The sequence below is a fragment of the Arthrobacter pascens genome, from assembly GCF_017052465.1.
GTDB lineage: Bacteria > Actinomycetota > Actinomycetes > Actinomycetales > Micrococcaceae > Arthrobacter > Arthrobacter pascens.
Genome location: NZ_JAFHKT010000112.1, coordinates 1 through 55,653, shown reverse-complemented (window position 1 = coordinate 55,653; position 55,653 = coordinate 1). Strand labels below are relative to the sequence as shown.

The 55,653-nt window shown below is 66.6% G+C and carries 54 protein-coding genes, 1 pseudogene and 1 riboswitch (1 of these 56 only partly in view); of the genes and pseudogenes, 21 read left to right on the top strand and 34 right to left on the bottom strand.

Annotation, left to right across the window (positions count from 1 at the left end):
- From JYA52_RS04355 to JYA52_RS04345, 3 genes are all read left to right on the top strand, one after another.
- A protein-coding gene (locus JYA52_RS04355) for an Lrp/AsnC family transcriptional regulator (protein ID WP_205651975.1) crosses the window boundary here: on the top strand, positions 1-711 show its 3' portion. The gene continues 345 nt to the left of window position 1, outside the view; only the last 711 of its 1,056 coding nucleotides appear in the window; the start codon falls outside the window, past its left edge; its stop codon occupies positions 709-711.
- Positions 712-799: 88 nt separating this feature from the next.
- Positions 800-2,161: an MFS transporter gene (locus JYA52_RS04350; RefSeq protein WP_307869311.1), complete on the top strand. Its 1,362-nt coding sequence runs from the start codon at positions 800-802 to the stop codon at positions 2,159-2,161.
- 155 nt (positions 2,162-2,316) lie between these two features.
- Entirely contained in the window at positions 2,317-2,910 is a 594-nt protein-coding gene (locus JYA52_RS04345; protein WP_205652006.1) for a ferritin, read from the top strand.
- Here JYA52_RS04345 and JYA52_RS04340 read toward each other — a convergent pair whose 3' ends face one another.
- The 5 genes from JYA52_RS04340 to JYA52_RS04320 are packed head-to-tail and all read right to left on the bottom strand — an operon-like array spanning position 2,911 to position 6,821.
- Positions 2,911-3,747 carry an alpha/beta fold hydrolase gene (locus JYA52_RS04340; protein WP_205651973.1) on the bottom strand — a complete coding sequence of 279 codons (837 nt, stop codon included), beginning with the start codon at positions 3,745-3,747 and terminating at the stop codon, positions 2,911-2,913.
- Positions 3,744-4,886 carry a pyridoxal phosphate-dependent aminotransferase gene (locus JYA52_RS04335; protein WP_205651972.1) on the bottom strand — a complete coding sequence of 381 codons (1,143 nt, stop codon included), beginning with the start codon at positions 4,884-4,886 and terminating at the stop codon, positions 3,744-3,746. The genes JYA52_RS04340 and JYA52_RS04335 overlap by 4 nt, the downstream gene beginning before the upstream one ends.
- Positions 4,886-5,494: an RraA family protein gene (locus JYA52_RS04330; protein WP_205651971.1), complete on the bottom strand. Its 609-nt coding sequence runs from the start codon at positions 5,492-5,494 to the stop codon at positions 4,886-4,888. The genes JYA52_RS04335 and JYA52_RS04330 overlap by 1 nt, the downstream gene beginning before the upstream one ends.
- A complete protein-coding gene (locus tag JYA52_RS04325) occupies positions 5,491-6,153 on the bottom strand; it encodes an RraA family protein (RefSeq protein WP_205651970.1) in 663 nt (220 codons plus the stop codon). Before JYA52_RS04325 ends, JYA52_RS04330 begins: the two co-directional genes overlap by 4 nt.
- Entirely contained in the window at positions 6,153-6,821 is a 669-nt protein-coding gene (locus JYA52_RS04320; RefSeq protein WP_205651969.1) for an RraA family protein, read from the bottom strand. Before JYA52_RS04320 ends, JYA52_RS04325 begins: the two co-directional genes overlap by 1 nt.
- A gap of 79 nt (positions 6,822-6,900) precedes the next feature.
- On the opposite strand from JYA52_RS04320, the gene JYA52_RS04315 reads away from it, so the two are divergent.
- Positions 6,901-7,791 carry a LysR family transcriptional regulator gene (locus tag JYA52_RS04315; protein WP_205651968.1) on the top strand — a complete coding sequence of 297 codons (891 nt, stop codon included), beginning with the start codon at positions 6,901-6,903 and terminating at the stop codon, positions 7,789-7,791.
- A 23-nt stretch (positions 7,792-7,814) separates the two neighbouring features.
- Here the strand turns inward: JYA52_RS04315 and JYA52_RS04310 are convergent, their stop codons facing one another.
- The 5 genes from JYA52_RS04310 to JYA52_RS04290 are packed head-to-tail and all read right to left on the bottom strand — an operon-like array spanning position 7,815 to position 12,191.
- On the bottom strand, positions 7,815-8,540 hold the full coding sequence (locus JYA52_RS04310) for an SAM-dependent methyltransferase (RefSeq protein WP_205651967.1): 726 nt from the start codon (positions 8,538-8,540) through the stop codon (positions 7,815-7,817).
- A 3-nt stretch (positions 8,541-8,543) separates the two neighbouring features.
- Positions 8,544-8,939: a DUF1801 domain-containing protein gene (locus JYA52_RS04305; protein ID WP_205651966.1), complete on the bottom strand. Its 396-nt coding sequence runs from the start codon at positions 8,937-8,939 to the stop codon at positions 8,544-8,546.
- 53 nt (positions 8,940-8,992) lie between these two features.
- The gene (locus tag JYA52_RS04300; protein ID WP_240459939.1) at positions 8,993-9,334 is read right to left on the bottom strand and encodes a Rieske (2Fe-2S) protein; all 342 of its coding nucleotides are present in this window, start codon (positions 9,332-9,334) and stop codon (positions 8,993-8,995) included.
- Entirely contained in the window at positions 9,331-11,844 is a 2,514-nt protein-coding gene (nirB, locus tag JYA52_RS04295; RefSeq protein WP_205651965.1) for a nitrite reductase large subunit NirB, read from the bottom strand. The genes JYA52_RS04300 and nirB overlap by 4 nt, the downstream gene beginning before the upstream one ends.
- On the bottom strand, positions 11,844-12,191 hold the full coding sequence (locus JYA52_RS04290; protein ID WP_205651964.1) for a molybdopterin oxidoreductase: 348 nt from the start codon (positions 12,189-12,191) through the stop codon (positions 11,844-11,846). Before JYA52_RS04290 ends, nirB begins: the two co-directional genes overlap by 1 nt.
- Positions 12,192-12,652: 461 nt before the next feature.
- On the opposite strand from JYA52_RS04290, the gene JYA52_RS04285 reads away from it, so the two are divergent.
- A complete protein-coding gene (locus JYA52_RS04285; RefSeq protein WP_205651963.1) occupies positions 12,653-14,548 on the top strand; it encodes a DEAD/DEAH box helicase in 1,896 nt (631 codons plus the stop codon).
- A gap of 91 nt (positions 14,549-14,639) precedes the next feature.
- Here JYA52_RS04285 and JYA52_RS04280 read toward each other — a convergent pair whose 3' ends face one another.
- From JYA52_RS04280 to JYA52_RS04255, 6 genes are all read right to left on the bottom strand, one after another.
- Positions 14,640-15,290, bottom strand: coding sequence for an MBL fold metallo-hydrolase (locus JYA52_RS04280; RefSeq protein ID WP_205651962.1), 651 nt, complete (start codon positions 15,288-15,290; stop codon positions 14,640-14,642).
- 152 nt (positions 15,291-15,442) lie between these two features.
- On the bottom strand, positions 15,443-16,447 hold the full coding sequence (locus tag JYA52_RS04275; RefSeq protein WP_205651961.1) for an aldo/keto reductase: 1,005 nt from the start codon (positions 16,445-16,447) through the stop codon (positions 15,443-15,445).
- A gap of 101 nt (positions 16,448-16,548) precedes the next feature.
- Complete coding sequence (locus tag JYA52_RS04270; RefSeq protein WP_205652004.1) at positions 16,549-16,953, bottom strand: DMT family transporter; 405 nt, start codon at positions 16,951-16,953, stop codon at positions 16,549-16,551.
- On the bottom strand, positions 16,953-17,276 hold the full coding sequence (locus JYA52_RS04265; RefSeq protein WP_205651960.1) for a DMT family transporter: 324 nt from the start codon (positions 17,274-17,276) through the stop codon (positions 16,953-16,955). The genes JYA52_RS04270 and JYA52_RS04265 overlap by 1 nt, the downstream gene beginning before the upstream one ends.
- Positions 17,277-17,285: 9 nt before the next feature.
- Positions 17,286-17,351: riboswitch (guanidine-III (ykkC-III) riboswitch) on the bottom strand.
- Between the two features lie 85 nt (positions 17,352-17,436).
- Positions 17,437-17,967, bottom strand: coding sequence for a ferritin (locus JYA52_RS04260; protein WP_205651959.1), 531 nt, complete (start codon positions 17,965-17,967; stop codon positions 17,437-17,439).
- A gap of 68 nt (positions 17,968-18,035) precedes the next feature.
- Positions 18,036-18,683, bottom strand: a complete 648-nt coding sequence (locus JYA52_RS04255; RefSeq protein WP_205651958.1) for a HutD/Ves family protein — start codon at positions 18,681-18,683, stop codon at positions 18,036-18,038.
- A 174-nt stretch (positions 18,684-18,857) separates the two neighbouring features.
- Here JYA52_RS04255 and JYA52_RS04250 point away from each other — a divergent pair, with 174 nt between their 5' ends.
- Both JYA52_RS04250 and JYA52_RS04245 read left to right on the top strand, forming a co-directional pair.
- Positions 18,858-19,454 (top strand): phosphoribosylanthranilate isomerase, encoded by a 597-nt coding sequence (locus JYA52_RS04250; protein WP_205651957.1) that lies wholly within the window; start codon positions 18,858-18,860, stop codon positions 19,452-19,454.
- Positions 19,455-19,529: 75 nt separating this feature from the next.
- Positions 19,530-19,931: a YccF domain-containing protein gene (locus JYA52_RS04245; RefSeq protein ID WP_205651956.1), complete on the top strand. Its 402-nt coding sequence runs from the start codon at positions 19,530-19,532 to the stop codon at positions 19,929-19,931.
- A gap of 24 nt (positions 19,932-19,955) precedes the next feature.
- Here the strand turns inward: JYA52_RS04245 and JYA52_RS04240 are convergent, their stop codons facing one another.
- From JYA52_RS04240 to JYA52_RS04225, 4 genes are all read right to left on the bottom strand, one after another.
- Entirely contained in the window at positions 19,956-20,837 is an 882-nt protein-coding gene (locus JYA52_RS04240; protein ID WP_205651955.1) for a DUF4031 domain-containing protein, read from the bottom strand.
- A 30-nt stretch (positions 20,838-20,867) separates the two neighbouring features.
- Positions 20,868-21,935, bottom strand: coding sequence for a hypothetical protein (locus tag JYA52_RS04235; RefSeq protein ID WP_205651954.1), 1,068 nt, complete (start codon positions 21,933-21,935; stop codon positions 20,868-20,870).
- 75 nt (positions 21,936-22,010) lie between these two features.
- Positions 22,011-23,009, bottom strand: a complete 999-nt coding sequence (locus JYA52_RS04230) for a glycosyltransferase family 2 protein (protein WP_205651953.1) — start codon at positions 23,007-23,009, stop codon at positions 22,011-22,013.
- Position 23,010: 1 nt separating this feature from the next.
- Positions 23,011-23,805 (bottom strand): glycosyltransferase family 2 protein, encoded by a 795-nt coding sequence (locus JYA52_RS04225; RefSeq protein ID WP_205651952.1) that lies wholly within the window; start codon positions 23,803-23,805, stop codon positions 23,011-23,013.
- A gap of 421 nt (positions 23,806-24,226) precedes the next feature.
- Here JYA52_RS04225 and JYA52_RS22915 point away from each other — a divergent pair, with 421 nt between their 5' ends.
- Positions 24,227-24,997: a glycoside hydrolase family 16 protein gene (locus JYA52_RS22915; protein ID WP_307869310.1), complete on the top strand. Its 771-nt coding sequence runs from the start codon at positions 24,227-24,229 to the stop codon at positions 24,995-24,997.
- Here JYA52_RS22915 and JYA52_RS04215 read toward each other — a convergent pair whose 3' ends face one another.
- Entirely contained in the window at positions 24,998-25,963 is a 966-nt protein-coding gene (locus JYA52_RS04215; RefSeq protein WP_307869309.1) for a metallophosphoesterase, read from the bottom strand. It abuts the gene before it with no gap.
- Between the two features lie 452 nt (positions 25,964-26,415).
- Here JYA52_RS04215 and JYA52_RS04210 point away from each other — a divergent pair, with 452 nt between their 5' ends.
- From JYA52_RS04210 to JYA52_RS04190, 5 genes are all read left to right on the top strand, one after another.
- The gene (locus JYA52_RS04210; RefSeq protein ID WP_205651950.1) at positions 26,416-26,823 is read left to right on the top strand and encodes a TOBE domain-containing protein; all 408 of its coding nucleotides are present in this window, start codon (positions 26,416-26,418) and stop codon (positions 26,821-26,823) included.
- The gene (gene modA / locus JYA52_RS04205; protein WP_205651949.1) at positions 26,823-27,644 is read left to right on the top strand and encodes a molybdate ABC transporter substrate-binding protein; all 822 of its coding nucleotides are present in this window, start codon (positions 26,823-26,825) and stop codon (positions 27,642-27,644) included. Before JYA52_RS04210 ends, modA begins: the two co-directional genes overlap by 1 nt.
- Positions 27,641-28,513: an ABC transporter permease gene (locus JYA52_RS04200; protein WP_205651948.1), complete on the top strand. Its 873-nt coding sequence runs from the start codon at positions 27,641-27,643 to the stop codon at positions 28,511-28,513. The genes modA and JYA52_RS04200 overlap by 4 nt, the downstream gene beginning before the upstream one ends.
- Positions 28,510-29,625 carry a sulfate/molybdate ABC transporter ATP-binding protein gene (locus JYA52_RS04195; protein WP_205651947.1) on the top strand — a complete coding sequence of 372 codons (1,116 nt, stop codon included), beginning with the start codon at positions 28,510-28,512 and terminating at the stop codon, positions 29,623-29,625. Before JYA52_RS04200 ends, JYA52_RS04195 begins: the two co-directional genes overlap by 4 nt.
- Before the next feature lie 62 nt (positions 29,626-29,687).
- Positions 29,688-30,473: a S1 family peptidase gene (locus tag JYA52_RS04190; protein WP_240459938.1), complete on the top strand. Its 786-nt coding sequence runs from the start codon at positions 29,688-29,690 to the stop codon at positions 30,471-30,473.
- Positions 30,474-30,514: 41 nt separating this feature from the next.
- On the opposite strand, the gene JYA52_RS04185 is transcribed toward JYA52_RS04190, so the two are convergent.
- A complete protein-coding gene (locus tag JYA52_RS04185; RefSeq protein WP_205651945.1) occupies positions 30,515-30,850 on the bottom strand; it encodes a hypothetical protein in 336 nt (111 codons plus the stop codon).
- A gap of 225 nt (positions 30,851-31,075) precedes the next feature.
- Here JYA52_RS04185 and clpB point away from each other — a divergent pair, with 225 nt between their 5' ends.
- Positions 31,076-33,733 carry an ATP-dependent chaperone ClpB gene (clpB, locus tag JYA52_RS04180; RefSeq protein ID WP_205651944.1) on the top strand — a complete coding sequence of 886 codons (2,658 nt, stop codon included), beginning with the start codon at positions 31,076-31,078 and terminating at the stop codon, positions 33,731-33,733.
- Between the two features lie 44 nt (positions 33,734-33,777).
- Here the strand turns inward: clpB and JYA52_RS04175 are convergent, their stop codons facing one another.
- Positions 33,778-34,413, bottom strand: coding sequence for a septum formation family protein (locus JYA52_RS04175; protein ID WP_205651943.1), 636 nt, complete (start codon positions 34,411-34,413; stop codon positions 33,778-33,780).
- A gap of 361 nt (positions 34,414-34,774) precedes the next feature.
- Between JYA52_RS04175 and JYA52_RS04170 the strand changes: the two genes are divergently transcribed.
- Both JYA52_RS04170 and JYA52_RS04165 read left to right on the top strand, forming a co-directional pair.
- Entirely contained in the window at positions 34,775-35,008 is a 234-nt protein-coding gene (locus tag JYA52_RS04170) for a DUF3073 domain-containing protein (protein ID WP_205652002.1), read from the top strand.
- 303 nt (positions 35,009-35,311) lie between these two features.
- Positions 35,312-36,151, top strand: coding sequence for a VOC family protein (locus JYA52_RS04165; protein ID WP_205651942.1), 840 nt, complete (start codon positions 35,312-35,314; stop codon positions 36,149-36,151).
- Between the two features lie 73 nt (positions 36,152-36,224).
- On the opposite strand, the gene purM is transcribed toward JYA52_RS04165, so the two are convergent.
- Genes purM through uraD form a run of 6 tightly spaced genes read right to left on the bottom strand, consistent with a single transcriptional unit; the run spans position 36,225 to position 41,325 of the window.
- Positions 36,225-37,415 (bottom strand): phosphoribosylformylglycinamidine cyclo-ligase, encoded by a 1,191-nt coding sequence (gene purM / locus JYA52_RS04160; RefSeq protein WP_205651941.1) that lies wholly within the window; start codon positions 37,413-37,415, stop codon positions 36,225-36,227.
- Entirely contained in the window at positions 37,412-39,127 is a 1,716-nt protein-coding gene (gene purF, locus JYA52_RS04155; RefSeq protein WP_205651940.1) for an amidophosphoribosyltransferase, read from the bottom strand. The genes purM and purF overlap by 4 nt, the downstream gene beginning before the upstream one ends.
- A gap of 47 nt (positions 39,128-39,174) precedes the next feature.
- A complete protein-coding gene (locus JYA52_RS04150) occupies positions 39,175-39,597 on the bottom strand; it encodes a hypothetical protein (protein WP_240459937.1) in 423 nt (140 codons plus the stop codon).
- A 27-nt stretch (positions 39,598-39,624) separates the two neighbouring features.
- Positions 39,625-40,482, bottom strand: coding sequence for a fumarylacetoacetate hydrolase family protein (locus tag JYA52_RS04145; protein ID WP_205651939.1), 858 nt, complete (start codon positions 40,480-40,482; stop codon positions 39,625-39,627).
- Between the two features lie 10 nt (positions 40,483-40,492).
- Entirely contained in the window at positions 40,493-40,831 is a 339-nt protein-coding gene (uraH, locus tag JYA52_RS04140) for a hydroxyisourate hydrolase (protein WP_205651938.1), read from the bottom strand.
- Positions 40,828-41,325, bottom strand: a complete 498-nt coding sequence (gene uraD, locus JYA52_RS04135) for a 2-oxo-4-hydroxy-4-carboxy-5-ureidoimidazoline decarboxylase (protein ID WP_205651937.1) — start codon at positions 41,323-41,325, stop codon at positions 40,828-40,830. The genes uraH and uraD overlap by 4 nt, the downstream gene beginning before the upstream one ends.
- Positions 41,326-41,858: 533 nt before the next feature.
- Here uraD and JYA52_RS04130 point away from each other — a divergent pair.
- The 4 genes from JYA52_RS04130 (at position 41,859) to JYA52_RS04115 (ending at position 48,492) form a co-directional block, all read left to right on the top strand.
- The gene (locus JYA52_RS04130; RefSeq protein WP_307869308.1) at positions 41,859-43,160 is read left to right on the top strand and encodes a glycosyltransferase family 2 protein; all 1,302 of its coding nucleotides are present in this window, start codon (positions 41,859-41,861) and stop codon (positions 43,158-43,160) included.
- Positions 43,161-43,259: 99 nt separating this feature from the next.
- Positions 43,260-45,518, top strand: coding sequence for a hypothetical protein (locus JYA52_RS04125; protein ID WP_205651936.1), 2,259 nt, complete (start codon positions 43,260-43,262; stop codon positions 45,516-45,518).
- 36 nt (positions 45,519-45,554) lie between these two features.
- Positions 45,555-47,489: a hypothetical protein gene (locus JYA52_RS04120; RefSeq protein ID WP_205651935.1), complete on the top strand. Its 1,935-nt coding sequence runs from the start codon at positions 45,555-45,557 to the stop codon at positions 47,487-47,489.
- A complete protein-coding gene (locus JYA52_RS04115) occupies positions 47,476-48,492 on the top strand; it encodes an aminoglycoside phosphotransferase family protein (RefSeq protein WP_205651934.1) in 1,017 nt (338 codons plus the stop codon). The genes JYA52_RS04120 and JYA52_RS04115 overlap by 14 nt, the downstream gene beginning before the upstream one ends.
- A 56-nt stretch (positions 48,493-48,548) precedes the next feature.
- Here the strand turns inward: JYA52_RS04115 and JYA52_RS04110 are convergent, their stop codons facing one another.
- The 5 genes from JYA52_RS04110 to JYA52_RS04090 all read right to left on the bottom strand — a co-directional run bounded on the left by JYA52_RS04110 (position 48,549) and on the right by JYA52_RS04090 (position 54,941).
- Positions 48,549-50,006, bottom strand: coding sequence for a lipopolysaccharide biosynthesis protein (locus JYA52_RS04110; protein ID WP_205651933.1), 1,458 nt, complete (start codon positions 50,004-50,006; stop codon positions 48,549-48,551).
- Positions 50,003-50,800 (bottom strand): glycosyltransferase family 4 protein, encoded by a 798-nt coding sequence (locus JYA52_RS04105; RefSeq protein WP_205651932.1) that lies wholly within the window; start codon positions 50,798-50,800, stop codon positions 50,003-50,005. The genes JYA52_RS04110 and JYA52_RS04105 overlap by 4 nt, the downstream gene beginning before the upstream one ends.
- 522 nt (positions 50,801-51,322) lie before the next feature.
- On the bottom strand, positions 51,323-52,126 hold the full coding sequence (locus JYA52_RS04100) for an IclR family transcriptional regulator (RefSeq protein ID WP_205651931.1): 804 nt from the start codon (positions 52,124-52,126) through the stop codon (positions 51,323-51,325).
- A gap of 92 nt (positions 52,127-52,218) precedes the next feature.
- The gene (locus JYA52_RS04095) at positions 52,219-53,475 is read right to left on the bottom strand and encodes an aminopeptidase P family protein (RefSeq protein WP_205651930.1); all 1,257 of its coding nucleotides are present in this window, start codon (positions 53,473-53,475) and stop codon (positions 52,219-52,221) included.
- Positions 53,476-53,534: 59 nt separating this feature from the next.
- On the bottom strand, positions 53,535-54,941 hold the full coding sequence (locus JYA52_RS04090; RefSeq protein WP_372433719.1) for an MFS transporter: 1,407 nt from the start codon (positions 54,939-54,941) through the stop codon (positions 53,535-53,537).
- A 529-nt stretch (positions 54,942-55,470) separates the two neighbouring features.
- Here JYA52_RS04090 and JYA52_RS04085 point away from each other — a divergent pair.
- Positions 55,471-55,653 (top strand): annotated as a pseudogene (locus tag JYA52_RS04085) (alcohol dehydrogenase catalytic domain-containing protein); the annotation flags it as partial.

Below are 55,653 nucleotides of genomic sequence, written 5' to 3'. Positions count from 1 at the left end.
TCGCTGGAGGAGTTCAGCACGAAGGTGGTGTCCCGGCTGAAGGAGACCGAAGGGCTGGTGAAGTACCAGACGGCGCTGTGCACCCGGCTGCATTCCGGCGGCGGGGCCTGGCGGCTGAACGTGCTGAGCAGGGCGCAGCAGAATGCCCTCGGGGAGCTGGCGCGCTCAGCCGGTTCCGGTGCCGAACGCCCCGGTGCCGCGGGGGAGCAGCTGCCGGCAAGCCACCTGGACCTGCTGCCGTACCTGGCCAGGGACGGACGGGCGACAGCGGCCGATATCGCCCGCGCACTGGGCCGCAACCCAGCCACCGTCCAGCGCCAGCTGAACCGTGTGCTCGCCAGCAGGCTCCTGTCACTGCGGTGCGAGATAGCGCAGCGGTACTCGTCGTTTCCGGTCACGTGCCAGTGGTTCGTCAACGTGCCGGCCGGCCGGCATGAGTCGGCCGCCGCCGAGATCCGGACGATCAGGAACGTGCGGCTCAGCGCCTCGACAACAGGCCCCACGAACTTCGTGATCATCATGTGGCTGCAGTCCCTGGCCGACGTCATGGACGCTGAACTTGCCCTGCAGCAAAAGGTTCCGGGCATCGACCTGGTGGAGAGCGTCGTCATGCTGTCCACCGTCAAGCGGGTGGGCTGGATGCTGAACGAGGATTCCACGGCGAGCGGGGCCGTTGTCGTGGATGCCCACGGACTGGAGCTCGCAGACTAGCTCCGGACACCAAGCAGTACCGTGCTCCACATCGGTGCCGCGCTGTGGCAAGCTACCCTCAACCGACCGACTACCCGATCAGGCTGCCGTGCACGAATCCGCTCCGCCTCTCTCCGCCCTCCCCGCCGCCGGGATCCTCCGGCGCCCCCACCTCCTGGTGACCGTGGGATCGTGCGCCCTGGTGTTCCTTGCCGCCTTCGAATCACTCGCCGTCACCACCATCATGCCGGTGGTGAGCCGCGAGCTCGACGGCGCAAACCTGTACGCCCTCGCCTTCGCCGGCCCGCTGGCCACGGGCGTGATCGGCATGGTGGGCGCGGGCAACTGGTCCGACCGGCGCGGTCCTCTCGCCCCGCTGTATGTGTCCGTGGCGGTATTCGTGCTGGGCCTGCTGATTGCGGGCACCGCCGGCAGCATGGCGGTTCTCGTGGCGGGCCGGCTGGTCCAAGGCCTGGGCGGCGGCGCCATGACGGTGGCCCTCTACGTCGTGGTGGCCCGGGCGTATCCGCCCGCACTGCACGCCAAGATTTTCGCCGCCTTCTCTGCAGCCTGGGTCATCCCGTCCCTTGTGGGGCCGTTCGCCGCCGGGCTCGTGGCGCAGCTGGCCGGGTGGCAGTGGGTATTCCTGGGCGTGGTCGGTCTGGTCATCCCCGCCTTGGCCATGCTTGTCCCGGCGCTGCGGGGCGTCCGGTCGGGGCCCGAAAACCAGCCCGTGCCCTGGGCATTCGGGAGGCTGGCCTGGGCTGCGCTCGCGGCGCTCGCCGTGCTGGGCCTGAACCTGTCCGCTGCCATTCCGGTGGCCGGTGCGTTCGTGGCGGGCGCCGCCGTCGCCGTTGCGCTGCTGGCCGTCAGGCCGCTGGTGCCGCGCGGCACGCTGCTGGCCCGGCGGGGCCTGCCAAGCGTGATCCTCACCCGCGGTCTGGCTTCGGCCGGGTTCTTCGGCGCCGAGGTGTACCTGCCGTACCTGCTGGTGGAACGCTACGACTTCTCACCGACGTTCGCCGGCCTCACCCTGACCGGCGGCGCACTGGCGTGGGCGGCTGCCTCGGGCATTCAGGGCCGGCTGGGAAACCGGCTCGCCAGCCCCGTCGCGGTGCGGATCGGCTCGCTGCTGGTGCTGTCGGCAATCGTCCTCGCACTGGTGACCACCGCGTTTGGCTGGCCGGCCGTCGTCGCGATTTCCGGGTGGATCCTCGCCGGTGGCGGCATGGGCCTGATGTATCCGCGGCTGAGCGTTATGACGCTGGCCCTGTCCACGCCGGACACGGAAGGCTTCAACAGCTCCGCGATGTCCATCGCGGACTCCCTCGGCGGCGCCTTGGCGCTCGCCACCACCGGCATCGTGTTTACCGCATTCACGACGACGGCGGCTTCCTTCGCCGGAGTGTTCGCCCTGACGGCGGTGATCGCCGTCGCCGCCGTCGCCACGGCGCCACGCGTCGCCGACTGATTCCCGGTCCTCCCTGCGCAGGAGGACCGCTGCTGGAACCCTGGCCGGGGAGGTATTGACCCGGGCCCGGCGGCGGAGGATTCTCATTGCAGGCCCCGCCCGCAGCCCCGGCCCGGGCGCTGGACAGCCTTCACCGCCGCCCCGAGGAGACCCCGATGTCCGCCCCTAGATTTAATGATCTGCTGGCCCACCAGGTCGGCAACGAGTTCGCCGCTTCCCAGCAGTACATCGCCATTGCCGTGTGGTTTCACGGGCAGGACCTGCCCCAACTGGCCAAGCACTTCTACCGTCAGTCGCTGGAAGAACGAAACCACGCCATGATGATGGTCCGCTACATCCTGGACCGCGGACTGAAGATCGCCATCCCCGGCGTGGAACCGGTCCGCAACGACTTTAACAAGGTCGAGGAACCGCTGGCCCTCGCCCTCGCCCAGGAGCAGGAAGTCACCGAGAACATCAAAGAACTGTTTGCCGCAGCACGAGCGGAAAACGACGCCATCGGCGAACAGTTCATGCTCTGGTTCCTCAAGGAACAGGTCGAAGAAGTGGCCTCGATGACGACGCTGCTGAACATTGCCCGGCGCGCCGACAACCTCTTCGACATCGAAAACTTCCTTGCCCGCGAACGGGTCGGCGACCACGGACAGCACGGCGGCCATCACGGCGGTCATCACCGGCACCACGGTGGGCACGGCGGTGGGGGCGATCAGGGCTCCGGGACGCCGGAGGCCGCCGGAGGGGCGCTCTGATCAGGAGCGGGAGACTTCCGGCTGCACGATAGGTTCGGTCGCTTGCGCCTGGAAGGCGGCGATCCGGCGCCACATTTCCGGGGCGTTCGAGTACATGGGGAAGTGGCCGCTCTCCGGGATCTCCGCGAGTTCGACGCCGTTGGCTGCGAGGTGGGGCAGGTAACTCAAAGTGTTGTTCTGTTTGCCGTACATGAACATCCGGGGAAGCGGCAGGGCGAGGAACTTGTCCATCAGTCCTGCGTTGTCGGAGAGGTCCACCATGGATTCGAAGATTCCGCGGACAGCCCCGGCCCGCACTTTGTAGCGGACGCTCGTGGCATAGAGCGGACTTGAATAGAACGGCGCAGCCCAGTTCCGGGCGATGAAGTCTTCCAGGAACTGAACCGGGTCCTCGTGCGGGTGCTGGAAGATCTGGCGGCTGAGGAAGCAGTCCTCGGGCGCGACATTCCCCTCGATGTCGGTAAAGCTCGCTACCCGCTCCGGTTCCTGGTGCGCGAGCATCAGCGATGTAAGCCCACCCATGGAATGCCCCACCAGATGGAACCTTTCGATGCCCTGCTCAGCAAGTGCTGCCAGGGCTGTCCTGACCAAAAACGGGATGGAGACCCTGTCCAGGTCGGAGCATTCAGACTCGCCGCAGCCGGGTGCGTCGTAGGCAAAGATCGGCCTGCCGGCGAAGGCCGGGTGCAGCGCCACGTCCGCGTAGTCCTCCTTGGTGGAGCCGAAACCGTGAAGAAACACGATGGGAAGCCCGGCGCCCTTCCGGCTGATGCAGGAAAGCCGCACGTCGGCGCCGTCGATGGTTCGTTCCATCCAGTGCCGGGTGAGGGTATTCATACCAGTTCCTTAACCGTTGCTGCGAAGCGGGCCAGCCCCTCTTTCAGGCTTTCGACGTCGGTCGCGAAAGAGATGCGGATGTGGCCCTCGCCGGACGGGCCGAATTCGCTGCCGGAGCGGACCAGCACCCCGGCCTCCGCGAAACGGGCCGTCATTTCGTCCGAGCTGAAGGGCGAGTGGATCTTGGGGAAGGCGTAGAAAGCGCCTTGGGGCGGAAGCATTTCGACACCCGGCAACCCGGACAGGAGATCGAGGACGACGTCCCGCCGCTGCTGGTAGGAGGCCGCGGTGGCCTGAAGGTCGGCGTCAGGAATCTCCAGGGCTGTCAGGGCGGCGTCCTGGATGAAGGTGCTCAGCGGCCCGTTGATGGTGCGGTGGATGGTATTGATCCTGTTCGCCAGTTCCACCGGCGCGACCACGTGGCCTAGACGCCAGCCGGTCATGGCGTAGGTCTTGGAGAACGTACTGCAGCCGATGACCTGGTCCCGGACGTTGGCCAGCGTCATGGCCGAGGTGAAGGTGCCGCCGTCGAAGGTGATGTCCGCGTAGGCCTCGTCGGCCAGAAGCAACAGGCCGGGGTTGTCCTGGAGGAGCTGTCCCAGCCGGTGCAGGTCGCTGTCGGGGTAGACGCGGCCCGTCGGGTTTCCGGGGTTGCACAGGATGATCATCCTGGCCGCGGCTGCCTCCTGCTGGAGTGTGTCCAGGTCCAGGGAGCCGCCGGCGAGGTTGGGCACCCAGACGACCTCGGCCCCGATCAGGGCTGCATGGTCGGCATACAGGGAATAGGTCGGTTCCGGGATCAGGATCCTGTCCCCGGGGTTGACCAGGGCCAGCATCGCCGCTGCCAGCCCTGCGCTGCCGCCATGGGTCAGGACGATCTCCTCCGACATGGTGGGCCGGGCATACTTGGCAAAGGTGTGCCTCGCGATGGCGTGCTGCAGCTCGGGGGAGCCCGCCATGGGGGCGTAGCGGGTCCTGCCCTGAGACAGGGCCCCGATGGCGGCTTCGACGATGGCTGCCGGGGTGCCGGAGTCCGGCTCGCCCATTGCCAGGGAGATGGCCCCGGGCTTTCCGGCGCCCAGGGACTTGGGCCGGCGGCTGCTGCTGATGATCCGCTCCACGGCATGGCTAGCGGACATCACCAGCTCCCCTCAGCCTTCAGGCCGTACAGCTCAAGCGTGCTCTTGCCGGCCCTGATGTCGGCGATGATCCGCTGCTCGTCGGCCACACGCTGGTCGGCGCGGCTGATGATGGCATCGGCTGAGTCCTGGGGCAGGACGACGACGCCGTCAGCGTCGCCTACTATCAGGTCGCCGGTGTGGACCACGACGCCGCCGACGCGGACGGGGGAGCGCATATCGCCGGGGTAATCCTTGACGGTGCCGACGACCGTGACGTGGCGGGCGAAGACGGGGAAGTCCATGGCGGCCATCTCCTCGGAGTCACGGACGCCGCCGTCGACGACCAGACCAAGAATTCCCCGGTGCTGTGCGGCGACGGCGAGTACCTCGCCCCAGTGGCCGTAGGCCGCCCCCTGCAAGTCCACGACCAGGACGCTGCCGGCGGGTGCGGCCAGCACGGCGTTGTGGAGCGCGAGGTTGTCCCCGCCGATGCCGCGGACGGTGAACGCCGGCCCGGCCACTTTTGATCCGGGCCAGGCTGCGCGCAGGCCCGGATCGCAGGCGCAGGGCAGCTTAGCGGCCTCATACAGGGTGGCTGCGGAGTGTCCTCCGGCTGCGTTGCTCATGCTTTCCTCCACTGCAGGTCGTGGTAGCCGAGGTCGGCGCGGGCCTGGACCAGGGTGGAACCTGCCTTGACGGCCTCGATGATCCTGGCCTCGACGTCTTCGATCCGTTCGGCGATCTCAGCGATCTGTTCGGCGCGTGCCGCCGGGACGGCGAGGGCGCCGTCGGCGTCTCCGCAGATGATGTCCAGCGGTGAGATCTCGACGTCGCTGATGGTCACCGGAACGTTGACGGCGACGAGCCGGACGCGGTCCTTGCCCGTGCGCATGAACCGGCCGCGGCTGAACAGCGGGTAGTTCTGGCGGAGTGCGGCATTCAGGTCGCGGCAGACGCCGTTGATGACGGTTCCGCCGATGCCGCGGGCGGCGGCGATTTCGGTCATGATGCCGCCCCAGACGGTGACGTCGGTGCGGGCGTGGTTGTCGATGAGCACGACGGCGCCGGGCGGAACGTCGTCGAGGAAGTCACCGACGCTGCCGCGTTCGGAGCCGGCCGGCTCGTACTGAACGGTGAAGGCGGGCCCGCCGATCCTGAAGTCGTAGGTCAGCGGGGCCAGTCCGTGCAGGGTGCCATGGATGCCGAGGGAGTCCATGGCATCAGAAATGGACGCAGTGGGAATCGCCTTCAGACGGGCGGAGATATCAGAAGTGGTGGTGTTCATCAGTGTTCCTCAGTGGCTCCGGCCAGGCGCGCGTCGCGCATGGCCTCATGGAGTGCGACGCCGGAGCGCAGATCAGCGGCAATGGCCCGTTCCCGCTCTGCCACCGCTTGGGCCTTTTCAAGGACTTCTTCCGCGTAAGCGCGGGGCACGACGACCACACCGGTTTCGTCAGCGAAGACGACGTCGCCGGGGGCGACAGTGACGTTGCCCAGGCGTACCGGTTCGCCGGTGGAGCGCTGCTGAAGCCTTCCCCGGGCGGTCGCCGGGATGCGGCCTTTCGCGAATACCGGGAAGCTCATTTCCCGGGCTTCGTTCACATCGCGGCAGGCGCCGTCGGCCACCACTCCACGCACGCCGTTAAGAGCGGCGCCCAGGCTCAGGAGCCCGCCCCAGCAGGAGACGTCGGTGCGGCCTTCGTTGTTCACCACGATCACGTTCTCGTCAGAGGCAGCGGCCACGGCGGCGGAGCCGATGTGTGCGCCGGAGGGGCCGGGGACATACGGCTCGAGCTGGACGGTGACGGCGAAGCCGACGATCTTGGGGTGGCCCCAGACGGGGAGGAAGCCGGCCTGGCCCGGCGGGAGCTCCAGGGCGTCCAGGGCGTCGGAGACGGCGGCGGAATCAAGCTCCGCGTAACCGGCAAGCAGGGAGGTGTTTGAGAGGGTCATGCTTCAAGTAGACAGGGCCAGCTTGATAGAGTGAAGGTCTAATCCCGTATAGCTGAAAGACGAAGGGCGACTAGATCACGTGGTTGAAGTACGACAGGCCCGGTACTTCATTGCCGTGGCAGAGGAACTGAATTTCAGCCGCGCGGCCGACAGGCTCAAAATGTCGCAGCCGCCGCTGAGCCAAGCCATTCTTCAGCTGGAACGCCAGTTGGCCCTGACGCTGTTGAACAGGTCAAGCCGGAGCGTGCTGCTGACTGAAGCCGGGCAGTTGTTCCTGGAGCAGTGCAGGCTGCTGGTGCGGGCTTCCGAACGTGCCCGCGAAGTGGCGGCGGTGGCCAACGGAGGCCTGGCTGGCACCCTGCGCATCGGCGCCGTCACGTCGGCGTTCAGCGAAACATTGCCTCAGATCCTGCAGCGCTTTCGCGCTTCCCGGCCGCTCGTGGAACTGCAGGTTCAGGAGATCGACTCCCACCATGGGCGCGACGCGCTGGAGCGAAGGGAGCTGGACGTTGCCGTCATCCGGCAGACCGTCACGGGCCGGCGTTTGAAATCGGTGCCGCTGCGGCGGGATCACTTTGTGGTCGCGATGCCCCAAGACCACAGGCTGGCGGGCGGGGACGGGCCGGTCGGCCTCATCGAGTTCCGGGATGAACCATGGGTGTGGCTGCGAAGGCACATCTCCCCGGACTACCATGACGAGCTCGTGGCCGCCTGCCGGCAGGCAGGCTTCAGCCCCGAGGCCCAGCATTACGCCAACTCCATCAACTCCCAGCTGGCTATGGTCAAATGCGGGCTGGGAGTGACGCTGGCTCCCGAATCCTCCGTCACACAGCAGCCCCACGGGCTCGTCTGGCGGGAGCTGCGCAGACGGGTTGACCTGGTGGAGCTCTCCGTCGTAGTCCGCTCGGGAGGCCAGGAGCCCCTCGTCGAACACTTCATCGCCTGCGCCGCGCCCGAAGGGCAGCGGTAGCCGGCTTCGAGTCTCAGGCGGGATCAGGCTGGACCGGCAGCCAGCCGGGTGGCGCGCAGGACGGCGTCGGCGAGGATGGCCATCTGCCCGTCCGGGCCTGTGGCCTCCCGTTCCCGGCTTTCCGCCACGTCGACGCGCCACTCGGGCGGCGCGATGCCGAGTTCGGCCACGAGCTGCCCAGGCGTGAAGTACCTCACCCAATCCAGGTCGCCGCCGTCGCCGCCGTGGCTGCCTTCCTTGTGGCGCGACCAGGGCGGCAGCCCGTCCGGGTGGTGCCCTACGACGAGGAGGGTCCCGCCTGTCCGGACGGCGTCCGCCGCAATCCGGTGCGACCGCTGCCAGGGCATTTCCGTGGAGTGCAGGAACTGCGCGGAGACGAGGTCAAACTGCACGTCTGGAGCCCACGCTTCGAGGTCCCGCTGCAGCCAGGTGATGCGGGAGCCCGCCTCTGACGCCGCGGCGTGGCCAGCCGCCCTTTGAAGCGCGACGGCGGATACGTCCACCGCGGTCACCGTCCAGCCCCGCTCTGCGAGCCACAGGGCGTCGGCGCCTTCGCCGCAGCCGAGATCCAGGGCCGTTCCGGGTGTCAGCCCGGCCGTTTCCGCGACGAGCTGCGGATTCGGCCGGCCGCTCCACACGCGCGCGCGGCTCCGGTACATGTCGTCCCACAGGCGGGCGGTGCCGTCGTGCGTTGTTCCATCGTGCGTTGTTCCGGCCTGGCTGTCGGGGGACTGCTGGGGATCGCTCATCGTTTACGGGCCCTTCTGGAGCCGGCGCCAGCCGCCGGCCCGGTTGTCCGCGATGATCGACCTGAACATCTCGAGCAGGGCCGGCGCGTTGATGGCTTCGCCCTCGTAGAAGGCCACCGTCCGGCCTGTCTTGTTCCCGAGCCCGCCGGTGATGAGGTGCTCAGGGTCCGGGGTCAGGCCGCCGTCGTACAGGAAGACGTTCACGTGGTCCTTGGCCGCCAGCAGGGCGCAGACGTTGCCGCGGAGCTCGAAGTACGGCTGCCGGGTCCTCTTGATGGTCTCTGTGACCTCGGGGTCCGCGGCGTGGACCAGTTCGCGGACCTGCCGGCACACCTCCTGCTGCCACTCCGGCAGGGCATTGATGTAGGCGTCCACGCGCGGATCGGCGGTGTAGTCCATGGCTATCACCCTGCCACAGAAACCCCCGCCCAAACCAGGTCGCGGTTGTTAGCTCAGGGGAGCTGCAGGACGATGTTCCCCGCGGCGTCGGCGGCTACGGGATAGCTGCGCAGCGGCCCGGCGCCGGTGGTGGAGCAGCCCGTTTCCAGCTCGAAGGAGTGCTGATGCAGGGGGCACATCACCACGGACCGGTCAATGGTGCCGTCGGCGATGGGACCGCCCTTGTGCGGGCAGACCGCCGAAACCGCCCGGAGGGAGCCGTCCCGCAGCCGGAACACCGCCACCTGCTCGCCGGCCACCCCGAAGGCGCGCCCTTCGCCCACGGGAATCTGCTCGAGCGGGCCGAGGACGTGCAGCCCGGCATCCTGTCCTGCGTTGGAGAGGCCGGCCATCATCGGACCGGCACCTGGGGGAGGACCTCGAGCGGCAGCGCGGTGCGGAACTGGCCCGGCGTGAAAGGATCATCGCGTTCGGTCCAGGGGTCCACATAGCTGTCGACGGACCGTTGCATGGCGGCGTCCAGCTCCGGGCCGATCCCCTCAGAGTCCTCCACGATCACCGAGCGGAGGTGCTCGATCCCGACCCGCGGCACAAAGGCGTATGTCCGTTCCAGCCAGTTCGCCCGCTCGCGGTAGTACTGCATGAAGCGGCCCGTCAGCAGCTTGACGGTCTCGGGATCGTCCACCGTGGCGAGCAGGTCGCCCTTGCGGATGTGTGCTCCGGCCGCACCGCCCACATAGATCTCCCAGCGGCCGCCTTCCACGGCCACCACGCCCACATCCTTGACCAGGGATTCGGCGCAGTTCCGCGGGCATCCGGACACTGCCAGTTTCAGCTTCGCCGGCGACTCAATGCCCTGGAAGCGCGACTCGATCTCGACGCCCAGCTTCGTGGAATCACCGGTTCCGAAGCGGCAGAACTCCTGCCCCACGCAGGTTTTCACCGTGCGGAAGCTCTTGCCGTAGGCGTAGCCGGAGGGCATGCCGAGGTCGGCCCAGACCTTGGGCAGGTCCTCCTTGGGGATCCCCAGCAGGTCGATCCGCTGCCCGCCTGTCAGCTTCACCATGGGAATCCTGTACTTGTCCGCGACGTCGGCGATCCGGCGGAGCTGTTCCGGCGAGGTGACACCGCCTTTCATCTGCGGCACCACGGAGAAGGTGCCGTCGCGCTGGATGTTGGCGTGGACGCGGTCGTTCACGAACCGGGCGTCGCGCTCGTCGATGTACTCGGCGGCCCACATCATCTTCAGCAGTGAGGCCAGGCCCATCTTGGACCTGGCGTCCTCTGCGCCGCCGGGGGCCAGGGCCGCGAAGACCGCCGACACGGACCGCAGCCCCTGCTCGCGGATGGCCGCCATCAGGTCAGCTTTGTCCAGCGGCACACCGGGAACGTAGTAGTTCGCCGCCGGGTCTTCCTCCACGGCACCGTCGGCGGCCCACTCCACCACCTGGCGGACCAGCAGCTTGCAGGAGCCGCAGCCCTTGCCCGCCCGCGTGGCGTCCATGACGCCAGCCAGCGTGCTGCATCCGCCCTTGACCGTTTCTACGAGCGTCTGCTTGCTGACTCCGTTGCAGTTGCAGACCTGCGCGGCGCCGTCGAGTTCCGCGACCCCTGCCTCCTCGCCCGGCCCGCCGACGTCGAACAGCAGTGAGACGCGCTCCTCCGGCAGCGGGAGGCCGCGGTCGAATGCCTGTGTCAGGTACGCCACCTTGCGGCTGTCCCCGAGCAGTGTGGCGCCCACGATCTTGCCGTCCCGGATCACGATCGACTTGAAGACGCCGCGGCTGGGTTCCGAGAACACCACGTGTTCGTCCGTCTCCCGTTCCGGACCCTGCAGCCCCATGGATGCGACGTCGACGCCGGCCACCTTCAGTTTGGTGGCTGCCCGGGTGCCCAGGTACGCCGCTTTCGGGTTGGCGCCCGTGACGTGGTCTGCCAGCACCGCTGCCTGCTCCCACAGCGGCGCCACCAGGCCGTAGACCTCGCCGCGGTGCTGGACGCATTCCCCCACCGCGTAGATTTCCTCCTCGTCCGGCACGCGCATGTGGTCGTCGACGACGATGGCCCGCTCCACTGGCAGGCCGCTGGTGACCGCCACCTCCACGTTGGGGCGGATGCCGGCCGCCACCACCACCATGTCGCACTCGATGTTCGGCCTGTCCCGCAGCCGGACGCCCGTCACCTTGTCCGCACCCAGGACTGCCGTGGTGCGGCTGCCCGTGTGCACCCTGATGCCCAGGGCCTCCACGCTGCGGCGCAGGACGGCGCCGCCCTCGGGTCCCATCTGCGCATTCATGAGGTGGCCGCCGGAGTGGACGACGTCGACGTCGATCCCGTGGCTTTGCAGCCCCCGCGCGGCTTCCAGCCCCAAGAGTCCGCCGCCGACCACCACTGCGCGGTGGTGGTGGTCCTGCTGCGCGTACGCGACCATGTTGCGCGTGTCGTCGATGGTGCGGAAGGCGAAGACCCCGGGCAGCAGCCGCCCGCCGGGGGTGTACATGCCGTCCATCGGCGGCAGGTGGGAGCGGCTGCCGGTGGCGATCACCAGGACGTCGTACGGTGTGGCGCGGCCGTCGTCGGAAAACACGAGCTTGGCGAAGCGGTCGATCCTGTCCACACGGACGCCCGCGTGCAGGGTGATCTCATTTTCCCGGTACCAGTCCAGGGAGTTGAGGAAGATGTTGCCGGTGTCCTCCTCGCCGGAGAGGACGTGGCTGAGCATGATCCGGTTGTAGTTGCCGTACGGCTCGTCGCCGAACATGGTGATCCTGTATTGCACCCCGCCGCCGCGGGCGAGGATCTCTTCGACGGCACGCGCCCCGGCCATGCCGTTGCCGATCACCACGAGCCGACGGCGGGTGTCAACGGTTTTGGTCCGCGCGGCGCGGCTGGCCAGCGTGGTCATCAGTGCTCCACCATGCCGAGGTCCACCACCACGGAGCCGCTGACGCCCGTGTCCGCCAGCAGCCTGAGTTCGATCAGCGAGCCGCCTTCGATGTCCTCCACCACCCGCAGCGGAACGTGGACCTGGCCCTTGGCGCCGATGGGGAAGTAGCGCATGGGGATGCCGTCCCGCATCAGCACGACCGTGATCAGTTCCGCGGAGGAGTTGCCGCCCCGGAAGTAAAGCGTCTGGTTGATGACGCCGTCCGGTACATAGCGGGACAGCTGGCTGTGGATGGGAACGGGCTTTTCCAGCCCGGCTCCGTCGAACGGGAAGATGCCCTGGAGGAAGAGGTTCTTCAAGATCATGCGCAGATCCTTTCGTCGGAGACTTGCCGGCAGGTCGGTGCTGACGGGCCTGTCAGCAGGGCATACGCCCATACTGCTCGCCGGTTGTTTCGGGTCCCTGCCGCCGAGGTAATTTCCGTTTAACACCTTTCTCACCGCGCACCTCACCCAGCAAGACGGGGCCGCGGCGGGGAGCGCGCGCCGCAGATGGTAAGCTAGTGGAACTTGATGTGCAGTGATGCCCACTTTTGGTCGTAGGGACCAGTTCCGGTCCATCAACCGGAATCCCGCAGAGAATCCGTTCTCGCAGGGAGTGGGCTTTTTTCATGTGAGAGGCACATCCTGCGTCGATGAACGCTATTTGGTCCCAGCCGCGAAAACCGGCCGGTTGATCACCTGACTTTTCCTCGGCGAACCCCTGCGCCAACCGGTACGGGGGCCGATATCCGCACGGATACCGCCTGAAAGACCCTGATAAACACATGACTACTTTCGCTACCCTCGGCACGCCCAAGGCCCTCGCCGACACGCTGACAGCACAGGGGATCGAGACCCCGTTCCCCATCCAGGTCAAGACCCTGCCCGACACCCTGGCCGGACGCGACGTCCTGGGCCGCGGCCGCACCGGCTCCGGCAAGACCATCGCCTTCGCCATCCCGCTGGTGGCGCGACTCGCTGAGCGCGAAGCCAAGCACTTCCGCAAGCCCGGCCGCCCGATGGGCCTGGTCCTTGCTCCGACCCGCGAGCTGGCCACCCAGATCAACGCCACCATCGAGCCGATGGCCAAGGCCATGGGTCTGAACACCACCGTGATCTACGGCGGCATCTCCCAGGCCCGCCAAGAGAAGGCACTGCGCTCCGGCGTCGACATCGTCATCGCCTGCCCGGGCCGCCTGGAGGACCTGATCCGCCAGCGCATCCTCACCCTCGAAGCCGTCGAGATCACCGTCCTGGACGAGGCCGACCACATGGCCGATCTCGGCTTCCTGCCCGTGGTCAAGAAGCTCATGGACATGACCCCGAGCCAGGGCCAGCGCCTGCTGTTCTCCGCCACGCTGGACAACGGCGTTGACAAGATCGTCCAGCGCTACCTGTCCAACCCGCTGACCCACTCCGTGGACGATCCGCAGGCCGCGGTGACCACCATGGAACACCACGTGCTGGTAGTCAACGACCAGACCGTCAAGAAGCAGCTGATCGTCGAGCTCGCCTCGGGTGCCGGCCGCCGTGTGCTCTTCATGCGCACCAAGCACCATGCCCGCAAGCTGGCCAAGACCCTGACCGACGCCGGGATCCCCGCCGTCGATCTGCACGGCAACCTCTCGCAGAACGCCCGTGACCGCAACCTCGCAGAGTTCTCCTCCGGCGAGGTCCGCGTCCTGGTGGCCACCGACGTCGCCGCCCGCGGCGTCCACGTGGACGACGTCGAACTCGTCATCCACGTCGACCCGCCCACGGAGCACAAGGCGTACCTGCACCGCTCCGGCCGTACGGCACGTGCCGGTTCGGACGGAACCGTGGTCACGCTGACCCTGCCTGAGCAGCAGTCGGACGTCAAGAAGCTGATGAAGGCTGCCGGCGTCGAGGTCAACTTCGAGCGCGTCACCGCCAACTCCCCGCTGGTTGCGGAACTGGTCGGCGAAATGGCCGACAAGATCGATCCGCGCACCCGCGCCGCACTGCTCGCCGCAAAGGCTGCGCAGCACGGCGGCGGCACTTCCACCGGTGCCAATGCAGAGCGCAAGCGCGCACGCCGCCAGGCTGCACCCACCACGGGCGGCCGGGGCGGACGCGGCGGACGCGGACGGGTTTCGGCTGAGGCTCCCCGCACCGACCTGCCCCGCGCTGAGCGCCGCGCGGTGGCCTACGAGGGCCAGGCCGCAGCCCGTAATGCCGCGGACCGCGTCATCGAGCAGAACGAGGACCGGGCCCAGGCGGCAGCAGCTGCACGCCGCAACGCACGTGGCCGTGGCACGGCGTCCACGCACCGCAACGACGTTCCTGCAGCCGGTGGCCGTCCGTCGGCTGGCCGCGGTTCGGACGGACGTTCCGAGTCCCGCATCACCCGCAGCGACGCTCCGCGTGGCGGCACGGGTCGCCCGGCGACCGGCGGCCAGCGCGGCGGACGTCCGGCAACGGGCCAGCGCGCCGCTGCCGGCGCCCGCACCGGCGGCAACACCGGCGGCCAGCGTTCCGCCGGCGGCAATACGGGAGGCAGCACCGGCGGCAACAAGGCTGTCTGGTCCTCGAACACCGGCGGCACCTCGGGCGGTTCCTACTCCGGCGGCGGCAACGGCCGTTCCGGCGAAGGCCGTCCGGCACGCAGCGGCCCCCGCCGCGCCTCGGCTCCGGCGTCGAACGAGCGCCGCGGCCGCTAACCCTCGCTAAAACCACCATCGAGTGCTCCGCAACCGCCGTTTAGAGGGTTCATAACGGCGGTTCTGGAGCACTCGATGAGGTTTCAGGGCCTTACCAGCCGCGGGCGCGCCACTCCGCCAGGTGCGAACGCTCCGCGCCGAGGGTGGTGGGCTTGCCATGGCCCGGGTGTACCACGGTGTCATCCGGGTAGACATCGAACAGCCGCTCGCTGACGTCGGTAATGAGCTGGTTGAACCGCCCGGGATCCTTCTGGGTGTTGCCCACGCCGCCCGGAAACAGCGAATCGCCCGAGAAAATGTGGGCGGGCCCCGCCGGATCCTGGTACACCAGGGCCACCGAGCCGGGCGTGTGCCCACGCAGATGCACTGCCGTCACGTCGAAGCCGTCGAAGTTGCCGACGTCGCCGTGGTCCAGCAGCACATCCACCGGCACGGGAAGCTCCGGTGCGTCGTCCTTACCGGCGGCCGTCCGGGCGCCGGTGGCCTCCACCAGCGCCGGAAGCGCACGGACGTGGTCCCAGTGCTGGTGTGTGGTGGCAATCAACGCCAGCTTCGGTGTAGCCGCTGTGTCCTCCGCGGCGTCCGCGAGCAGCCCCTGGATGGCGGGCAGGTCATCCGCTGCATCGATCAGCAGCTGGGCGCCCGACTCCTTCGCGGTCAGCAAATACACGTTGTTGTCCATCTCGCTGACAGAAATGCGGCGGATGGTGATGTCACGAAGCGAATGAATGAGCGTGTCCATGCGCCTCAGTCTACGAAGTTGCTACTAAGTTGCTACGAAATTGAGCGCTGATGCTCTCGCAGGGCCGCCGCGCCCTCCGCGGATTCCACTATCGGAATGCGGAGGGGCGGCGTTTCTGCGTCCGGGGGCAACCGGAGCGCCAGCCCGGCCGCCTATTCGCGGCCCTGCGACACCCATTGCGGATCGGCAGAGCGGGAACCGACGACGGCGTCCGCGGCCGCGTCCAGCGCCTCCAGCTGCGCCGGGGTCAGGTCCAACGCCAGTGCGCCCAGATTTTCGTCGATGCGGCGGGCTTTGCGGGTGCCGGGAATCGGGACGACCGGCAGTCCAAGCCGCTTGCCGTGGGCGAGCAGCCACGCGAGGGCCACCTGGGCAGGCGTTGCCTCCAGCACGGTGGCCACGAGTTGAACGGCAGCCACCACCGCCTGGTTCGCATCCGCTGCATCCTCCGCGAAACGGGGGATCCTGCGCCGGAAGTCATCGTCGCCGAGCTGCGCCGCGTCGACCGTGCCCGTGAGGAAGCCCCGGCCCAGCGGCGAATATGGCACGAAGCCCACGCCCAGCTCTGCCGCGGCCGGAACCACGTTCCGTTCCACGTCCCGGCTCCAGATCGACCACTCGCTTTGTACCGCCGCGATGGGATGGATGCTGCTGGCCTCGCGGAGTTCTCCGGCGGTCACCTCCGACAGTCCGAGGTGCCGGACCTTGCCCTCGCGGACCAGTTCGGCCATGGCTCCCACGGTTTCGGAGATCGGCACCCGGACGTCCCGGCGGTGCATGTAGTACAGTTCGATGACGTCCGTGCCCAGACGCTGCAGGCTGCGGTCTGCGGCTGCCTTCACGTAGGCTGCGTCCCCGCGGATGTCGCTGTATCCGGTGGACGGAGTGCCGACCAGGGCGAATTTCGTGGCGAGCTGGACTTCCCCGCGGCGGTCCTTGAGCAGGCGGGCGATCAGCTCCTCGTTGCTTCCGCCGCCGTATATGTCAGCGGTGTCGATGAAGCTCATTCCGGCGTCCACCGCGTGGTGCAGGGTCTGAAGGGCCTCGGCAGGGACCACGTCGCCGTACACGGGGGTGAGGGCCATGCCGCCGAATCCCAAGGGGCTGACGTGCAGCCCGTCGCCCAGGTGCACCGATGCTGCCAAGTTGTCCGTCATCTCAATCTCCGTCTCCTCGTGAACAGTGGTCCCAGCCAAGAACCCCGGCGGCGCCGGGCATATTCCGCCCGGGCCAACCCGGGCCAAGGCGGAGAAGCAGGCTAACCCTGTGGCGTCCGCCGGGGCTGGCCGGCGGTCCCGGCAGGGAGCAGCTTCAAACCTGCCGCGCAGCCCACGATCCCGGCAATGAACAGCACCTTGAGCACGCTGAAGGGCTCGACGCCGGTGGCCATCGCCCAGCCGACCGTCAGCGCCGCGCCGATCCCCACCCAGACGGCGTACGCCGTGCCGAGTGGGATGTGCTTCACGGCCACGCCGAGGCCCCACATGCTCAGCACTGCGGTAATGACAAAGACCAGTGAGGGCCCCTGCCGGGTCAGGCCGTCGGACAGCCCTAAGGCCGTGGCCCACACCGCCTCAAGGACGGCAGAGGCCAGCAGTACGAGCCAGGCCGCCCGCCGCTTGCTGGAGGTCATCTTGTTCGGGGACACGAGGTTCGAGGACATCACGCCACCACCTTCAGGCCAACCACGCAGGCGGCGATCCCGCCGAGCAGCAGCAGCCGCGCCGCCGTCGGCCGTTCAACCTTGGCGACAATGGCGTAGCAGGAGGTCAGCACCACGCCCACGCCGACCCACACTGCGTAGGCGGTGCCGGTGGGGATGGACTGCATGGCAAGGGCGAGGCCGCCCGTGCTGGCCGCGACGGAGGCCAGGAAAAGCGCGGCGGGAGCGATCCGGCGCCGGCCGGTGGCCTGGGAGGCGCGGTGCAGCGCGGCAGCCCACACCGCCTCGAGGGCACCGGAGAGAATGAGGATGATCCACGACATGACAGCTCCTTTGGCCAGTCTTGTCGCGTGCCGGGTACTGAACCGTCGTCCGGAGGTCCGCCAACGGGACCTTGGTTTTCACCCTAGCAACGCCCGACGGCGGGTGCCACCGTTGGTGGTTAACCTCACCGGCGGGGGTGTCCCCTGATTCAGCAGTCTCCTAGAGCGTGCCGCCCGCGGCCTCCGGTGCCGATGCGTCATGGCCGCTGTCCCCGATGGTTTCCCGGGCGACGAAGTTCTCGATGTCGAAGAGGTTCTCTGCACGCTCGGCGATATTGAGCAGCGTGCTCATCGAGGCGACTTCCTCGACCTGCTCCTTGAGGAACCACAGCATGAACTGCTCGCCCAGGGCATCGTCCTCCGCCCGGGCGGCCCTGAACAGGCTTTCGATGCTCCTCGTGACTTCCTTTTCCTGCTGCAGCGCGAGGGCCAGCGGCTCGGTCACGGAGGCGAAGTCGTTCCGGACGTTGGGGACGCCGGGAATGGAGACCGGAAGGTCCCGGTCCAGCATGTACTGGACCATCATCATGGCGTGGTTGCGTTCTTCCACGGACTGCCGGTAGAAGTACTTTGCCAGCTGGGGGAGGTCCTGGTTGGCGAACCAGACGGCCACCGCGATGTACTGCTGCGAGGCAGAGAACTCGTTGCCGATCTGGAGCGAGAGGAGATCGTTGAACTTTGATTTCGTCATGGCCCCGAGTCTAGGTCCGTCCTTCCTGCGGAAACCAGTGTGGCAATGCTCGGCTAAGGAAGCGGAGGCTAGCCTTCCCCGGGTCCCGTCGGGACGGCGTCGATGGACACCACCGCAAGGAACCCGCGGCCCAGGATTTCCGGCGCCCGGGAGCCGGCACCGATCACCGCGTCGTAACGGCTGAGCGGCGCAGGGTCGCTCGGGACTGCAGGCACATCCGCCCCCTCGTCGTCCGCGGATGCCCCCGATGCCTCCGCATCGGCGCCGGGCGTGGCCGTCGCCTCGCCCTGGAGCAGGATGCCCAGCTGTCCTTCGAACAGGGGGTGCGCCCGCTTCTTGGAGAGCTCCACGATCGAGGCGTACCCCTTGTACCCGGCCCGGGTGATGACATTCAGGGCGCGGATGTCGCCCGTGGGCAAAACGCCGGAGCACGCCGCATCTCCGGAAAAGCGGAACGGCCGGTACTTCTCCAGAGGATGCTCGCTGCCGTCGACGCTCAGGAGCAGCAGCTCGCCCTCGACCACCGTCAGTACCCGTTCCATGCCGGGAAAGGGCGAAAAGTCGCCTGCCTTAGTGATGTCTGCGATGCTGACCCGCCAGTCCCAGGCGCCGTCCTGGGACGAGGCGGCCAACGGATGGCTCACCAGCTCCCGGGTCACGCCCTCTCCGTTGCGCCATGGCTGCGGTCTGAGGTCTGCGAAGCGAATGATCTCCATCCGCCCAGCCTAGCCGGGCGGCGCTCAACCCTTCGGCAATCGCCCGCCTGCGTCACCTGCCTGCGTCACCTGCCTGGCACCTGAGGGACTGCGTTGCCCCCGCCATCCGGCCCGCGTAAAGTCAGCGCAGTATGACTACGTTCGTTGGGGACACATCAACCATAGGAGCCGTGAATGTTCGTCAAAGTGTGCGGGCTGAGTACGCCGGAATCGATCCAGGAGGCGGTTGACGCCGGAGCGGACGCCGTGGGCTTTGTACTGACGGCCAGCCCCCGGGTGGTCTCCCCGGCACAGGTCACCGAGCTGCTCAGCAACGTTCCGGACGGCGTGGCCGCCGTCGGTGTTTTCCGCCATGAACCGGCCACGGACGCCGTGGCGATAGCCCGTGCGGCAGGCCTGGAGTGGATTCAGCTTCACGGCGACCGCACTCCTGAAGACGTCAAAACCGCGCACGACGCCGGCATGAAACTCATCCGGGCCGTCACCATGGATGCCGCACCGGACACCTTCGCGAACTGGGGAGAAGAGCTACTCCTCGTTGACGCGCCGGTCCCCGGGTCAGGGGAGAGCTGGGACTACGGCTCCATGCGCACCAAGGGCCTCGAGGGACGCGACTGGATCCTCGCCGGAGGGCTCGACGCCGCAAACGTCGCCGAAGCGGCACGGGCCGCCGGGGCCTGGGGCGTCGATGTCTCCTCCGGCGTCGAGCAGTCCCGGGGCGTCAAGGACCTGGCGAAGATCCGTGCCTTTGTGACGGCCGCGAAAGCCTGACTCGCTGCATGGTTCAGGGTTAACTCAGGGCATGCCCCGAGGCGCGCGCCGCACGTGGGAGAGCAGAATGGACAGATGAAGACACTCCTGAACATCATCTGGCTCGTTTTCGGTGGCCTTTGGCTGGCGATCGGTTATTTCCTCGCCGGCGTTATCTGCTGCCTCCTGATTGTCACCATTCCCTGGGGCATCGCGTCGTTCCGGATCGCCTCGTACACGCTCTGGCCGTTCGGCCGCATGATGGTGGACAAGCCCGGAGGAAACGGAGTGTTCGCGCTGCTGGGAAACGTGATCTGGCTCCTTGTGGCAGGCATCTGGATCGCGGTCGGGCATGTGGTCACCGCCATCGCCATGGCCCTCACCATCATTGGAATCCCGCTGGCCATCGCTAACCTGAAGCTCATCCCGGTCTCGCTCATGCCGCTGGGCAAGCAGATCGTTCCTACAGGTGCGCCCTTCGTGACCAGCTACCGCTGACCCCGGGCCGGTGTCCGCCGGTGATCAGTGGCCCGAGGCCTGCAGCTCGTCGGTGAGATTCCGCCGGGCAGCTTCCAGCCAGAGTTCGCGGCCACGTTCCGTGTTGAACAGCGGATCGAGTTCCAGCAGGTGGCGGACGACGGCGGCCCTGCCGGCCGCGAAGTCGGCGTCCCCGATATGCGCGTAGTCCTTCCGGACGGCGGCCACATACCGCGAGTACGGCTCAGGTTCGCCGCCGAGGACGGAAAGGTCCGCGTCGCAGAGGAGGGCGCCGTCGTCGTCCCCGGGTGCCGGCCGGTGGTCGGAGGTGAGAAGGACCAGACGCGCCACCTCATCGACGTCATTGGCGGGGAGCCCCGCTTCGGAGAGCCGGAGCTCGGCGAGCCGCGCCGACTCTTCCTCATCCTGGCCGGCGACACCGCGGTAGACGGCGTCGTGGAACCAGGCCGCGAGCAGCACCGTGCGCGGAGGGCCGGCGGGTGCCGTGAGCAGGTCCAGTGCCTCGAGCACCGCCAGCAGGTGGGTGCAGCCGTGGTACTTGCGGTGGCTTTCGCTCCAGCGGTCCAAGAGGTCCAGGAACAGTGCATCGTGGCCGGGCATCACCGTGTTCCAGCGGTTCAGCAGCGGGATTTTCAGCGACTTGTTCCGTTCCCGGGCGGGAATCCGCAATCCGCTCGCAATGAGTTTCCGGACCAGGATCCGGGCTTCCACAGGAACGGCACCGGCGGCCACCAGCGAGGTGTAGCGGCGTTCCGGGACGTCATAGTGGTCGCCGTCAAAGGCACGCTCGGGTATCCCAGCCGCCGCGGCGAAGGCATGCAGCTCCTCCAGGGAGGTGTCGGAGATCAGGTGGGAAAAGTGCGTTTCATGCGCAGGCCAAAGAGGCGGATCCAGGTAAATGGCCATGGAGCAAAGTCTAGTCTTCGGGGCGCGTGCTCACTCTTCCAGCTTGGAGCTGACCAGCTCCGCTATGTACTGCGATGTGCGTTCCGCGGGCCAGGACGCGGGCACGCGCAACAGGAAGCACGGTACTCCGGACAGCGCCCGCCGAGCCACGGCGGCCTTTTGCCCGAAGTGGTCCTCCAGCGGGACGATTCCGGTAGCGCCCAGTGCTTCGATCAGCCGCCGCGACACCGCGGGCAGTCCGGCGTGGAAGTTGCCCACAACCCGTGACGTCATCCACTCCGCACTCCGCGATTCCAGCCGTGCGTCGCGGCCGTCAAAGCGCTCAAGGAAGATGGCCAGGCGGGTGAGTGCGGCTGACGAAATCCGGCCTGGCCCAAATAGCCTCTCCGGGGCAACCGTCCGGCGCTCAGGGGCCCACCGTCGGGCAAAGGCCCCTGGGTATCGCTCCAGCACCGGCTGCGCTGACGCCGCCAGCCTTGCGGCGGATCTGGCTAGCCATTCCGGCGTAGCCGGCTGGGGCAGCAGGCTGAAAAACGCGGCAGGGTGTCTGGTTCTTCCCGGCGGGGCAGACGGCATCGGCTTCGCGCAGCCCAAGAGCATGCCGTCCGCGTCCAGGAACGCCCAGTCATCGCCCATGAATTGCACGCCGGGTTGTGCAGCGAGCCTGGCCAGGATGCGGGGCTCCACTGCTCCCGAGGCCGGCAGCAAGACTCCGGAACCGCGGTACTCCACAGATGCAGCATGAATCATGGCTACGTTGGCTCTGATGCAGAGGCTGTCCAGCAGGGGTATGAGTGCAGACAGCAGCTCGCCGCGTCCCTGGATCACATACCCGTGCCGGTTTGCCACAATCTGGACGTGATGCGCGGGCAGGTAGAGGGAGCCCTCCGTGAAGCGGTGTCCGTTGGCGTGGGACTGCTCTGGAATGGGAGTCAGGACCCCGCTGAAGCGGAGCCTCAGCGGAGCCCGAGACCCGCCCCGGAACGGCGCCAGCACGTGGTGCAACTCCGACCCGCCCGGTGTGCCGGAGTCCACGTCAATGCCCACGAGACCGTGGACGTCGAAACTCGCTCCGGCCGACGCGTCTGAGTCCTTCATTACGTCCTTTAAGGCTTGCTGGGTAGGTCGTCTCGGCCTTCAAAGGCTGCTAACGGAGGCTGGCCACGGCGGGAATCAGCTGACTTCCCGCCAACTGCCGGCAGCACCGTCGTGCCCTGATTCCGGAGCAAGCGTGCCGCCGGGAAACCTGCGGCCCTGGACGTAGCCGAATGTGGTGACAGCAAGCACGGCAACAACCGTCGCGGCCCGGCCCAGTCCGTCCTTGTCTTTTCCCGTCAGCCAATCCTTGACTCCCATGAACACAGCGCGGGGAAGCACCCTCCGGACGTAGCGGCGTTCCGGGCCGAGAGCCCTCTTGTGTCCCACGACCTTGCTCACCTGGGCCTTGGAAATCCCCTCGGACCAGGAACGGCTCAGCATGTACTTCAGGGAGCCGCGGGCGGCCGGGACGAAGTGCCGCACCATGGCCTCTGGCTCGTACACGATTCGGGAGCCGGGGGAGCCGATGACCGCACGGATACAGATCTCGGTCTCTTCGCATCCGAGGGGCAACGTATCCTGGCGGCCGAGGGCCGTGTTGAATCCGCCCACGCCGGTCAGGACCTCTGAACGGAATGACATGTTCGCCCCGATGACGTTGCGGACCTCGGCGGCGACTTTGGGCAGGCCCCTGTGGCTGCACCCGACTATCCAGTCGAGCTCCTGGGCAAAGTAGCCTGGCCGACCGGCCTCCCAGTCGGGATCAACCCGGCCGCCCACCGCCAGCACATCGGGATCGTCATAGAGGGCCGTTAGCCGCTCCAGCCAATCGGGGGCGGCCTGGGCGTCGTCGTCGAGGAAGGCGACGATGCCGGTGGTCGCTGCACTGACGCCCGTGTTCCGGGCCCCGGACAGGCCCTTTGCCCCGGTGTTTTCGAGGATCACCACATCAGACACGGTAAAGATGAGCCGCTTGTAGAGGTCGCTGTTGTAGTCGACGACGACGATCGTCTGACGCGGGCGGACTGTTTGGGCGCGGACGGAGTCGACCGCAGCCATGAGCATGTCCCACCGGTCCTCCGTGTAGGAGCAAATGACGACTGAAACGTCCAGGGCGTCGGCAGGCCGGGTCATCTCATTCACCTGCCATGACGCCGAGGACCGTGCGGGGGTCCGTGGGGACGTGCGGGAAAGCAATACTGGGATACTTGTACTTCACCCGTCTCAGCGCCTCGGGCCGGGCCCCGGCCGTTGGTGCCTCCCACCCTACGTATTCGCGGGCCAGGGTACGCAGCACCCGCCAACCGTCACGGAAGGTGTTGAGATTCGAGTTGCCTGAAATCCTTGAAAGCTCACGGCTGGGTACCTCGGCAATGCGCAGGCCGGCACGGGAAGCCCGCACGATCAGCTCCGTTTCGATTTCAAAACCGTCCGACTCCAGCTCGAGGACCTCCAGGCACTCGCGGCGCATGGCGATGTAGCCGTAGCACAGGTCCGAATAATCACTGCGGAGCACCATGTTGGCCAGCCCGGTCAGCGCCCGGTTACCGGCGCTGCGCAGAAAGGTAATATCGTCCGAGCCACCGCCCGTGACATAGCGCGAGCCTTTGACGAAGTCGAAGTCATGCTGCAGCGGCGACACGAACCAGCCAATCTCGTGAGGGTCCATGCTCCCGTCGGCATCCAGCATGACAATGATGTCGCCGGTGGCCGCGGCCAGGCCCGCTCGCACGGCGACACCCTTGCCCTTATTGGGCTCGGCCACCACCACCACGTCGAGTCGAAGGGCCCGCGCCACGTCTACGGTGCTGTCCAGTGAGCGTCCGTCAACGATCACTACCTCGTCTACATACGAGGGCATTCGGCGAAGCACCCAAGGAAGGTTCAGGGCCTCATTCAGCGTGGGGATCACGACACTGACAGAAGGCATGCTTGCAGGGAGCGCATTTGTTGGGCTCTGTGTTGAAAGAAGTATCGGGATGGTCACTAACCTCACCACTCAATGGAGTCGTTTGCTTTTGCCTCAGTAGCAGGATTCCCTGGCTGCTAAGCCCAGGACGTAGACCCGGCGCTCGCTGCTACTGGAGGCAACTTGCTTGCACTCCCCCTCGTCTAAGTTTGATTTGCTGACTTGTGAAAAGCTTGGAATTGGTTGAAGGCCCCCTGCGTTTTCGCCCTGTTCGCGCACCCCTTTTGGGGCTATTGAGTGCGGGGAGCTCCAATGCGAGACTTTCCCCATGTGGATTGCCCGCCGGCGGGGGGTGTCACCGGGCAGTTCATACCGGCCCGGACTATTCCGGCTGCTCGTTTCCTCGGCAGCCTTGATGCTGGCCGGGTGCAGCGTTGCCGCCGTGGAACGGCCCAAACAGTCCACTCCGTCGCCGTCCCTAAAGGCCTCGGGCGACCTCCCGGGCTGGAAGCAGGTGTTCTGGGAAGATTTCGACCGGGGGGATGTTCCGGTGGGAGAGTTCCCCGGCGACGCCTACAGGCCGAAGTGGAGCGCGGGATACAAAGACGGCACGCCGGACACGGCCGGCCAAAAGGGAAAGCATTCGGGGTACTACCCGGGCAAGGTCCTGAGTGTGAAAGACGGCGTGCTGGACTGGTACCTCCACACTGAAGACGGCGTATCCATGGGGGCGGCGCCCAGGCCAAAGTTTCCCAACAAGGCGGAGAACCCGCGGCGGGACAACAGCATGCTGTACGGCAGGTACTCGGTCCGCTTTAAGGCCGATTCCCTAAGGGGGTACAAAATGGCCTGGCTTCTCTGGCCGAACAGCAACAAGTGGCCCAGGGACGGCGAGATCGACTTCCCGGAAGGGGATCTCTCCGAATCACCCCATGGGGCGGTGCACTTCAGAAGTGACGATCCTGCCGACTTCAAAATGTTCAACACGAACAAGACGTTTACGAGGTGGCACGTGGCCACCACGGAGTGGAGCCCCGGCAAGGTGGAGTTTTTCCTTGACGGGCGCTCGATCGGAGTAGCAACCAAGAACATCCCCAAGACCCCCATGCACCTGATCCTGCAGACCGAGTCATGCCTGCCAAAATGCCCGAATTCCACCACGGAAGGGCACGTCCAGCTGGACTGGATAGCGGTGTGGACGCGGGCCGAATAGCTACTTCTTCTCGATGATGAAGGAATCCCTGAAGGAGGAACCCTCGGCGGGAACGAACGTGGCGTCGAGCCGGTCCGGTGTTGCGGTGACATCGAGCGTGCCGAAGGCCGCCCGGCGGTTCTGGCCCGACCAGGCCGCGAAGTAGCGGATCTCGGAGTCGTCCTCCTTCACCTGGTGCAGGCCTGCTCCGCCGAGGCCTGAGGTGGCAAAGACCGTGCCGGCGCCCTTCACCATGGCCTCATCGGAATCCGTGATGCAGGCTTCGGAAAAGCTCCCGGGGACCAGCGCCGTGCAGCCCTCGCGGAGGCTCAACTGGTGGGTCCGCTGGTACGAGTGGTTGTGCCCGGACAGGACGAGGTCCACCTTCTTCTCCATCAGCATGTTCGTGAGGTCGTCCCCGGCCAGGCAGTCATATTTGCCGATGCTGAGGCAGGGCGTGTGCATGCCCACCACGGTCCAGGGAATCTTCTGTGACTCGGCCCCGTCCACGGCCGCCGCGGTCCAGCGCCACCGGGGGCTGTTTTTCGAATAGTCCAGGGTGTTGCCGTCATGGAACTTGATGCCGGGCGACACCATGATGATCCGCACCAAGGGGTTCTTTTCCGGCACGTCCACATACCACTGCGTTCCGTATTCCCCGGTGAGGCCCGGCAGCCTGTTCGGCAGGCACTGGACGAAGTTTCTTATGTCGCCGTCGTGACCGTCGCTCTCATGATTTCCCGTGACCAGCTCGTACGGAAAGTCAGCCCCCAGCTTTTCCGCGACCATGGCGCAGAACTCTTTTTCGATCCCCGCCTGGTAGGTGAAGTCACCCAACGCAAGGTTCAGCTGGGGCTTCAGGCCCGCGATGGTGTCCAGCACCCGTTTGGCGTCCTTGCCGACGCCGATGTCCCCTTGGGCGGTGAAGTGGACTGACTGTATGACGGCGGCGGAAACCCCCGCCGTGCCGCTCGGGGCCGGGGTCACCGGAGGGTTTGCAGTCTCCGATCCGCCCGGCGTGGCCGCCGGGGAAAGCTGTGTGGCAGCTGGCGGAAGCTGTGTAGTGGCCGGCATGCACCCCGTCAGGAACGAGGTGAGGAACAAGGTCAGGAACACCGTCGCGGTCACAACGGCCGCGTCAAGGAGGGCGTCCGCCCGTAGCCGCGTAGCTTTTGGCCCAGTTATCCGTCCAGTTCTCGGTCCAGTCATGATCCCTCGCATCGGCTAACGGAACCTGGCGCCGCAGACCAGGCTGAGGCGAAAGCATGAACATGCCTACGCTTAGCGTAACGCCGCAGGCCCGGCCCAAACCAGAGATCAGGGCGCTGCCCGAACACCTGAGTATGGGGAGAGCGCACGCCTGTGTCCAACGAATGCTTGTGACGCACCTGCGGAGTAATTTTACCGTGAGGACCGCAAAATCGGGCTATGCTCGGGAAATGGCCATGCTTCGCGTTTCCGAGGCCGCCCGCTTCCTGGGCGTCAGTGACGACACCATCCGCCGCTGGACTGAGTCCGGCAGCCTGACGCCGCACAGGGACGCGTCCGGGCGGCTGGCCGTGGACGGACTGGAACTGGCCCGGCTTGCCGGCAAGCAGGCGCACCTGCCGGATGACCCGTCCAAGGCGGGCAGTTCGGCACGCAACCGCTTCGTGGGACTGGTCACCGGCATCACGGCCGACAAGGTCATGGCACAGGTGGAACTGCAGTGCGGGCCCTTCCGGGTCGTGTCCCTCATGAGCAGCGAAGCCGTCCGTGAACTTGGGCTCGAACTGGGATCTGTGGCCACCGCCGTCGTCAAAGCCACCACCGTCATTGTGGAAACGCCCCGGGGGAGGAGCGCCTGATGACGTTCCGCCGCCTTCGCATCGCCGCCCTGCTGGCCGCTTCCACCCTGTTGGCCGCCGCTGTGTCCGGTTGCGCCCCGGGCCCGTCCGGAAACCCTGCGGCCAGTGGGACCCCTCAGCGTTCCGGGACCCTCACCGTATTCGCGGCCGCTTCCCTCAAGGCAACCTTCACCCGGCTCGCCGCTGAATTTGAAAACCGCAATCCCGGCACAACGGTCACGCTGAGCTTTGCCGGGTCGTCGGACCTGGCCACGCAGATCTCCCAGGGTGCCCCCGCTGACGTATTCGCCTCGGCCGACACCCGCAACATGGCCCGCCTCTCGGACGCCGCGCTCATTCACGGTCAGGCGGTGAACTTTGCCACCAACGTCCTGGAGATCGCCGTCCCGGCAGGCAACCCGGCGTCGATCTCGTCTTTCGCCGACCTCGCCAGGCCGGGCGTGAAAGTCGTCGTCTGCGCCAGCCAGGTGCCGTGCGGCGCGGCGGCGGAAAGCGCCGAACGGGAAGCCGGGACGGTGCTCAAGCCCGTGAGTGAGGAATCATCCGTCGCCGATGTCCTGGGCAAGGTCGTCTCGGGCGAGGCCGACGCTGGCCTGGTTTACGCCACTGACGTGAAGGGCGCCCGCGGCAAGGTCGAAGGCATCCCGTTCCCCGAGGCCGGCAAGGCCGTGACCACCTACCCGATCGCGGCGCTCGAAGGCAGCCGAAACAAGGAGTTGGCGGCGGCATTCATCTCCCTGGTCGCCGGCAGCGACGGGCAGAAGACCCTGGCGGACGCCGGTTTCGGCGCCCCGCCGGCTGAAGTCCGCCCGAGCCAATGAAGGCCGGTCAGCGGCGGAGCCCCGGCGCCTACACCGGCATTCCATCCTGGATCTACGTCGTCGCGGCGGCGGGCGGACTGCTCGTAGTGCTCCCGCTCGCGGCCATGGTGGCCAAGGTCAACTGGGCACAGTTCATTCCGCTGGTGACGTCAGAGTCGTCGCTCACCGCCCTGGGCCTCAGCCTGCGCACGTCGGCGGCCAGCACGCTGCTGTGCATCGTGCTCGGCGTTCCGTTGGCTTTGGTGCTGGCCCGGGGCAGCTTTCCCGGGCAGCGGCTGCTCCGTTCCTTCGTGCTGCTGCCGCTGGTGCTCCCGCCTGTGGTGGGTGGCATCGCGCTCCTTTACACGTTCGGCAGGCAGGGGCTCCTGGGCCGGAGCCTGGAGGTGCTGGGGATCCAGATCGCCTTCTCCACCGCCGCCGTGGTCCTCGCCCAGACGTTCGTGGCGCTGCCGTTCCTCGTGGTGAGCCTGGAGGGCACGCTGCGGACCGCCGGCGGGCGGTACGAGGCCGTGGCGGCAACGCTCGGCGCACGTCCCGGTACGGTGCTCCGCCGGGTGACTCTTCCCCTGGTCCTGCCCGGCCTGGCCTCCGGAGCCGTGCTGTCGTTCGCGCGGAGCCTCGGTGAATTCGGTGCCACCCTGACGTTCGCGGGCAGCCTGCAGGGTGTCACCCGCACGCTGCCGCTTGAGATTTACCTCCAGCGCGAAACCGACGCCGACGCCGCCGTCGCGCTTTCCCTCGTTTTGGTGGCGGTGGCGGTCACCGTGGTCGCGGTGTCCTATCGCGGCCCGCGGCGGCCGCCGGCCGGACCCTTCGGTTCCGAAAGGCGCACGACGGCGGTGCCCGCCCGGGACAGGAGCGTGCAGTGAGCTTCCGGATGGAGGCCGCGGTGGCGGCGCGGGGTTTTGATCTGGCCCTCACCGTCGGCCCTGGGGAGACCGTGGCAATCATGGGTCCCAACGGTGCAGGAAAGTCCACCCTGCTGGCCGTCATCGCCGGGCTGCTGCACCCGGACTCGGGCAGGGCTGAAATGGGCGGCAGGGTCCTGTTCGACCTTGGCTCCGGCCGGTCCACGTGGACGGCGCCGCATCACCGCGGCACCGCCCTGCTGGCCCAGGAGCCACTCCTTTTCCCGCACCTGAGCGCCCTGGAGAATGTGGCGTTCGGCCCCCGAAGCCGGGGTGAATCCCGGCGTGCCTCGCGGAAAACGGCGCTTCACTGGCTCGGTGCCGTGGATGCCGGCGGGCTGGCCGGACGGCGGCCTGCCGAGCTTTCCGGCGGCCAGGCCCAGCGGGTGGCCGTAGCCCGGGCGCTGGCGGCCGATCCCGGGCTGCTGCTGCTCGATGAACCCATGGCCGCCCTGGACATCCATGCCGCCCCGCTGCTGCGCAGGCTTCTGAAGCGGGTACTCGCCGGGAGGCGGGCCATCATCGTTACGCACGACGTCCTGGATGCGCTGATGCTGGCAGACCGCGTGATCGTCCTCGAGGACGGCAGGATCATCGAGTCCGGTCCCACGCGCGACATTCTGCAGCGGCCGCGGAGCAGATTCGTGGCCGGTCTGGCCGGCCTCAACCTGATACCCGGCACCCTGACGGAACATGGCCTCACGACCGCCGCCGGCCAGGACATTGCCGGGCAGCATGACTCCATCCTGGACACGGAAGCGGCTGCCGCGGGGCCCGGCGTGGAAGAATGGTCTGGTTTGGACGCGGGGGCCGCCGCTCCCGGCCAGGCGGGCGTGGCCGTGTTCCCGCCGTCGGCCGTTTCGGTTTTCCTGACCGAAGCCCACGGCAGCCCGCGGAATTCCTTTCCGGTCACGATCACGGACCTGGAGCCGCGCGGCGACCAGATCCGCGTCCGGGCGGGGGAGCTTTCCGCGGACGTCACGCCCGCTGCATCAGCAGACCTGGGGCTCGCGCCCGGAATGGCCGTGTTCTTTGTGATCAAGGCCGGAGCCGTGTCCGTCTACCCGGCATGAGGCGGGCATGCCCAGAGAATGACCACTGCCGACCGTCCGGCCCCTTGCGAAGGAGAGAGTTCTTGAAGACCGCCAATGCCCTGGCCGCTGTTGCCGTTGCCGCCGCCATGCTGGCACCCCTGCCCGCCGCCGCAGCTCCCACGGGGGAGACATACCCCGCCGCCACGGGAGAGGGGAGCGGAGACAGGACCATGAACCGGAAGGTTGCCGGCGGCAGCCCGACCTCCATTTTCGCGGCTCCCGCGGCGGCCCAGATCTCGTTCGATGGAGCGGGCACCGACGTGCGCTGCGCCGGAAGCCAGATCTCGGCCAGTTGGGTCATCACGGCCAAGCACTGCAATTCGCCGAGCCTCAAGTCGGTCCGCCTCGGCAGCACGTATCTGGAGGCGCACGGCGCTGTCCGGACAGTGGCTGCCCGCTACGCGTCACCCATGGGTGACCTTCTGCTCCTTAGGCTGTCCACGCCATATTCCGGCGCCACTGTGGGCCTTTCCGCTTCCTTGCCGGCCTCGGGTACGGCGGGCAAGGTCTACGGCTGGGGCTACCAGGCTGAGGGATCCGGCTCCATGTCCTATTTCCTGAAGACGGCCGATGTCACTGTCACCGGCCCGGGATCAGATAGCTACGGCGGGGCGTCGGTCAGCACCCGGTCGCAGTCGGGGCACCCCATCGGCGGCGACTCCGGCGGTCCGCTGATGGTCGACGGCAAGCTGGCGGGCGTTCTCTCCGAATCCAGCGTCCTGCCCGCCGGGACCACCGCCGACTATTCCCAGTACTACAGCGACCATGCGTCCATAGCCCGGAACCTCGACTGGATCACGCGCATCAGCGGCGTCATCGGCTCCTGACTCTGGGGCCTGACTCTGGCACCTGAGCGGGGTCCGACGGGCTACATCCCCGGCAGATCCAGGGCTTCGTAGACCTGGATGGTGGCACCGGGCATCATGAGGTGCGGGTGCCCTTCCAGCAGGGCGAGGGCGCCGCCCTCATCCTCGGCCTGGAGGATACCGTAACCGCCCACGTGCGTGCTGGTGTCGGACGTGCCGGTGGCGCTGATCTCCTTGCCGGCCCCCAGCGGATTTCCCATGTCAACGATCCCGTCGCCTGCGCGCTGCGCCCATTCCATCCACGCCTTCATGCCTTCCTGGGCGGCTTCAGGGCTGCTTTCTGCCATCTGCGCTTGCGCCGACTGCGGGGCGGTGTAAAGAACAACGAACTTCTTCATTGCGGCTCCTCGGTTCGAGTATGCGATTAACTGTCGTCGCTGGTCACAGGTCGATCCTAGGGGGATCCGGGCGGCAGGGATACAGTTCAAGGGCGATGGTTTTCCCGAAGTTCATCTGCCCTGCGGGGCCGTTTCGCTGTGGGCAAACGTGGATCCAGGAACGCTTCCCTCAAAGTTGAGCGTAGTAGACTCAACTTAGTAATCCCATACTGAAAGGAGCTCTCTTTGGACGCCAAATTCACCACCAAGAGCCAGGAGGCTCTTTCGGCGGCCGCAATGAATGCATCGACGGCGGGGAACCCCCAGGTTGAGCCGGCGCACCTGCTGAAGGCGCTGATGGATCAGCGCGAGGGCGTCGCCGTCGCCCTTCTGCGTGCCACCGGCACGGATCCCGACGCCGTCAGCGTGCAGGCCAGCAGCGCCATCAAGAACCTGCCGGCCACATCAGGCAGTTCAGTCCAGCAGGCGCAGCTGTCGCGCACCGCCCTGCAAGCCATCCAGACGGCGCAGAACGAGGCCGACCGCCTGGGGGATTCGTTCGTCTCCACCGAGCACCTGCTGCTCGGCCTCTCGGCCGGAAGCGACGGCGTCGGAAAGCTCCTGCGCGACGCCGGAGCCTCGCATGAGGCGCTGCTCGCCGCCCTGCCCGGCGTGCGCGGAGACCGCAAGGTCAACAGCGCGGATCCGGAAAACACCTTCCAGGCGCTGGAGAAGTTCGGCACGGACCTGACGGCGACGGCCCGCTTGGGCAAACTGGACCCCGTGATCGGACGGGATGCCGAAATCCGGCGCATCATCCAGGTGCTGAGCCGCCGGACCAAGAACAACCCGGTGATCATCGGCGAGCCGGGCGTCGGCAAGACGGCCGTCGTCGAGGGGCTGGCCCAGCGGATCGTGGCCGGCGACGTCCCGGAGAGCCTGCGCGGCAAGACCCTGGTCGCCCTGGACCTCGCGTCCATGGTGGCGGGCGCCAAGTACCGCGGCGAGTTTGAAGAGCGCCTCAAGGCTGTCCTGGAAGAGATCAAGAACTCGGACGGGCAGATCGTCACCTTCATCGACGAGCTCCACACGGTGGTGGGTGCGGGCGCCACGGGGGACAGCTCCATGGATGCCGGCAACATGCTCAAGCCCATGCTGGCCCGCGGCGAGCTGCGCCTGATCGGTGCCACCACGCTTGACGAGTACCGGGAGAACATCGAGAAGGACCCGGCCCTGGAACGCCGCTTCCAGCAGGTCTACGTCGGCGAGCCCAGCGTGGAGGACACCATCGGCATCCTCCGCGGCCTCAAGGAACGCTACGAGGCCCATCACAAGGTGGCCATTGCCGACTCCGCCCTCGTAGCCGCAGCCACGCTGTCCAACCGCTACATCTCGGGGCGCCAGCTGCCGGACAAGGCGATCGACTTAGTGGACGAGGCCGCCTCCCGGCTCCGTATGGAGATCGACTCAGCTCCGGAGGAGATCGACCAGCTGCGGCGCCAGGTGGACCGGCTGACCATGGAGGAACTGGCCCTCGCCAACGAGAAGGACGCCGCCTCCGTGGAGCGGCTGGCTGCCCTGCGGGCGGACATGGCGGATAAGAAGGAGGAGCTGTCCGCACTGAATGCCCGCTGGGAAGCGGAGAAGGCCGGCCTGAACCGGGTGGGGGACCTGAAAGCCAAGCTGGACGAGCTGAGGTCCACTGCGGACAAGGCGCAGCGTGAGGGCGACCTGGAGACTGCCTCACGCATCCTCTATGGCGAAATTCCGGCCCTGGAGCGCGAGCTGAACGCCGCCGCGGAGGCAGAAGCCGCCGTCGTGGATAAGTCCTCGCAAATGGTGGCGGAGGAAGTCACCGCGAACGACATCGCCGAGGTCATCTCGGCGTGGACCGGCATCCCGGCCGGGCGCATGCTGCAGGGCGAAAGCCAGAAGCTGCTGCACATGGAAGAGGAACTCGGCAGGCGCCTGATCGGCCAGTCCAAGGCTGTGCAGGCGGTGTCCGACGCCGTGCGCCGGGCCCGTGCCGGCATCAGCGACCCCAACCGGCCCACCGGCTCATTCCTGTTCCTCGGTCCCACCGGTGTGGGTAAGACCGAGCTTGCCAAGGCTCTGGCGGACTTCCTCTTCGACGACGAGCGTGCCATGGTGCGGATCGACATGTCCGAGTACGGCGAGAAGCACTCCGTGGCCCGGCTGGTCGGCGCGCCTCCGGGTTACGTGGGCTACGAGGAGGGCGGCCAGCTGACCGAGGCCGTCCGCCGCCGGCCCTACTCGGTGGTGCTGCTCGACGAGGTGGAAAAAGCCCACCCGGAGGTCTTCGACATCCTCCTGCAGGTGCTCGACGACGGCCGCCTCACCGACGGCCAGGGCCGCACCGTCGACTTCCGCAACGTCATCCTGGTGCTGACGTCCAACCTCGGAAGCCAGTTCCTGGTGGACCCCACCCTGGATGCGCAGGCCAAGCGCACGGCCGTAATGGCCACTGTGAACGCGTCCTTCAAACCGGAGTTCCTGAACCGCCTGGACGAAGTGGTGCTGTTCGATGCGCTGACCGTGGAGGAACTGGCCCGGATCGTCGAGCTGCAGGTGGCAGATCTTTCCAGCCGCCTGCACGAACGGCGGCTCTCACTCGAGGTGACCGAGGGCGCCCGCGCCTGGCTGGCCATGTCCGGCTTCGATTCGGCGTATGGAGCCCGCCCGTTGCGTCGCCTGGTACAGCGTGAGATCGGCGACCGCCTGGCCAAGGCGATCCTCGCCGGGGAGATTTCCGACGGCGACACGGTGCTCGTCGATACCGCGGCCGACGTCGACGAACTCACCATCGAGGGGCTGGAAGCCATGGGAACGCCCGACGGCGGCACCCCCGCCGGAAGCGGACTCTCGGTGCGCCGCAAGGGCTAAGTCTGCGGCGGGCCCAGCGGGCTGGCGGCAGGGATGTCCTGCCGTCAGCCCTGCGGGAGAAGGCTGGTCTTGATGATGTTTCCCGACGCGGAAGTAACGTAACAATCCACCCGGCGGTCCCCCTGCCGCCAGCTGTCGGGGCTGGGGTAGGCGAGCTGGTACGTCAGGACGTAGGCGTTGGTCTTGCTGGTCAGCGCCGCGGCCTGGCATGCCTCCCGACCCTTTGCCTTCATTGCCTTGGCTCCGGGGTAGGAATCCCCGGCGGGGTACCTGTGGACGGCCACAAGTTGGGCGGAATGCCCGGACGTGCAGGCCACCACAGTGGCGCCGGCCGCCGAGGCGTCAAAATCCTTGAAGCAGTCCCCAATCCTGAAGTCCAGGGGGCTTACGCCCTTCACGGGAAGGCTGGGGCGGGCTGTTGCCTGGGGCACGGCAGAGGACGCCGGTGCCGCGGCGGGGCCGGGGTCGCCGATGGTCTGCAGGGTGGCGCCGGCGAGCAGCGAACCGAGGATCCACAGGAGCAGACTGGCCACCACGAGCAACGCGACCAAAAAGCCCGCTTTCATGAAGTTCTGCTGCAGGCCGGGCCGGACCTCGTCGGCGGCATTCGCTGCGGAATCTGAGGGAACGTCCTGCGGGCTGGAGGTCTCGGGACCGGAGCGCCGCGGGTCAGCTTTCACCGCTGGATCAGGCTGCGCAATTCGCGGCGGGACAGCCGGGGGCGGCGGGACGGGCCGCGGCCCGGCGCCGGGGACTGGATTGCCTTCATTCACTGGCTCGGCGCCCCTTCCTTGCGGTTTCGCGGCCTCGGACCCTGCTTCCTCTATTCACCCGTTCAGGAGACTCTACCGAAAAATTCCCCTCCAACCCCATGATTGCCGCGGTTTTGGCCCCGACGCAGGCCCGTGCGACGCGCCCGTGGCGAGCAGTCACCGCCGAAAGCATGTAATCTAGGGATACGACAAATTGACCAAACATTCCGGGGCCTCACCGATAGCCAAGGTGACCACCTCCGGTCCAAGTACAAAAGGGGGTCACGCCATGGGGCGCGGCCGTCAAAAGGCAAAAGCTACCAAGCAGGCTCGGGACATCAAGTACTACTCCCCGAACACTGATTATTCGGCCCTTCAGCGTGAGCTCACGGGTCCGGGCAGTCGTGCCACGAGCCATTTCGCGAATGAACCGGTCGAACCGGACTATTCAGCCTACGTGGATAAGTACGCGGACGATTTGGAAGACGACGACGACGAGGTAGACACCCGTCGGATCGGTTAGTCGTAACAGCCGGAAGCTGCCGTAAGGCGTTCGGCTGCGCGCGGCGTCGTACCCTTCTGTTCGTCGTTGTCCCGTCGTCAGATTTCGGCACCCTTCGTTTCCGAAGGAGCTTTCTTTGAGAAGGCTCCCTCTCAAGCGGGCGCCGCACCAATTACCAGGCCCGTCGGGCATGCCAGCCATTGGCGTGCCCGGCGGGTTTTCTGCTGCCCCGGCTATGTGGTGCCTGGTCCGGGCCTTCTCCGCCGTGCCCGTTCACGTCTAGGCTGTTAGGGGTTTGGTCCGGCGAAAGGGATGGGCAGCAGCATGGTTCAGCGAAGCGGCTACACCAAAGGGGAGGTGTGCTGGGCGGACGTCCAGACTCCGGATGTTGCGGCGGCCAAGTCCTTCTATGCCGCAGTGTTCGGCTGGCGCTATGAGGACCTGCCCACGCCGGACGGACGCAGCTACTCGAAGGCCTTCATCGACGGTGACCTTGTAGCCGTCGTGGCGCCTCAGAACCCCGCCCAGCAGGCGTCGGGCACGCCGGCGCAGTGGAACGTGTACTTCTGCGCGGATGACGCCCGGGAAGTGGCCGAGGAGGCACCGCACGCGGGCGGGACAGTGCAGTTCGGCCCCGAAGAAGTGGGTGACACCGGCGTCATGGTGTTCCTGGAACCGCCCGGGGGCGGCACCACCGGCGTCTGGCAGGCCGGAACGCACGCAGGCAGCGGGCGGCACAACGAACCTGGATCGTTCGCGTGGGCCGAACTCCTGACGCCCGAACCGCAGGCCGCCGTCGGATTCTTCCAGCAGATATTCGGTCACGAGGTCACCGAATATCCGCAGGACGACGGCGGGACGTACACCACGCTGATTGTCGGCGGCTCGGAGGTGGCCGGCATTGCCCCCGCACCCGAGGACGGGGACGAGGATGCGGACGGGGGCGCAGGTCCGGAGGAAGCGTCCGCGCCGGACGACGGCGAGCTCCGCGCCCGGTTGGGCTGGCAGGTTTATTTCGGAGTTTCCAGCGTCAAGGAAGCAGTGCTGGCGGCAGTGACGGCGGGCGCCGAAGTGCTCGTGGAGCCGGAATTCGACGAGGATGCCGGGAGCATCGCCACGCTTAAGGACCCGCAAGGCGGCGTGTTCAGCGTCCTGGAGGTTTAAAAGCGCATCGAGTGCTCCGTAACCGCCCTTATGAAGGTCCAAAAGGGCAGTTACAGAGCACTCGATGACGTATTTAAGCGTAGGTGTTGACCATCCGGACGGCGCCGCCGTCCACGCCCTTGGCGCCCTGGACGTAGTCCGGGCCGGTCTTGAGGATGTCGTCAGAGTCGGCGCTGACTGTGCCCATGATCCAGGACGGCAGGCCGCGCTCGTTCAGGCGGGCCACAGCGGCGTCAGCGACGTCGGCGGAGACGATGGCCACCATGCCCACACCGAGGTTGAGCGTTCGCTCGAGGTCAGCCAGCGGGACGCGGCCAAGCTCCGACACCAGCTTGAAGATGGCCGGCAGCTCCCAGGTGGCGCGGTCCACCGTGGCCACGAGGCCCTGCGGCAGGACACGGGCCAGGTTTGCGGCGAGTCCGCCGCCGGTGACGTGGCTGAAGCCGTGCACGGCTCCGCCGCCCGTGGCAAGGCCAGTGGTGACCGGGAAGGTCCGGGCCAGGTCCAGGCAGTCGGCGGCGTAGACGCGGGTGGGTTCCAGCAGCTCCTCACCCAGCGTGCGCCCGAGTTCGGAAACCTGCCGGTCCAGGGCCCAGCCGGCGTGGTTGATGACGCGGCGGACCAGCGAGTAGCCGTTGGAGTGCAGGCCGGAGGACGCCATGCCGATCACCACATCGCCCGCGCGGACGCGGTCCGGGCCCAGCAGGGCATCGGCTTCAACAACGCCGGTGGCGGCCCCCGCGACGTCGTATTCGTGCTCGCCCAGCAGGCCCGGGTGCTCGGCCGTTTCGCCGCCTACCAGGGCGGTACCGGCCACGGAGCAGGCTGCCGCGATGCCGCGGACGATGTCGGCGATGCGCTCGGGGACCACCTTGCCGCAGGCGATGTAGTCGGTCATGTACAGCGGCTCGGCGCCCACCACCACGATGTCGTCAACCACCATGCCCACCAGGTCGAAACCGATGGTGTCGTGGATGTCCATGGCCTGCGCGATGGCCACCTTGGTGCCCACGCCGTCCGTGGACGTGGCCAGCAGGGGCCGCTTGTAGGTCAGCAGCTTCGAGACATCGTACAGTCCGGCAAAACCGCCGACGCCGCCGATCACCGAGGCGTTGTGCGTCGCCTTGACGGCATCCTTCATGAGTTCGACGGCGCGGTCTCCCGCTTCGACGTCGACGCCGGCGGACGCGTACGTGATGCCGTTGTTCTGGGCCAAACCGTTCTGGGCGGCGTTCATGTCAGCAGTGGGGGAGGCGGAAGTCATACGGACTCTTTCTTGTCAGCGCCGACGGGGGCAGCGTCGTGGTGGACGTCAGGCACGCGGTCGGCCTCGGTCAGCAGGTTCTCAAATTCGGAATCCGGTCCCGGGTCGCAGCCCGTTGCGCCGGGCTTCTCCGCCGGGTCTTCCGTGACGGTGATGCTGTCCGGGTTGCCGGGGGTCGCTGCGGCCGGTCCAGGGGCAGCTGCGGCGGCGCCGGAGCGGGCCGCGCCGGCGGCGGGGAGCCCGCCGAGGTCCGTGCGTTCGAGCAGGTTCTTGCCCAGCTTGTCCGAGCCGGGAAGCTCGATGGGGTACTTGCCGGTGAAGCAGGCGGTGCAGAGGCGTTCCCGGGGCTGCCGGGTGGCGCCGATCATGCCGTCCTCGGAGATGTAGGCCAGCGAATCCGCGCCGATGGCCTGGGAGATTTCCTCGATCGTGGCGCCGTTGGCGATCAGTTCCGCCCGGGAGGCGAAGTCGATGCCGTAGAAGCAGGGCCACTGGACGGGCGGGGAGGAGATCTTCACGTGCACGGCGGCTGCGCCGGCCTCGCGGAGCATGCGGACGATGGCGCGCTGGGTGTTGCCGCGGACGATCGAGTCGTCCACCACCACGACGCGCTTGCCGCGGATCACGGATTCCAGGGCGTTGAGCTTGAGCCGGATGCCCAGCTGGCGGAGCGTCTGCGAAGGCTGGATGAACGTGCGGCCCACGTAGGAGTTCTTGACGAAGCCATGGGCGAACGGGATGCCGGATTCCTCGGCGTAGCCCACGGCGGCCGGGGTCCCGGATTCGGGCACCGGGATGACGATGTCCGCTTCCTGGGTGTTTTCGCGGGCAAGCTGGCGGCCCATCTCCACCCGGGACTCGTACACGGAGCGCCCGGCGATCGCGGCGTCGGGGCGGGCTAGGTAGACGTACTCGAAGACGCAGCCGGCGGGCGTCGGCTCTGCGAAGCGCTGGGACCGCACGCCCTGCTCATCGATGGCGATGAATTCGCCGGGCTCGATCTCACGGATGAAGCTGGCGCCAACGGTGGCGAGCGCGGACTGTTCAGAGGCGACCACCCAGCCGCGCTCGAGCCGGCCGAGGCAGAGCGGACGGATGCCGAACGTGTCCCGGGCCGCGTAGAGGGTGCCTTCGTCCATGAACACGAAACAAAAGCCGCCCTTGATCTTCGGAAGCAGCTCGATGGCGGTCTGTTCGAGGGTCTTGCCCTCTTCGCCTTCGAGCAGTGCCGTGACCAGTGCGGTGTCCGAGGTGTTGCCCTGCTTCATTTCGCCGCTGAGCTGGCCACCGTTGCGCTCGTTGATCATGGCGTTGAGCTCGGCCGTGTTGGTCAGGTTGCCGTTGTGTGCCAGGGCCACCGTGCCGGTGGCGGTTGCGCCGAGCGTGGGCTGGGCGTTGGCCCAGTGGCTGGCTCCGGTGGTGGAGTAGCGGCAGTGGCCCACGGCCAGGTGCCCGGTCAGGGTGTTCAGCGTGGTCTCGTCGAAGACCTGGGACACGAGGCCCATGTCCTTGTAGACGTTGATCCGCTTGCCGTCGCTGGTGGCAATACCAGCCGACTCCTGACCGCGGTGCTGCAGTGCATACAGCCCGTAATAGGTGAGTTTTGCTACTTCTTCACCTGGTGCCCAGACCCCGAAGACGCCGCAAGCGTCCTGAGGGCCTTTTTCGCCAGGGAGAAGATCATGAGAGAGTTTTCCATCGCCGCGTGCCACTGGTCGATTATCTCACGTCATCGGGTAGGGAACTTCCGGCGGCCGGTTTATGACCGGAGGCCCGGCTCGTTGCCGTTGTCCTGCCGGTGCCCGGGAGCAGGGTGCTCGTCCGTGCCACGCCCGGGCTGTTCCGCGTCAGGAAGGGGCGGCCCGGCCTCGGGCCCAGCCTCCGGGACAGCCTCGACGACGCCCTGCCGCGCCCGCCTGACGCTCAGCCGGTCCAGGATCAGCGCCGCAATTGCGCCGAGGATCACACCGCCGGCCCCGCACAGGACCATGAAGAAGCCGAAGACGGTGCCGGGGTCGTAGGTGGCGTTGCCCGGCAGCGCATAGGCGACGACTGCCGCCACGGCAATGCCCACGAGCCCGCCCAGAATCAGGAACGGGACGTACTTGGGGGCGCGTCGTACGGTGATCTCGCGCCGTTCAGGGATTTCGCGCCGTTCGGGGGTGGGGTCGTCAGAGGCCATGCCATCTAGCCTACTGTCCGGGCCGCGTCAGACCAGAACAGAAACGTCCACCAGCCGCTGCCGCTGCTCGCCCAGCACTCGGCCGCCGGACATCCGCATCACGTCCCCGTTCTTGAGGTACGGGTAGCGGCCGGAGAGCGCTACACCGGCCGGAGTGCCGGTGGTGATCAGGTCACCGGGCTCGAGCACCATGTACTGCGAGAGCCGGCGGACCAGCTCGGCCGCGCCGAAGACCATGTCCTGGGTCGAACTTTTCTGCCGCGGCTCGTCGTTGACCCAGGATGCGAGCTCGATGCTGCCGGCGTCCGTCGAGGCGGCTGGTACCAGCCACGGGCCCAGCGGGTTGAACGTGGGGCAGGACTTGCCCAGCGACCACTGCGGCCCGGAATGTTCCAGCTGGTACTCGCGCTCTGAGACGTCGTTGGACAGCACGTACCCTGCGATGCAGGCAGCGGCTGCGGTGTCCGACTCCAGGTAGCTGGCCCGCTGGCCGATCACCACCCCGAGCTCCACCTCCCAGTCAACGCGCTGGGCGCCGGGTGGGATCACGACGTCGTCGTTGGGCCCCACCACGGTGTTGGGATGCTTGAAGAAGATGATGGGCCGCTCCGGCGCCGGGAGGCCCGACTCGGCGGCGTGCGCGGCGTAGTTCAGCCCGACGCCGATCACCGCACACGGGCGGGCAATGGGGGCGCCGATCCGTTTGCCCTCGACGGAGACGGGCGGCAGGCCCGTCAGGTCAAGGTCGTCCAGCCGATGCGCCCAAGTTTCCAGGAAGGCGCCGTCGATGTCGGCGGTGACGGGCCTCAGGTCATGCGCCTTCCCCTCGTCGTCGATGATGACCGGGATCTCGTTCCCGGTTGTGCCAATGCGCATCAGCCGCATGCTTGTCCTTTCAGCTTCCGCGGTAGGTGGAGTAGGCGAACGGGCTCAGCAGCAGCGGCACGTGGTAGTGCTCGGGGCCGGTCACCTCGAAGACGAGGTCCACCTCGGGAAAGAACGTTGTAGTGCCGCTGCCGGCGTAGTAGTCGCCGGTGGCGAAGTTGAGCCGGTAGTTGCCCGGGGCCAGTTCCTCGGGGCCGAGGTCCTTCGCGCGGCCGTCCGCATCGGTGGTGCTGCTCGCCAGCTGTGTCCAGCGGCCGCCGTCGCTGGCGTAAAGCACGACGGCGACGCCCGCCGCCGGGCGTCCGGCGCCGGTGTCCAAAATGTGCGTGGTGACGTGGGAAACACTCATTCGCTGATCACTCCTTCGAGACGCAGCAGGGCGATCTCGCGCAGTTGCTGCGCCACAATGACGTCTTCTTGGGCGGGGCTGTTGGCCAGCCGCTCGTTCAGTGCGGCCAGGATTTCCGGTGCCGTGCGGCCGGCTGCGCGGATCAGGAAAACGCGGCCGAACTTCTCCTCATACGCGCGGTTTCCGGCAGCCAGTGCCTCCGCGGCCGCCGCGTCCGCAGGGTCGACGCCGGCCTGCTCCGAACGGGACATGGACGCCTCCGCGGTTGCCGCCGTCGGGCGTTCACCGATCCGGGGGTGGTGCGCCAAGGCGGCGTCGACCTCGTCCGGAGTGAACGGCGAGGCGGCGTCACGGGCAAAGCCGAGCAGCGCATCGCCGGAGGCGAAGGGGCGGGCATCGGCGATCTGGTCCACCCAGCGCTGGACGTCGATGCAGGGGCGGAGGACCGCACTGGCGTCGTCGCGGTCCGCTTCATTGAATTCGGCAAGCTTCATGCTTGATGATCCCTCGTGCTGGTGCTGGCATCCACGGTGACGGCTATGCGGGATGCCGGGTCTTCTCCCGGCGAGACCGGAACTCCATCTGGAGCTTCGATCTTCCGCATCATGGAACTGTTATTTCAGCATACGTAATAGTGAAGCGGAACGGCCCCGGCAATGTCAAGAGAGCCCGGGCCAATACCTAGCCCTGCATTGTTGCAAACCAAGTGGTGAAAGCTGATTTTCGCTGCGAAAAACAGGTATCCCCTACTGGTGACACTAAGTGGGCCCAATCATAGGCTTTTAGCCCACAAGGCCTTATCTGTGGCGACGAGGCATCGTCGCCGCGGATACACGCCAGATAGTGCCGCAAGTTGCCGATGGTGTCGCCCGATAAGGGGATTCCGCCGGCGTCTCCAGAAGTCGCTACCTTATGAAGCGGTGAGGCTCGTGTCCATACCCAGTGCAGTTCCAGCGCCGCATGCAGAGCCCGTGGGCCAGGGCAGACCTTCGCGGGGCAGCGGGTGCACGTCGTGGAGGGCTTTGACGTGAGCGACCCCTTGGATGCCGCGTTTCATCGGGAAGAGGGCCATGAGCACCTCGTCCTGGAACTGCCGCGGGCGATGGAGAGCCCTGTCCGCCCGGACTGGTCCGGAGCCCGGTGGATTGGCGCCGTGGACCTCACCTCCCTTAACGGGCACAAAAGCCTGAAGCTTCGGGATTCCGAGGGATACGAGCGTGCCCGGCTGCTGGTGCGCGAAGGCTCATCCGTGCGGGGTTTCGTAGATGTTGAAGCGCCGGGAGGCGTCCTGGACCGGGCAACACTGGATTCGGCAACGGCTGCGCTGCCCGAGGCCGAGCCGGTTTCCGCCGCGGTGTCGGCTCCTCGCATCACGGTGATCATTTGCACGAGGGACCGGGCCTCCGTGCTGCGCGGTGCCCTCGAGGCTTTGCTCCGCCTCGACTACCCGGACTACGACATTCTGGTGGTCGACAACGCGGCGCGAAGCACCGAAACCAAAGACATGGTGCGGGAGGAGTTCCAGGATCCCCGCATCAGGCTGATCGAGGAGCCTGTGCCGGGACTGTCCCACGCGCGCAACACCGGGCTCGAGCACGCCCGGGGGGACATCGTCGCATTTACGGACGACGACGTCGTGGTGGACCACGCCTGGCTCCGGGAGATCGCCGCGGGCTTCGAACGTGCCCCTGGCACGGCCTGCGTCACGGGGCTGGTGCCGGCCGGGGAGGTGCGGTCGCGCGCCCAGGGCTACTTCGATTACCGGGTGAGCTGGTCCAAGAGCATCACGCCAAAGGTGTACTCCCTCGCCGCGCCTCCTGCCGACCTTCCGAACTTCCCCTTCTGCGTCGGTGCTTACGGCACCGGGGCCAATTTCGCGCTGGACCGCCGAACTGCTCTCAGCCTCGGCGGATTCGACACCGCTCTGGGGGCCGGGACCCGTACCGGCGGAGGCGAAGATATCGACATGTTCACCCGGGTGATTCTTGCGGGCCACCCGTTGGTGGTCCATCCCTCAGCAATCGTCTGGCACCGTCACCGCGACGGCCTGGAGGAGCTGCAGGCCCAGGCACGCAGCTACGGCAGCGGATTGGGCGCATGGCTCACGAAGATCCTTCTTAACCCCCGTACTGCCCGGCTCGCCCTGGCGCGGACGCCGCATGCGGTCCGCCAGCTGCTGACGAACGCCCGGCATCATCCGGTGGAACCGACTGCCGGCGGAACGGGTGCCTTCGATCCCTGGGATCCACAGCTTGCCAAGGTGCTGCGGCTGGAACTGCTTGCGGTTGCCCGCGGACCCCTGAATTACCTGCTGCAGCGCCGCTCATGACCTGAGTCCTGCGGCCGTCTTTCGCGGCGCCGAACCGCCCAAGGTTCCCGTTCGCGTCTCCCCACATTTTCTTCAAACGGACCAGAAGGGTTCAGCCACATGAGTCGGTCATTGCAGGAGGAAGTCGTTACGTCGAGGCTGCTCATTTACCGGGAGGTGGCCCTGAATTCATTCCGGTCGTGGGATGGAGTCATCGGGGCCCTGGGCCTGATGGCAGCACTCCTGATTCTGCTGGACGCCGGCGGGCCAGTTCTTGCGCCCTTCAAACTCATCATGTGCCTGGCCTTGCCGGGATGGGTCCTTGTGAGCCGCCTTGCTGACGCCGACCCTGCAGCGCGGTTGGTCTGGACTGTTGTGGCGAGTGCCATGCTCTTCACGGTGTTCGCATTTTTCATGGCGTGGTCCGGCATCTGGCATCCGCGGCCTGTGGCCGCGGCCGGACTGGTGGCCTCGTCGGCAGCCATTGTTCTGTTCCCGGCCGTCCACGGGTTCGGTTCCCGGCCGTTCGATTGGCGGTTGCGTCCGCTGCGACAGTTGATCCCGCTGGACCGGGTGCGCCTGCTTGGCCGGCTGCGTGAGCGGAGCCTGAGGGAACTCCTGCCCTGGTTGGTCCTCGGAGCCGCCCTGATCATGTGGGGCATCTCGCTCGCAATGACCGGTTCCGGGGACCTGGACACCTGGGGCCTGCTGACCAAATACCCGGCCACTTGGTACCTTGCCGTGGCCGCGGTTTTGGGTCTCTGCATCTGGGGGATCGGAACACGGCGGGAAATCCGTGCACGGTTCCTGATCGCCTCAGTCTCGGGCCTGGTCGTCATGCTTTATGCGTCGGCGAACCTGCTGACAGCCGTGCCGCGCCTGCCGTGGAGCTATAAGCACATTGCGGTGACAGACTTCATTGGCGCCACGGGCCAGATGGACCCGTCCGTGGATATCTACAACCGATGGCCGGGCTTCTTCGCGAGCAGTGCGTTCCTTGGAGAGACGATCGGACTCCGGGACGCCCTGGACTATGCCGCATGGGCGGAGATCGGGTTCGCGCTCCTGAACGTCGTCACCGTTCTGGCCATAGCCCGCGCACTCTCCAGGAATCCCCGCGTGTACTGGACCGCGACGCTGGTGTTCGTCCTGGCCAACTGGGTCAACCAGAATTACTACTCCCCGCAGGCATTTGGATACACGCTGTACCTGACCATGTGCCTCATTGTGCTCACCTTCCTGCGCAGTACGCCCATCATGGTGGTGCAGGTACTCGAAGAACGCCTGACGAGACCCCAGTTGCCGGTGATTGAATCGTACGATAGGCCTATTGGCCGCTCACTGAGGGTCACCGCCATCGTCGCCGTGCTGCTCCTGCAGGCCGCGATCGTCGTGAGCCACCAGCTGACCCCTTATCTGGCCCTCCTGGGGCTCGTTCCGCTCTTCCTGTTGGGATACTTTCGGCCGCGGTGGCTGGCGCCGGCGCTTGTGGTCATGACCCTCCTTTATCTCATTCCGAACATTGGCTTCATAGAGCAAAAATATGGCCTGTTCACCGGATTCGACCCCCTTGCCAACGCCGGATACCAACCGCGAAGTGACACATTCACGGATCCAGCGGCCTGGTTGATGACCACCCGGTGGATGGCCCGTGCAGCCGTGCTCCTGTCGGTCCTGACGGGGGTTCTGGCGCTCGCCGGATTCGTCCGGCGCCTTATGCAGGGTGAAGTGCGGACCACGCTGATGGTTGCGTGGATGGCCGTGGCCCCCGCATTCGGGCTGCTCGGCCAGTCCTACGGCGGAGAAGCGCGGCTCCGCATCTATCTCTTCGCCCTGCCGTGGCTTGCCATCGGCGTGGCCTGGCTGTTCTGGTCGGGACCCCTGCGCACGCGGAAGGCGCTGCTGGGAGCCACTGCCTCCCTGAGCGCAATGGCACTCCTGTTCAGCGTCGTGTACTTCCAGCCGGAGGAGGACCACCGGATCCCGCAAGGCGATGTGGTTGCCAGCCAATGGATAGACTCCCGCGCCCGTTCCGGTGATGTGATCTTCGAACCGGGCTACTTTTTCCCCACGCTGATCGGACCGAATTATCCGAATTACTACCGGACAATCAGGGTGGCGCCGCTTTCAGGCCTCATTAAGAATCTGACGGGGCCGGTCAATGCGGAAAACATTGAGAAATACGCTGACAGCATCAAGCCCACATCCAATGTCTATGTTGTCATTTCGGATAATAAACGCGAAGACGAGTCTGCGGCCAAGCTGTCACCGTCCGGAACGGTTTCCAACTTCGAGCGGGACCTGAGTTTCGACAATAGGGCTTCGCGGGTGTTCGAGAGTGAAACTGTTCGGATATATCAAATTGCAGGAACTCCATAGGCAGGCAATTTCGGGTCTGGAATCAGGGAGGAACGGATGACTGTGGACGAGGGACACCACAGCGTGCATGAACCGGGGCTCTTGCCCACGGTTCTGCATCCGGACGTGGCAAAGGTCTTTGATGCCTTGGACGGATCCGGTCTGCCATGGCTCCTGGTGAGGGGCGAGCACGACCTTGCCCGCCCCTCAGGCGACGTGGACATTCTGGTCGCCAGGGAACAGCTGCCGGGCCTTGACCACCTGATGGCCGGCATAGGTTTTCGCCGCGTCCTGGCGTCCGGGCACGGCAGCCACCGGTTTTATTTCGCCTATGCGGGCCCGGATGACCTGTGGCTGAAGCTGGACTTCGTATCCGACATCTCCTTCGGCCCGTATCAACAGTGGCGCACCGCGCTGGCGTCCGGGTGCCTCAGCAGACGCGTCCGAAACGGGCCGTTCTGGCTGCCGGATCCTGCAGACCAGGCGTGGCTGCAGCTGCTCCACCTGGTGCTGGACAAAGGCGAGGTCCGCCCGGAACGCGTCGGCATTGCGAGCAGGGCGGCGTCGGCTGCCTCGACCGGCGACGTGATAGCCGAATTCCTGGACCGCCGTGTGGGCCCCGGCGCCGCGGGGCAATTGCTAAACCTGGTCCGGGCCGGCAGATTTGACCAAGTGCCCGCGATGGCGGCCCGCATGCGGTCCGCATGGACCATGTCGGCTCAACGGCGCCCCAGCCTCCTTGCCGTGGCGAACAGGGCCCAGCGCCTGCTCACCCCGAGACTGCGAGGCCGCGCACCGGTGGTGGGGGTCATGGCACCGGACGGCGCCGGCAAGACCACCCTGCTCCGGAGCCTTGGCCCAGCTGTCCCCCTTCCCAGCAGCTATGTGTACATGGGGATGTGGGGTGCGGGCCCCTGGGATGCCTGGCTCAGCCGGATCCCCGGCGGCCGGCTGGGTAAGAAGGTTTTCCGACTCGTCCGCGGCGGACTGGCCGCCCGGTATCACTCCCTTCGTGGGCGGGTGGTGCTCATGGACCGTGTTGCCTACGATGCTGTGCTGCCCGGTTCAACCGACAACAGCGTGCTCGGCAGGATAACCAATGCCATGGCCTTTTACCTGGTGCCGGATCCGGATGTCCTCCTGGTGCTGGATGCCCCGGGTGAGGTGATGTTTGCGAGGAAGGGCGAACATTCTGCCGAGATCCTGGAGGGCCGGAGGCAGGCCTACCTGCAGCTGGCCGACAGTCTGCCCCAGGCCCGGGTTCTTGACGCTGTGCAGCCGCAGGACGAGGTGCAGCGACAGGCCACGGACATAGTCTGGCGCCACACGTCACCCGGCCCTGCGAGTGCTCCCGAAGCAGGTCGTGCAGGCCCGGTGGAATTGAACCTGCACTTGTGGAGGCTGCTCGACTGGCGCTTCCTGTTGCCCGTGGTGCAGCCCAGGAGCCTGGGCTACGGCGGGGACATGGGGCGGGATATGGTGGCGGCACTGCACCTGTTGGACCCCGGCGCGGCCCGCATCGGAGCCGACCGCATTGAAGCTGACCGCATTGGAGCTGACCGCCAGAGTGCTGCGGCGGGTGATTTCGACGTCGTTCTGCTTTCTGCACCTGACCTCCGGCTTTTTGAGGAGGCGGCAGCAGCGGTGGAGCCTGGCGGGTGGGTGTGCGCCCAGGTCAGCCGGTCGCTGCTCCGCAGCTCAGGCCCACGGACGGTGGGGGGCTGGAAGCGCGTCTTCGAGCGGAAGGGCTTCAGTGATGTCGCCATTTACTGGCACGCTCCGAACCTGGAGCGCACGGCGCGTATTGTGCCGGTGGCGTCCGCCACGGCCGTCCGGGACACGCTGTCGCTCCAGGAGGCCATCAGGTTCCGCAGGTCCAAGGTCGCAATAGCCCGCCTGGCCCTCGCGTTGCGGCTGTTTGATGCGGCGATTCCCGAAGGCACCGTCATGGGCCGCCGCGGCGACGGGAGGAACGGCGATGACCTTCATTGACCGGATCGTTTCGGACCACTACGAGGAGCTGGGGCTGGCGAGGTATGGCATCGGCCGGCAATGGGCCACCGTGCTGCTCACACCGCGCTTCGTTACGTCCCGCCACGTGGTGGCCCTGATCTTCGCGTCCGGGGCGCGTGAGCCCAGCCTTGTGGTGAAGGTTCCGCGGCAGCCGGGGGACAACGACAGCGTTCGGCATGAAGCGCAGGTGATGGACCAGCTCCGGTCCCTCGGGGCGGGGCCGGAGATCGGCGTCCCGGAGGTGGTGGCCGTGCTCGACGCCGGACCCCACGCCGTGCTCATCGAAACCGCCGTGACCGGGGCGCCCCTGAACCCCAAACGGGTGGGCGCCGACGTACCGGCCGCCGTGAGCGCGGGGACAGCGTTCGTGGCCGCGTTGCCCTGCACGCTCACGGCACCCGCCAACGGGGACTGGTACCAGCGGACGATCAGCCGTCCCCTGAGCGACCTCGTGTCCCTCCTGCCGATGGAGCCCGACGTTTCCGCGCTCGTCGAACGCACTCACGAGATGCTGGAACCGCTGCGCTCGGTGGACCTTCCCGCCGTCGTCGAGCATGGCGACATGAGCCACCCAAACCTCTTCCTGCAGCCCAACGGCCAACTGCAGGTGGTCGACTGGGAACGGTCGCGGACCGACGGCGTGCCAGGGCACGACCTCGTGTTCTACCTTCAGTACCTCAGCGAATCCAGCGAACGGGCGTTCTCCCGGCTGGCACAGCTCGCGGCCTTCGACAAGGCGTTCGGTGCAAGCGGGTGGGCCCTGGATCCCCTCCGCGGCCACCTGCAGCTGAGAGGTGTGAACCCGGATCTGCTTCCGCTGCTGGTCATCGCGGTGTGGGCCAGGTCTGCGGCCACCCTGGCGTACAGGCTGGAAAGCGAACGGGGTCCGGGCCATGGAAGGAACCAGATGCGGGCCGCAGTTTTCGGTGACCGTGACTTCTGGCTGTGGCGGCACGTGGTGGACACCTGGCCGCGGCGTTAACGCCCGGGACGCTGCGGGCCTTATGCGGCGGGCCCAATTAAGCCTTCCGGTGCCGCTCACGGTGAAGGGCGGCGGACCAGCTTCAGCAGTTCATTGTGCAGGGATGAGAAGCCCCAGCGCAGGATGATGTAGACCAGTCCCATGGCGGCGGCCGCAATGCCGAGCATCGTGACGAGGTCGTCGGCGAGCGGCAGGGCCAACCCCGCCAGGCCCACCGCTGCCACCGCAACACCGCAGACCACCCCGGGCACGATGGCCCGGAGGAGCTGACGGAACTGCAGGTCCATGACCTTGGCGGCCACCAGCTGCATCCCCAGGGCGAACAGCAGCGCGGCGGCGAGCTGTGCACAGGCCACCCCGACAATGCCCCACTGGACGGCGAAAAGCAGGACCGGGGCCAGGACCGCCAGCCGGACGAGGGAAATGCGGATGGAGAGTCCGGGGCGGCCGAGTGCCTTGTACACGTCATTGGCCCCGGCGCCCAGGGAACGGGCGGCTGCGTACAGGGACAGGAAGACCAGCGGCAGGACCGCTTCCCCCCACTGTGGCCCAAAGACCACGGGGACCAGAATGGGTGCCGTGACGGCCAGGCCAACGCCGGCGGTCATCCCGTACAGCGCCTGAAGTTCGACGCTCTTCAGGTAGCCGCTGCGGAGCCTGTCCGGTTCACCGCGCACCTTGGCGTAAAGCGGGAAGAGGACAGTGGACAGGACGAAGAATACGTTGATGATCACCAACTCGGGCGCGCGGAAGGCCAGCGTGTAGAACCCCAGCGCATTCGCCCCCAGAAACAGGCCGATGATGAGGTAGTCGATGTCAAAGATCAACCGGGCCAGCAATGAACTGCCCGCGACCGGCGCGCCGAATTGCAGGTTGGCCCGGAGGGCATCCCTGGTGACGCGCCAGACCTGCCAGGGTGCCCGGCCAGGAAGCAGGAACCAGCAGGCGGCGGCGTAGGCCACGGAGCCGGCGGCGGTGCCGATGGCCAGCGACCAGGCCCCGTACCCGGCAAATGCCAGTGACAGGGTGACGGCGCCCATGGTGGCCGCACGAAGAACAGGAGCCGCCGTCTGGCGCTTGAAATGCAGGTCGCGGCGCAGCAGCGCTTCGGGGACAGCGGCCAGGGCTGTGGCCAGCAGCGAGATCGACAGGACCTGCACCAGGGGTGCCACCTCGGGAAGGTTGAAGACACCGGCTATGGCGGGCGCGCCGAGGACGGCCCCCGAGGCCAGGAGGCAGCCCAGAACCACTGAGATCAGGAGAGCGGACCGGGCGACTTCGCCGGTGTGCGGCAGGTAAACCAGAGCCTGGGCGACACCGGCATCGGCAATGGTTTCCGCATAGGCCATCAGGACCAGCGCCAGCGCCACCAGTCCATACTCCTCGGGCGACAACAGCCGGGCCAGCACGATAATGGTGACGAGGACGAACACCTTGCCGGCCACGAAAGCCAGTCCCTGCCACATTGCTCCGCGGGCGCCAGCCTGGGCGAGTTCCCCGGGCGCGTATTTCATGCCGGCGAGCTTCGGCGCTGCGGATCGTGGGAGTCGTGGCTGATGGCCGTGCGAAGCTCGTCGAGATACTCCTGCGTGACCACATCCCAGGTCCGGACAGCGGCTTCTCCTGACCCGCGGTGCTCCGTTCGAGGCGCAGCCAGGTAGCCCACCACACGTTCCACAAGGCTGCCGATGTCCTCCTCGACGGTCAGCAGAGGGTGGGCCTCCTGTTCGCGGGCGGCCACTGGCGTCGCCACCACGGGAGTGCCGGCAGCCAGGGCTTCGCGCACCGAGTTCCGAATGCCCACCCCGTGCTCGTCAGGGAACACGGCCACATCGGCGGCGTGGAAAACATCCAGGACCGAGGGCGCGTTCGCCAGGACCTCCACCCGGGGCCCGGCCAGTTCGAGGACCGGGGGTGCGGGACGGCGGCCGGCGATGACGAACCTGGCGTCCGGCACCTGCTGCCACACCAGTGGTGCCACTTTGTTGATGAGCACGCCCGCACTGTCGATGTTCGGACCATAGTTAAGGCTGCCGACAAAGCAGACTACGGGACTGTCCCCCCGGGTGCCGGAGCGGACCGCCACTTCGGCGCCGTTCGGGATGCTCCTCACGTTCCGCCCGAGGCGGCTGGACCATTCGACGGCGTCCTGCGCACCAACAGTGAGGAGCCGCGCCCGTGGGGGAAGTCGGCGTTCGGCCCTGAGTGCCTGGTACTCCCGGGCCCGGTACGCCGGCCGCAACCTCCGTGCGATGGCGGTGTCCATGCCGGCCCGGATCGACCAGGGGTCCACCGTCTGCAGGACCACCGGTCCCTGCACGTGATGGGCGAGGGGGAGCGCATGAGGACCGTGTATCAGCGTCGCGTCGCTTTCCGCAGAAAGCCGCGAAGTGATTTCTTTTGCTTTCGCTGTGTAGCGCTCCTGCTTTCCCAAGCCATTCAATCCAAAGAATGACCGAAAGAATGCCCACTTGCGATTACGGGGAGCGAGGATATGAACTGCTTCGCAGCGTTCCCTTACTTCCTCTGGAAGCCCTACGGGCCCCGAAAACGTCACGAGGGTGACTTTGACGTCATCGGGAAGATTACGGAGGAACTCGAAAGGGATCATAGAGCTGCCATCCCCGAACACGGGGTCCCGGTTGGGCATACTTTCTGTCACGTACAGAAGCCTCATTGCAAGAGTGTACGTGACCGTAAAGGAATCCCGCCTGCATACGGAAAGTTTGCTTTATTGCCCGGAATGCCGACCGGCCACGCCGCCCAACGGCGGCCTGGATGCCTGTGTGCGGTTCCGGGCTGCGGGCCACGGTTAACGGCCGGGCAGCGGCTACCCGGGAAGGGTGCCGCCAAGCCGTGAGGTGACGCGGCGGGCGGCAGCCGAGCACGATTCGCCGAGGCTTTGCAGTGTCTCCGGAGAGACACGGAACCGGGGAGCGGGAATGAGGACCGCGGCGGCAACATCGCCGCGGTGGTCATAGACGGGAGCCGCCACTCCCACCTCATCGAGCGAGGTGTCGCCATAGTTTATGGCCCAGCCGCGCTGGCCCACTTCCTTGAGGCGGACCAGATAGTCCTCCAGGCTGGTTTCATCGAGGCCCGGATAGGTGATGGTTCCGCTGCGCAGCAACGTCCGGACGCGGTCCGGGGCTTCGGCGGCGAGGAAGACCTGAACGGAGGCGCTAAGCGCGTCGCTGTACTGGGCCCCCAGGGGCGTTGTGTGTTTGATCTGGTGATGGCTGGGGATCTGCTCCACGCACATCGAAGCGGAGCCGTTCCACACCATCAGCGCACTGGTTTCACCGGTCTGTTCAGCCAGTTCCCGAAGGACGGGGTAGGCCACGCGACGCTCTTCCAGCTCCGCGAGCAGGGGTCCGGCCACGGCGATGAGGCCCAGCCCCAGACGGAACCGCTTCGTCTCGGGGTCCCGTTCCACCAGGTGTTCCTGTTCGAACGTGGCCAAGATCCTTGACACGGTGCTCTTGTGAAGCCCGACGCGGTTGGCGATCTCGGTGACCCCCAGCAACGGCTCGTCGGCCGTGAAGGTGCGGAGGACGGCAACGGCGTTGACAATGACGGAGGTTCCTTTGGCTTCGCCGGTGCCGGTGGTGTCAGGAGATTCTGCTGGGCTCATGGTGCTTACCATCATTCCCTATGAAGGAACGGAAGTGGCGCCACCCCCAAAGTGGCGCCACTCCCGTTGAGTTCCGCGGGGGGCGGGTGAGGTCAGGCCCCGATGATGTTGTAATCGGGTCCGAACGGGAATTTCGTGATGTTCTCCGCTCCGTCCTGGCCGACCACCAGGATGTCGTGCTCGCGGTATCCGCCTGCGCCCGGCTGTCCGTCCAGGACGGTGATCATCGGCTCCATGGAAACCACCATTCCGGGTTCGAGGACGGTGTCGATGTCCTCGCGGAGCTCCAGCCCGGCCTCCCGGCCGTAGTAGTGGCTGAGGACGCCGAAGGAGTGCCCGTAGCCGAACGTGCGGTTGGCCAGGAGGCCGTGTCCCACGTAGATCTCGTTGAGCTCGGCGGCTATGTCCTTGCAGACGGCGCCGGGCTTGATGAGTTCGAGGCCGCGCTTGTGGACTTCCACGTTGATGTTCCACAGTTCCAGGGAACGGGCATCGGGTTCGCCGTAGAACAGGGTCCGTTCCAGCGCCGTGTAGTAGCCGGAGGTCATCGGGAAGCAGTTTAGCGACAGGATGTCGTGTTCCTGAATCTTGCGGGTGGTGGCCCAGTTGTGTGCGCCGTCGGTGTTTATCCCGGACTGGAACCACACCCAGGTGTCCCGGATTTCTGAGTCCGGGAACGTGCGGGCAATCTCGTGGACCATGGCTTCGGTGCCGATCAGCGCCACCTCGTATTCGGTGATGCCGGCGGTGATGGCGTTGCGGATGGCCTCACCGCCCAGGTCGCCGATGCGCGCGCCGTGCTTGATGACCTCGATCTCCTCGGCGGACTTGATCATGCGCTGGCGCATCGCGGCCTGGGCCACGTCCACCAGGGTGGCGGATTCAAAGGCGGCCTGGATCTTGTTGCGGTTGTCCAGCGGCAGGGAGTCGTCCTCGACGCCTAGTCGACGGACGCTGATGCCGCGGGTGCGCAGCACTTCCTGGATGGCGTGGATGTAGTTGTCCCGGCGCCAGTCCGTGTACACGAGGTTGTCGCCGTAGCTGCGGCGCCAGGGCATGCCGGCGTCGATGTTCGCGGTGACCGTGACGGTGTCGTCCTTGGTGACGACCATCGCGTAGGACCGGCCGAAGTAGGTGAAGAGGAAATCGGAGTAATACTTGATCGAGTGGTAGCTCGTGAGGACGACGGCGTCCAGGTCCTTCTCGGCCATGATCCTGCGCAGGCCGGCGAGCCGGCGCTCGAACTCGGCGTTGGAGAAGGTCAGCTTTTCCTTCTGGCCGTTGTGCAGGACCTTCAGGCGCTCCAGTTCGGCGATGGACGTGGCGTTCTCGGATGCTGTGGTCGTCATTGTGGTGATGCCTTTCTGTAATGCGGTGTTTATCGGATGGGGAATTGGAGTCCGCCGTGCTATTCGGAGCGGAGCGGTTCTTTGCAGGTTTCGCGGGAGAGGGCGACGGCGACCAGGGAGATGACGGCTGCGCCGGCCAGGTACCAGGCCGGAGCCAAGTCGTTGGCAGTGGCCGCTATTAGCAGGGTGGCCATGAACGGAGCCGTGCCGCCGAAGAGGGCGTTGGAGAGGTTGAAGCTGACCGCGAAGCCGCTGTAGCGGACCCGGGTCGGGAACATTTCGGCCAGGAAGCTTGGCAGCGTGCCGTCATTGAGCGTCAGCATGGCGCCCAGCAGGATCTGGATGAGGACGATCACCAGGAAGTTCCCTGTGCCCAGCAGCGCGAACGCGGGCACCGTCAGCACGATGAAGGTTATGGATGCGGAGATGAGGACCTTCTTGCGGCCGTAGCGGTCCGAGAGCATCCCGGTCAGGAAGATGAACCCGATGTACGTGAGCAAGGCGATGGTGGTGGCCAGGAAGGATTCGGTTTCGCCCAGGCCCAGTTCCGCCGACAAGTACGTCGGCATGTAGCTGAGAATTACGTAAAAGCCGACGGCGTTGAGCAGCACGGCTCCGACGGCCTGCAGCAGCTGCCGCCAGTGGTTCCGGAACAGTGCGCTGACGGGGGCCTTGACGGTCTCGTCCTCGGCTGCCAGTTCACGGAAGACCGGGGTGTCTTCGAGTTTGGTCCGGATGTAGCGTCCGATCAGTCCCATCGGAGCGGCCAGCAGGAACGGCAGGCGCCAGCCCCAGCTTTGCATTGCCTCGGAAGTGAGCAGAGCCGTCAGCACACCCGCGAACAGGGAACCGAGGAGCAGGCCGGCGGCGGTGCTGGCGGGAACAACTGCGGCGTACAGGCCGCGCTTGTTCGACGGGGCGTATTCCACAAGGAAGGCCGACGCGCCGGCGTATTCACCGGAGGCTGAGAAACCCTGGACGACCCTGATGAGCAGCAGCAGGATCGGAGCCCAGATGCCGATCGTGTCATATCCCGGGATCAACGCGATGCAGAACGTCGCCCCGGACATGATCAGGATCGACAGGGATAACGCGGTACGGCGGCCGACCTTGTCGCCGATGTGGCCCCAGACGAAGCCGCCGAGCGGCCGCACCAGGAACGATATTGCGAACAGGGCGAAGGTCAGCAGAAGTCCGGTCTGGGGATCGGATTCGGGAAAAAAGACCACGGAAATCGTCACGGCCAGGTAGCCATACACGGCGTAGTCGAACCACTCGACGAAGTTGCCGATAAAGCTGGCGGCAACGACGCGTCGTCGCGTGTCCCTGCTGACACTGCCGTCGGCAGGGTCTAAGTTGTGGCCGTTCATCGAGCTGTCTCCGGAGGGTGTCCCGTTTTGTCCGCCATTGGACTCCCGGCCAGACCCTTGCGCAAGAGCAGCGGGAGAGGAAGTTTCGTTACTCATAGATCCACCAAGTGTTTTGGGGTTGCAGTGAGTGCAACGCTGTTGCACCAGAGTATGCGTGACTGACGCCACAGTCAATACCCCTTTTGCTCGCCTACGGGGAAAGAGTGGGCGTCTCAGTTAGATGTCACCTCGAGTTTCAATTAGCGTTAAATGGCCAGGCAGCGTTGCGTTGAGAGAAGATGTGTTGCGTCAGATGGAATGAGTGCGTCTCAACCTCTCCGGGTCGGGTGCTTCGCGATGGCGTCATCTGTTGACACCCGAATGTGACGGCTGCCATATTGTTCTGTACGCGCTATGCGCATCACGTTGTGTATTACGCAATTCCCGCTGGGGCGGCGCCAACGCTTCAGTTCGTCGGCTTCACGATTCAGGCCAAGCCGGTGCAGGGGCGCCGGTTCCGCACAACGACCGTTCCGCACGAGGCACTGATCCCAGTGGCGGGCGTCTTGTACCCCAACGCATCAGCTAGATTGGCACTGGTGCCGTCACCCGTGGGTCCCCGGATCCAGGAAAGGAACACGAACTAATGGTTCATAAGGTCAAGGCAGTTGTTGTCAGGGAGAAGAACGCTCCGGTGTCGTTGGAGACGATTCTGGTGCCGGATCCGGGGCCGGGGGAGGCTTTGGTGGATGTCCTGACGTGCGGGGTGTGCCATACGGATCTGCATTACAAGCTGGGCGGTATTGGGGATGAGTTCCCGTACCTGCTG

Bases quoted from the DNA above. Each gene is read 5' to 3' on its own strand.
- JYA52_RS04345 (WP_205652006.1), top strand. From the start codon at position 2,317: ATGTCCGCCCCTAGATTTAATGATCTGCTGGCCCACCAGGTCGGCAAC.
- JYA52_RS04340 (WP_205651973.1), bottom strand. From the start codon at position 3,747: ATGAATACCCTCACCCGGCACTGGATGGAACGAACCATCGACGGCGCC.
- JYA52_RS04335 (WP_205651972.1), bottom strand. From the start codon at position 4,886: ATGTCCGCTAGCCATGCCGTGGAGCGGATCATCAGCAGCAGCCGCCGG.
- JYA52_RS04330 (WP_205651971.1), bottom strand. From the start codon at position 5,494: ATGAGCAACGCAGCCGGAGGACACTCCGCAGCCACCCTGTATGAGGCC.
- JYA52_RS04325 (WP_205651970.1), bottom strand. From the start codon at position 6,153: ATGAACACCACCACTTCTGATATCTCCGCCCGTCTGAAGGCGATTCCC.
- JYA52_RS04320 (WP_205651969.1), bottom strand. From the start codon at position 6,821: ATGACCCTCTCAAACACCTCCCTGCTTGCCGGTTACGCGGAGCTTGAT.
- JYA52_RS04310 (WP_205651967.1), bottom strand. From the start codon at position 8,540: ATGAGCGATCCCCAGCAGTCCCCCGACAGCCAGGCCGGAACAACGCAC.
- JYA52_RS04305 (WP_205651966.1), bottom strand. From the start codon at position 8,939: ATGGACTACACCGCCGATCCGCGCGTGGACGCCTACATCAATGCCCTG.
- JYA52_RS04300 (WP_240459939.1), bottom strand. From the start codon at position 9,334: ATGATGGCCGGCCTCTCCAACGCAGGACAGGATGCCGGGCTGCACGTC.
- nirB (WP_205651965.1), bottom strand. From the start codon at position 11,844: ATGACCACGCTGGCCAGCCGCGCCGCGCGGACCAAAACCGTTGACACC.
- JYA52_RS04290 (WP_205651964.1), bottom strand. From the start codon at position 12,191: ATGATCTTGAAGAACCTCTTCCTCCAGGGCATCTTCCCGTTCGACGGA.
- JYA52_RS04285 (WP_205651963.1), top strand. From the start codon at position 12,653: ATGACTACTTTCGCTACCCTCGGCACGCCCAAGGCCCTCGCCGACACG.
- JYA52_RS04280 (WP_205651962.1), bottom strand. From the start codon at position 15,290: ATGGACACGCTCATTCATTCGCTTCGTGACATCACCATCCGCCGCATT.
- JYA52_RS04275 (WP_205651961.1), bottom strand. From the start codon at position 16,447: ATGACGGACAACTTGGCAGCATCGGTGCACCTGGGCGACGGGCTGCAC.
- JYA52_RS04270 (WP_205652004.1), bottom strand. From the start codon at position 16,953: ATGTCCTCGAACCTCGTGTCCCCGAACAAGATGACCTCCAGCAAGCGG.
- JYA52_RS04265 (WP_205651960.1), bottom strand. From the start codon at position 17,276: ATGTCGTGGATCATCCTCATTCTCTCCGGTGCCCTCGAGGCGGTGTGG.
- JYA52_RS04260 (WP_205651959.1), bottom strand. From the start codon at position 17,967: ATGACGAAATCAAAGTTCAACGATCTCCTCTCGCTCCAGATCGGCAAC.
- JYA52_RS04255 (WP_205651958.1), bottom strand. From the start codon at position 18,683: ATGGAGATCATTCGCTTCGCAGACCTCAGACCGCAGCCATGGCGCAAC.
- JYA52_RS04250 (WP_205651957.1), top strand. From the start codon at position 18,858: ATGTTCGTCAAAGTGTGCGGGCTGAGTACGCCGGAATCGATCCAGGAG.
- JYA52_RS04245 (WP_205651956.1), top strand. From the start codon at position 19,530: ATGAAGACACTCCTGAACATCATCTGGCTCGTTTTCGGTGGCCTTTGG.
- JYA52_RS04240 (WP_205651955.1), bottom strand. From the start codon at position 20,837: ATGGCCATTTACCTGGATCCGCCTCTTTGGCCTGCGCATGAAACGCAC.
- JYA52_RS04235 (WP_205651954.1), bottom strand. From the start codon at position 21,935: ATGAAGGACTCAGACGCGTCGGCCGGAGCGAGTTTCGACGTCCACGGT.
- JYA52_RS04230 (WP_205651953.1), bottom strand. From the start codon at position 23,009: ATGACCCGGCCTGCCGACGCCCTGGACGTTTCAGTCGTCATTTGCTCC.
- JYA52_RS04225 (WP_205651952.1), bottom strand. From the start codon at position 23,805: ATGCCTTCTGTCAGTGTCGTGATCCCCACGCTGAATGAGGCCCTGAAC.
- JYA52_RS04210 (WP_205651950.1), top strand. From the start codon at position 26,416: ATGGCCATGCTTCGCGTTTCCGAGGCCGCCCGCTTCCTGGGCGTCAGT.
- modA (WP_205651949.1), top strand. From the start codon at position 26,823: ATGACGTTCCGCCGCCTTCGCATCGCCGCCCTGCTGGCCGCTTCCACC.
- JYA52_RS04200 (WP_205651948.1), top strand. From the start codon at position 27,641: ATGAAGGCCGGTCAGCGGCGGAGCCCCGGCGCCTACACCGGCATTCCA.
- JYA52_RS04185 (WP_205651945.1), bottom strand. From the start codon at position 30,850: ATGAAGAAGTTCGTTGTTCTTTACACCGCCCCGCAGTCGGCGCAAGCG.
- JYA52_RS04170 (WP_205652002.1), top strand. From the start codon at position 34,775: ATGGGGCGCGGCCGTCAAAAGGCAAAAGCTACCAAGCAGGCTCGGGAC.
- JYA52_RS04165 (WP_205651942.1), top strand. From the start codon at position 35,312: ATGGTTCAGCGAAGCGGCTACACCAAAGGGGAGGTGTGCTGGGCGGAC.
- purM (WP_205651941.1), bottom strand. From the start codon at position 37,415: ATGACTTCCGCCTCCCCCACTGCTGACATGAACGCCGCCCAGAACGGT.
- JYA52_RS04150 (WP_240459937.1), bottom strand. From the start codon at position 39,597: ATGGCCTCTGACGACCCCACCCCCGAACGGCGCGAAATCCCTGAACGG.
- JYA52_RS04145 (WP_205651939.1), bottom strand. From the start codon at position 40,482: ATGCGGCTGATGCGCATTGGCACAACCGGGAACGAGATCCCGGTCATC.
- uraH (WP_205651938.1), bottom strand. From the start codon at position 40,831: ATGAGTGTTTCCCACGTCACCACGCACATTTTGGACACCGGCGCCGGA.
- uraD (WP_205651937.1), bottom strand. From the start codon at position 41,325: ATGAAGCTTGCCGAATTCAATGAAGCGGACCGCGACGACGCCAGTGCG.
- JYA52_RS04125 (WP_205651936.1), top strand. From the start codon at position 43,260: ATGAGTCGGTCATTGCAGGAGGAAGTCGTTACGTCGAGGCTGCTCATT.
- JYA52_RS04120 (WP_205651935.1), top strand. From the start codon at position 45,555: ATGACTGTGGACGAGGGACACCACAGCGTGCATGAACCGGGGCTCTTG.
- JYA52_RS04115 (WP_205651934.1), top strand. From the start codon at position 47,476: ATGACCTTCATTGACCGGATCGTTTCGGACCACTACGAGGAGCTGGGG.
- JYA52_RS04110 (WP_205651933.1), bottom strand. From the start codon at position 50,006: ATGAAATACGCGCCCGGGGAACTCGCCCAGGCTGGCGCCCGCGGAGCA.
- JYA52_RS04100 (WP_205651931.1), bottom strand. From the start codon at position 52,126: ATGAGCCCAGCAGAATCTCCTGACACCACCGGCACCGGCGAAGCCAAA.
- JYA52_RS04095 (WP_205651930.1), bottom strand. From the start codon at position 53,475: ATGACGACCACAGCATCCGAGAACGCCACGTCCATCGCCGAACTGGAG.
- JYA52_RS04090 (WP_372433719.1), bottom strand. From the start codon at position 54,941: ATGAGTAACGAAACTTCCTCTCCCGCTGCTCTTGCGCAAGGGTCTGGC.